The 57671-nt window shown below is 71.5% G+C and carries 45 protein-coding genes, 1 tRNA gene and 2 pseudogenes (1 of these 48 running past the window's edge); 30 read left to right on the top strand and 18 right to left on the bottom strand.

Annotated features, from left to right (window positions below):
• From sepX to QMK28_RS02725, 4 genes are all read left to right on the top strand, one after another.
• Nucleotides 1-902, top strand: partial view of a divisome protein SepX/GlpR gene (gene sepX / locus QMK28_RS02740; protein ID WP_326435330.1) — the 3' portion only. The gene continues 283 nt to the left of window position 1, outside the view; 902 of the gene's 1185 nt are visible here — the last part of the coding sequence; its start codon lies beyond the left edge, outside the window; it ends in the stop codon at nt 900-902.
• Nucleotides 903-998: 96 nt separating this feature from the next.
• A tRNA-Ala gene (locus QMK28_RS02735) sits at nt 999-1072 on the top strand.
• A 357-nt stretch (nt 1073-1429) separates the two neighbouring features.
• A complete protein-coding gene (locus tag QMK28_RS02730; RefSeq protein WP_326435329.1) occupies nt 1430-1891 on the top strand; it encodes a hypothetical protein in 462 nt (153 codons plus the stop codon).
• Nucleotides 1892-1920: 29 nt separating this feature from the next.
• On the top strand, nt 1921-4092 hold the full coding sequence (locus QMK28_RS02725) for an NB-ARC domain-containing protein (RefSeq protein ID WP_326435414.1): 2172 nt from the start codon (nt 1921-1923) through the stop codon (nt 4090-4092).
• Nucleotides 4093-4109: 17 nt separating this feature from the next.
• On the opposite strand, the gene QMK28_RS02720 is transcribed toward QMK28_RS02725, so the two are convergent.
• The gene (locus QMK28_RS02720; RefSeq protein WP_326435328.1) at nt 4110-5873 is read right to left on the bottom strand and encodes a hypothetical protein; all 1764 of its coding nucleotides are present in this window, start codon (nt 5871-5873) and stop codon (nt 4110-4112) included.
• A 390-nt stretch (nt 5874-6263) separates the two neighbouring features.
• Between QMK28_RS02720 and QMK28_RS02715 the strand changes: the two genes are divergently transcribed.
• Nucleotides 6264-6815: a DUF6817 domain-containing protein gene (locus QMK28_RS02715; protein ID WP_326435327.1), complete on the top strand. Its 552-nt coding sequence runs from the start codon at nt 6264-6266 to the stop codon at nt 6813-6815.
• An 87-nt stretch (nt 6816-6902) separates the two neighbouring features.
• Here the strand turns inward: QMK28_RS02715 and QMK28_RS02710 are convergent, their stop codons facing one another.
• Complete coding sequence (locus tag QMK28_RS02710) at nt 6903-7388, bottom strand: GNAT family N-acetyltransferase (protein ID WP_326435326.1); 486 nt, start codon at nt 7386-7388, stop codon at nt 6903-6905.
• A 115-nt stretch (nt 7389-7503) separates the two neighbouring features.
• Between QMK28_RS02710 and QMK28_RS02705 the strand changes: the two genes are divergently transcribed.
• The gene (locus tag QMK28_RS02705) at nt 7504-8307 is read left to right on the top strand and encodes an exodeoxyribonuclease III (protein WP_326435325.1); all 804 of its coding nucleotides are present in this window, start codon (nt 7504-7506) and stop codon (nt 8305-8307) included.
• Between the two features lie 353 nt (nt 8308-8660).
• On the opposite strand, the pseudogene QMK28_RS02700 reads toward QMK28_RS02705, so the two are convergent.
• A pseudogene (locus QMK28_RS02700) lies at nt 8661-9383 on the bottom strand (MerR family transcriptional regulator); the annotation flags it as partial.
• Nucleotides 9384-9606: 223 nt separating this feature from the next.
• Between QMK28_RS02700 and QMK28_RS02695 the strand changes: the two are divergent.
• The 4 genes from QMK28_RS02695 (at nt 9607) to QMK28_RS02680 (ending at nt 13380) form a co-directional block, all read left to right on the top strand.
• The gene (locus tag QMK28_RS02695) at nt 9607-11127 is read left to right on the top strand and encodes a flavin-containing monooxygenase (protein ID WP_326435324.1); all 1521 of its coding nucleotides are present in this window, start codon (nt 9607-9609) and stop codon (nt 11125-11127) included.
• Nucleotides 11124-12149 carry an alpha/beta fold hydrolase gene (locus tag QMK28_RS02690; RefSeq protein ID WP_326435323.1) on the top strand — a complete coding sequence of 342 codons (1026 nt, stop codon included), beginning with the start codon at nt 11124-11126 and terminating at the stop codon, nt 12147-12149. The genes QMK28_RS02695 and QMK28_RS02690 overlap by 4 nt, the downstream gene beginning before the upstream one ends.
• Complete coding sequence (locus QMK28_RS02685; RefSeq protein ID WP_326435322.1) at nt 12146-13042, top strand: SDR family oxidoreductase; 897 nt, start codon at nt 12146-12148, stop codon at nt 13040-13042. The genes QMK28_RS02690 and QMK28_RS02685 overlap by 4 nt, the downstream gene beginning before the upstream one ends.
• Nucleotides 13043-13173: 131 nt before the next feature.
• On the top strand, nt 13174-13380 hold the full coding sequence (locus tag QMK28_RS02680) for a hypothetical protein (protein WP_326435321.1): 207 nt from the start codon (nt 13174-13176) through the stop codon (nt 13378-13380).
• Nucleotides 13381-13538: 158 nt separating this feature from the next.
• Here the strand turns inward: QMK28_RS02680 and QMK28_RS02675 are convergent, their stop codons facing one another.
• Nucleotides 13539-16955, bottom strand: a complete 3417-nt coding sequence (locus tag QMK28_RS02675) for a S41 family peptidase (protein WP_326435320.1) — start codon at nt 16953-16955, stop codon at nt 13539-13541.
• A gap of 440 nt (nt 16956-17395) precedes the next feature.
• Between QMK28_RS02675 and QMK28_RS02670 the strand changes: the two genes are divergently transcribed.
• The 3 genes from QMK28_RS02670 (at nt 17396) to QMK28_RS02660 (ending at nt 21251) form a co-directional block, all read left to right on the top strand.
• Nucleotides 17396-17911 carry an SsgA family sporulation/cell division regulator gene (locus QMK28_RS02670; protein WP_326435319.1) on the top strand — a complete coding sequence of 172 codons (516 nt, stop codon included), beginning with the start codon at nt 17396-17398 and terminating at the stop codon, nt 17909-17911.
• Between the two features lie 300 nt (nt 17912-18211).
• Nucleotides 18212-18826, top strand: coding sequence for a TetR/AcrR family transcriptional regulator (locus QMK28_RS02665; RefSeq protein ID WP_326435318.1), 615 nt, complete (start codon nt 18212-18214; stop codon nt 18824-18826).
• A gap of 163 nt (nt 18827-18989) precedes the next feature.
• Nucleotides 18990-21251 carry an MMPL family transporter gene (locus QMK28_RS02660; RefSeq protein WP_326435413.1) on the top strand — a complete coding sequence of 754 codons (2262 nt, stop codon included), beginning with the start codon at nt 18990-18992 and terminating at the stop codon, nt 21249-21251.
• Between the two features lie 270 nt (nt 21252-21521).
• On the opposite strand, the gene QMK28_RS02655 is transcribed toward QMK28_RS02660, so the two are convergent.
• From QMK28_RS02655 to QMK28_RS02645, 3 genes are all read right to left on the bottom strand, one after another.
• Complete coding sequence (locus QMK28_RS02655) at nt 21522-21791, bottom strand: DUF2630 family protein (protein WP_326435412.1); 270 nt, start codon at nt 21789-21791, stop codon at nt 21522-21524.
• Between the two features lie 166 nt (nt 21792-21957).
• Nucleotides 21958-22845 carry a hypothetical protein gene (locus QMK28_RS02650; protein WP_326435317.1) on the bottom strand — a complete coding sequence of 296 codons (888 nt, stop codon included), beginning with the start codon at nt 22843-22845 and terminating at the stop codon, nt 21958-21960.
• Nucleotides 22833-23078, bottom strand: a complete 246-nt coding sequence (locus QMK28_RS02645) for a hypothetical protein (RefSeq protein WP_326435316.1) — start codon at nt 23076-23078, stop codon at nt 22833-22835. The genes QMK28_RS02650 and QMK28_RS02645 overlap by 13 nt, the downstream gene beginning before the upstream one ends.
• Before the next feature lie 20 nt (nt 23079-23098).
• On the opposite strand from QMK28_RS02645, the gene QMK28_RS02640 reads away from it, so the two are divergent.
• The 6 genes and pseudogenes from QMK28_RS02640 (at nt 23099) to QMK28_RS02615 (ending at nt 28297) form a co-directional block, all read left to right on the top strand.
• Complete coding sequence (locus tag QMK28_RS02640) at nt 23099-23995, top strand: energy-coupling factor ABC transporter permease (protein ID WP_326435315.1); 897 nt, start codon at nt 23099-23101, stop codon at nt 23993-23995.
• 92 nt (nt 23996-24087) lie between these two features.
• Nucleotides 24088-24471: pseudogene (locus QMK28_RS02635) on the top strand (PDGLE domain-containing protein); the annotation flags it as partial.
• 2 nt (nt 24472-24473) lie between these two features.
• On the top strand, nt 24474-25235 hold the full coding sequence (gene cbiQ / locus QMK28_RS02630; protein ID WP_326435314.1) for a cobalt ECF transporter T component CbiQ: 762 nt from the start codon (nt 24474-24476) through the stop codon (nt 25233-25235).
• On the top strand, nt 25235-26101 hold the full coding sequence (locus QMK28_RS02625; protein ID WP_326435313.1) for an energy-coupling factor ABC transporter ATP-binding protein: 867 nt from the start codon (nt 25235-25237) through the stop codon (nt 26099-26101). Before cbiQ ends, QMK28_RS02625 begins: the two co-directional genes overlap by 1 nt.
• A 52-nt stretch (nt 26102-26153) precedes the next feature.
• Nucleotides 26154-27398 (top strand): serine hydrolase domain-containing protein, encoded by a 1245-nt coding sequence (locus QMK28_RS02620; RefSeq protein WP_326435411.1) that lies wholly within the window; start codon nt 26154-26156, stop codon nt 27396-27398.
• A 59-nt stretch (nt 27399-27457) separates the two neighbouring features.
• Nucleotides 27458-28297 carry an SDR family NAD(P)-dependent oxidoreductase gene (locus QMK28_RS02615; RefSeq protein WP_326435312.1) on the top strand — a complete coding sequence of 280 codons (840 nt, stop codon included), beginning with the start codon at nt 27458-27460 and terminating at the stop codon, nt 28295-28297.
• 91 nt (nt 28298-28388) lie between these two features.
• Here QMK28_RS02615 and QMK28_RS02610 read toward each other — a convergent pair whose 3' ends face one another.
• Nucleotides 28389-29201, bottom strand: a complete 813-nt coding sequence (locus QMK28_RS02610) for a helix-turn-helix domain-containing protein (RefSeq protein WP_326435311.1) — start codon at nt 29199-29201, stop codon at nt 28389-28391.
• Nucleotides 29202-29330: 129 nt separating this feature from the next.
• On the opposite strand from QMK28_RS02610, the gene QMK28_RS02605 reads away from it, so the two are divergent.
• Nucleotides 29331-29768, top strand: coding sequence for a hypothetical protein (locus QMK28_RS02605; protein WP_326435310.1), 438 nt, complete (start codon nt 29331-29333; stop codon nt 29766-29768).
• A gap of 45 nt (nt 29769-29813) precedes the next feature.
• Here the strand turns inward: QMK28_RS02605 and QMK28_RS02600 are convergent, their stop codons facing one another.
• The 8 genes from QMK28_RS02600 to QMK28_RS02565 all read right to left on the bottom strand — a co-directional run bounded on the left by QMK28_RS02600 (nt 29814) and on the right by QMK28_RS02565 (nt 38863).
• A complete protein-coding gene (locus tag QMK28_RS02600) occupies nt 29814-30665 on the bottom strand; it encodes an EamA family transporter (protein ID WP_326435309.1) in 852 nt (283 codons plus the stop codon).
• Nucleotides 30662-31261, bottom strand: a complete 600-nt coding sequence (locus QMK28_RS02595) for a YbaK/EbsC family protein (RefSeq protein WP_326435308.1) — start codon at nt 31259-31261, stop codon at nt 30662-30664. The genes QMK28_RS02600 and QMK28_RS02595 overlap by 4 nt, the downstream gene beginning before the upstream one ends.
• A gap of 310 nt (nt 31262-31571) precedes the next feature.
• Nucleotides 31572-33215: a penicillin-binding transpeptidase domain-containing protein gene (locus tag QMK28_RS02590; RefSeq protein WP_326435307.1), complete on the bottom strand. Its 1644-nt coding sequence runs from the start codon at nt 33213-33215 to the stop codon at nt 31572-31574.
• Nucleotides 33216-33504: 289 nt separating this feature from the next.
• A complete protein-coding gene (locus tag QMK28_RS02585) occupies nt 33505-34764 on the bottom strand; it encodes a tyrosine-type recombinase/integrase (RefSeq protein ID WP_326435306.1) in 1260 nt (419 codons plus the stop codon).
• Nucleotides 34765-35084: 320 nt separating this feature from the next.
• Nucleotides 35085-35333, bottom strand: a complete 249-nt coding sequence (locus tag QMK28_RS02580; RefSeq protein ID WP_326435305.1) for a helix-turn-helix domain-containing protein — start codon at nt 35331-35333, stop codon at nt 35085-35087.
• 238 nt (nt 35334-35571) lie between these two features.
• On the bottom strand, nt 35572-37173 hold the full coding sequence (locus QMK28_RS02575; RefSeq protein ID WP_326435304.1) for an ATP-binding protein: 1602 nt from the start codon (nt 37171-37173) through the stop codon (nt 35572-35574).
• Nucleotides 37170-37793 (bottom strand): HNH endonuclease, encoded by a 624-nt coding sequence (locus QMK28_RS02570; protein ID WP_326435303.1) that lies wholly within the window; start codon nt 37791-37793, stop codon nt 37170-37172. Before QMK28_RS02570 ends, QMK28_RS02575 begins: the two co-directional genes overlap by 4 nt.
• Nucleotides 37790-38863: a sigma-70 family RNA polymerase sigma factor gene (locus QMK28_RS02565; protein ID WP_326435302.1), complete on the bottom strand. Its 1074-nt coding sequence runs from the start codon at nt 38861-38863 to the stop codon at nt 37790-37792. The genes QMK28_RS02570 and QMK28_RS02565 overlap by 4 nt, the downstream gene beginning before the upstream one ends.
• Before the next feature lie 339 nt (nt 38864-39202).
• On the opposite strand from QMK28_RS02565, the gene QMK28_RS02560 reads away from it, so the two are divergent.
• Complete coding sequence (locus tag QMK28_RS02560) at nt 39203-40333, top strand: helix-turn-helix domain-containing protein (protein WP_326435410.1); 1131 nt, start codon at nt 39203-39205, stop codon at nt 40331-40333.
• Here QMK28_RS02560 and QMK28_RS02555 read toward each other — a convergent pair.
• Both QMK28_RS02555 and QMK28_RS02550 read right to left on the bottom strand, forming a co-directional pair.
• Nucleotides 40317-41123, bottom strand: a complete 807-nt coding sequence (locus tag QMK28_RS02555; protein ID WP_326435301.1) for an NUDIX domain-containing protein — start codon at nt 41121-41123, stop codon at nt 40317-40319. The genes QMK28_RS02560 and QMK28_RS02555 overlap by 17 nt on opposite strands.
• A 1639-nt stretch (nt 41124-42762) precedes the next feature.
• On the bottom strand, nt 42763-44541 hold the full coding sequence (locus QMK28_RS02550; protein ID WP_443050511.1) for a dolichyl-phosphate-mannose--protein mannosyltransferase: 1779 nt from the start codon (nt 44539-44541) through the stop codon (nt 42763-42765).
• 79 nt (nt 44542-44620) lie between these two features.
• Between QMK28_RS02550 and rsmI the strand changes: the two genes are divergently transcribed.
• From rsmI to QMK28_RS02505, 9 genes are all read left to right on the top strand, one after another.
• Nucleotides 44621-45499 carry a 16S rRNA (cytidine(1402)-2'-O)-methyltransferase gene (gene rsmI, locus QMK28_RS02545; RefSeq protein WP_326435299.1) on the top strand — a complete coding sequence of 293 codons (879 nt, stop codon included), beginning with the start codon at nt 44621-44623 and terminating at the stop codon, nt 45497-45499.
• Between the two features lie 160 nt (nt 45500-45659).
• Nucleotides 45660-46157, top strand: a complete 498-nt coding sequence (locus QMK28_RS02540; RefSeq protein ID WP_326435298.1) for a hypothetical protein — start codon at nt 45660-45662, stop codon at nt 46155-46157.
• 124 nt (nt 46158-46281) lie between these two features.
• Nucleotides 46282-47151 carry a TatD family hydrolase gene (locus QMK28_RS02535; RefSeq protein WP_326435297.1) on the top strand — a complete coding sequence of 290 codons (870 nt, stop codon included), beginning with the start codon at nt 46282-46284 and terminating at the stop codon, nt 47149-47151.
• Between the two features lie 119 nt (nt 47152-47270).
• Complete coding sequence (locus tag QMK28_RS02530) at nt 47271-49058, top strand: ubiquitin-like domain-containing protein (RefSeq protein ID WP_326435296.1); 1788 nt, start codon at nt 47271-47273, stop codon at nt 49056-49058.
• Complete coding sequence (gene rsmA / locus QMK28_RS02525; RefSeq protein ID WP_326435295.1) at nt 49055-49951, top strand: 16S rRNA (adenine(1518)-N(6)/adenine(1519)-N(6))-dimethyltransferase RsmA; 897 nt, start codon at nt 49055-49057, stop codon at nt 49949-49951. Before QMK28_RS02530 ends, rsmA begins: the two co-directional genes overlap by 4 nt.
• 150 nt (nt 49952-50101) lie before the next feature.
• Nucleotides 50102-51031: a 4-(cytidine 5'-diphospho)-2-C-methyl-D-erythritol kinase gene (locus tag QMK28_RS02520; RefSeq protein ID WP_326435294.1), complete on the top strand. Its 930-nt coding sequence runs from the start codon at nt 50102-50104 to the stop codon at nt 51029-51031.
• A gap of 505 nt (nt 51032-51536) precedes the next feature.
• The gene (locus tag QMK28_RS02515) at nt 51537-52952 is read left to right on the top strand and encodes an acyltransferase family protein (RefSeq protein ID WP_326435293.1); all 1416 of its coding nucleotides are present in this window, start codon (nt 51537-51539) and stop codon (nt 52950-52952) included.
• Nucleotides 52953-53305: 353 nt separating this feature from the next.
• Nucleotides 53306-55126: an ABC-F family ATP-binding cassette domain-containing protein gene (locus tag QMK28_RS02510; protein WP_326435292.1), complete on the top strand. Its 1821-nt coding sequence runs from the start codon at nt 53306-53308 to the stop codon at nt 55124-55126.
• Nucleotides 55127-55385: 259 nt separating this feature from the next.
• Nucleotides 55386-57320: an outer membrane protein assembly factor BamB family protein gene (locus QMK28_RS02505; protein WP_326435291.1), complete on the top strand. Its 1935-nt coding sequence runs from the start codon at nt 55386-55388 to the stop codon at nt 57318-57320.
• The last annotated feature ends 351 nt before the right edge of the window (nt 57321-57671 follow it).

Genomic DNA, 57671 nt, shown 5'->3' with positions numbered 1-57671 from the left:
ACGTCCGGGGCATTGTCGCGCCCGAGTCCGCCGACGCACCCGGCGCCGAGGCCCGTACGAAGCAGCACCCGCAGTCCCTCCAGCGCGAGCGCGAACATGAGCACGAGCGCCCGCAGCAGCAGTCGCACCACTACCCCGCAGGGAGCGCCACGGCCGCCGAGCGCCGGGGGCGCGCGAAGGTGCTCGCGCGCCGTCGGCGCACCACCACCGCGCTGTTCCTCGCCGTCACGCTGGGCGCGATCGTCGCCGCGGTCGGCGGCCTCGCGCTCCTCTGGGCCCCGGCCGTCCCGGCCGCGCTGCTCAGCGCGTACATCATCTACCTGCGGGTGTGGGAGCGCCGCCGGTTCGTGTTCACCATGGACCAGCGGCGCGCGGAGTTGGCCGCACAGCGGCTGCGTGAGCGTCGCCCGCGCCCTCCGCAGGCGGAGCCGGCCGCGGACGACGCGACTGACAGCTCCGCGGTCACCGTCCGCACCGACTCGACGTCGGCCGTGACCGCCGCGCCCTCGACCACTCCGCACGCCCCCCGGCGCGCGTCGGGCAGCCGCGCGCTGGTCGAGGAGACGGACCACGCGGAATGGGTCGACCAGCAGCGCGAGCGGGAGCGCGGCCGCACCGGGACCGAGGGCTGGGAGCCGGTGCCCGTGCCGCTGCCGACGTATGTCACGGCGCCGGTCGCCCCCCGGGCGACGGGTCACGTGGACCTCAACGCCCCGGACGCCTGGAGCTCCGCCCGCTCCAGCACCGCCGAGCCGGTCGAGCAGCCCGACCGCGCCGAACCGGAAGCCGATCCCGCCCCGCGCCCCCGCTCCGGCCAGGACCGGCGCACCCGGGGCCGAGGCCGCACCCCCCTCTTCGACCAGCACGCCGACCCGGACCGCCCGCGTGCGGCCAACGAGTGATCCGCTCTCCCACGCGGTTCCGCTCCCACCACTGACCAGCGCGGGAACCGATTTCCGAGCACCCGGATCGGGATGCTAGAGTTTCATTCGTTGCAAGGGCCTGTGGCGCAGTCTGGTAGCGCACCTCGTTCGCATCGAGGGGGTCTGGGGTTCAAATCCCCACAGGTCCACCGCAGCGGCCGTTCTTGAGGTAACTCGGGAGCAGTCAACGAGATCCCGTCCGATCGAAAGACCGGGCGGGATTTTCGCGTTCCCGGTGCCCATCTCGCCGCTTACGAGGCGGCCGTTGTCGGCTGCGCCGGCATCCACGACCCCGCGACGGGGAAGGGTGCCGCAGCCTCACTCCACGGCTCTCGCCGCTGCCCCGGCGGCCCTCGTGCCGCCCCTCCACCTCCCCGATCACCGCCGTACTACAGCCGTGCGCCGCGCCGGGATCCGGCACTCGGGGGCCGGACTACCCAAGGCTCCGCGATCTCTCTACGGTGGCTTCAGCGACTTCGTGCAGGCATGCGCTACAAGGGGGTTCCGTGGAAGCTGAGTTGGTAGCGCTGGCGGCGTCGGGGGCGACGACGCTGGTCGGTCTCATGGTTTCGGACGCCTGGACGCAGGGCCGGGAGCGGTTGGTCCGGTTCTTTGCGCGAGGTGGCGACGAGGGCTCCGCTGAGGAGGAGCTCCGGATTTCGCGGGAAGAGCTGGCGGCGGCCAGGGCAGCGGAGGATGAGGGCGCCGCTGCCGATATCGAGGCCGGCTGGCGGATGCGGCTGCGTCGTGTCCTGCAGGCGGACCCGGCGGCCGCGGAAGAGCTGCGGCTGCTGTTGGCGGAGCTGGCCCCCTGGGCGGGAAGCGAGCAGGGCGTCACGGTGCACAACACCATCAGCGGTGGTGTGAACGGGCCGGTCTTCCAGGGGCAGCAGTTCACCGGGCTGACGTTTCACAGCTCGGGCACGCTCCCGTCCGAAAACCCCGGGCGGGGCACGGTGGCCGAGTGAGCGCGGACGGCCCCGGCGGTCACCCCGAAATGCCGCACGTGAGAAATGAACTGTCAGGGAACGTCAACGGGCCGAGCGTCCAGGCCCAGCAGATCCACGGCGGAATCACGTTCAATGTCCAGCTGCCGCCCCCGAGCGGGCCTGAGACCAAGCCGGATCAAGTCCCCTCGCTGACCGTTCGGTTCATCAACCGATCGGCGGACCTCTCAGTACTGGACGGCTGGTTCGGCGGCGGGAACGATTCCCCGCCGGTCGGACTCGGAGCGCTCAACGGACTGCCCGGTGTCGGCAAGACCGCGATCGTCAGCCGGTGGGCGGAGAAGTCCCGCGCGCTGTTCCCCGACGGGCAGATCTACGTGGACTTCGCCCCGCTGCGGGACGGGGCGGGTGGCGACACCTCGGAGGCGGTAGGGATGTGCCTGAGAGCCCTGGGCGTGTCCGACACGAACATCCCGGGGGCCCTCGCCGAGCGCGTCAAACTGTTCCGGTCCCGGTCCGCGGACCGCCGCCTGCTGATCGTCCTCGACGGTGTGAACCAGCCCGCGCAGGTCAGATCGCTGGTGCCGAAGGGAGCGGGCAGTGTCCTGCTGGTCACGAGCAACGGCAGGCTGAATGAGCTGGCTGCCCTGGACGGGGCGCGCATGATGTCGCTCGGGCCGCTGGACATGGACGGCGGCTTGCGGGTGCTGGCCGACAGATGCGGCGAGGCTGCTGTCGCGGCGGAGCGCCCGGCCGCCGAGAGGCTGGTCGAGTCGTGCGGCGGCCTGCCGGTGGCCCTGCACGTGGTGGCGGCCCGGCTGCTGACCAATCGTCGGCTGACGTTGACCGCGCTGGCGGCGGAACTGGCCGACGAGACCGGTCGACTCAATGGAATGTCCTTACACGGGGAGCACTCGGTGTCCGCTGTACTCGGCCTCGCCTACAACGATCTTCCGCATGACGCGGCCAGGCTCTACCGGCTCCTGGGATGGCTTCCCGGCCGCACGTTCGATGTGGGGACCGCCGCCGTCGCCGCGGACATCGACACCGCCACCGCGGAGTCGCTGCTGAACGTGCTGGAAGCCGCGAGCCTCCTGGACGTGACGGAGGACGGTCGATTCCGCTTCCACGATCTCGTCCGGCTGCACGCCGGGGAGCGAGCCGCCGAGGAGGAGCCGGCCACCGAACAGCAACTGCTGACGACACGCGTGGTCACGCACTACCTCGTCCTCACCGCCCTCGCCGACCGGGCCGTACGGGAGGACCGGCTGCGCATCGCCGACCTCTCCGGCCCGTTGCGGGACGCGCCCGATCCGTTCGCGGCCGGGGGCGGCCCGCCCCCGCTGGCCTGGCTGGAGGCCGAGCGCGCCAACATCCTGGCCGTACTGCGTGCGGCGGCCCGGCACGGCCTCCATACGCCGGTCTGGCAGCTGGCGGAGGGGTTCACGGTGCTGTTTCTGCACCACAGGCACCTCGGGAACTGGAAGGAGTCGCTGGAACTGGGAGCTGCCGCGGCCGCCGAGGCCGTGGCGCCGGCCGCGGAGGCGCGACTGCGCAGTCTGCTGTCGCGTCCGCTGATGGACCTCGGCGAGTACGACCGGGCGCGCGCCGAGCTGGAGAGCGCCGTCGCCTGCGCCGAGGTGTCGGGGCATCCGGCGCTCGGCGCGTCCGTGCAGGAATTCTTCGGACGGTACTGGGACCGCTTCGACCCTTTCCGCGCCACTGCCGCGTACCGGCGGTCCATCGAGCTCAACATCGAGGCCGGGGAATGGCGTGGTGTGGCCATCGCCACCTACTTCCTGGGATGTGCGCAGGACGCCGAGGGTGATCACGGCAAGGCGCTGGAGACCTTGCGCAAGGCGCACCAGGATCTGACGGCCTGTGAGGATCCGCGGATGGCAGCTCGGGCGACGGCCGCCATCGGCGTCGTCCACGAGCACCTGGGTGACCCGGATGAGGCGATGCGCACGCTGGCCGAGGCGGCTCGCGTACTGCGCGCACAGCGGGCGAGCCACTACGAGGCGCAGGCCCTGGTGCGGCTCGCCGATCTCACCGAGCGGACCGGCGGCCGACGGGATGCCGTACGCGAGCACCTCGCCATGGCCTTGGAGATCTACGAGGCCGGGGGCAGCCCGGAAGCGGAGACCTTGCGGGGGCGTCTGGAGGGTCTGGACCTTTTGGAGCGTCTGGACGAGACCAGCCAGGGCGACGCCGCCGGGTGATGGGAGGCTGCGAGCCCTCAGCAGGGCGGGCCGGGTGGTGGGGAGGGCCGGAGGCGGAGCGCTACGTCCTCCTCCCGCCCGGCGCCGGTCCGTAGCGTCACGAAGACGTCGTCCAGCGGGAGCCCCGCTCGCAGACACGTATAGACCACCGCGGCCGGCAGGCCCGGACCGGCAGCGGGCCCTGTGACCGTCGCCTCCACGAGCCGCCCGTCGCGCAACCCCAGCAGACAGCCGCCGCCGGCCACGGCCACCGCGGCGAGGCAACTGCCGGGAAGGCGGTCCAGCGTGTCCCGGATCCAGCGGAGCGCGGCGACCGCGGTCGGGGCGGGGCGGCGTCGCGTCAGCACCGAGGCGCTCTCGGCCAGCCGTTGATCCCGCTCCTCCTCGTCGCACGCGAGGTGCAGGAACCGGCCGGACTCCTCATGGCCGTCGCCGGATACGGGGCCGGACTCGGATATGGCGACGGCTTCGGCTACGGATACGGATACGGCCGCGGCGTGACGGTGTACGCCGACCGCCCATCCTCCGGCCTCCGGGGACGCGATCGTCGTCACCATCCAGGAGTCGACCGTGGCTGCCGGCGGATCGGGGCGGGGCAGCGCCAGTACCGGCGGCGGGCCGGAATCGGGCTCGGCCAGCTTCAGCAGGCTGTATACGGCGGTACGCAGCCGGGTGAGTGCCTGGCCCGGTTCCGCGAAGGCGTGGGCCGAGGTCTCCGCGTAACGCCCGGGGGTGTGCTCCCGGACGGCCGACTCGATCTGCGGGCGCAGGTCTTCGCGCGGATCGAGGTGCGGCGCGGTCCGCCCCAGGCGGGCGATGGCCGTTCCGGGCACCGAGTCGCTGCCGAACGCGGCGAGCAGCAGGGGTTTTCCCAGCGCGGCGCCGTACAGCGTCACGGAACCGTGGTCGCCGATCACGACATCGGCTGCGACCAGCGCCGATTGCCAGGCGTGCACCGGCGACATCAGCAGCATGCCCGCCTCCAGCGCGGCGGCCTGCAGTGCCCGGAGCTGCCACGAGCCGTGCCCCGACCACACATTGGGGTGGATGATCGCGGCCAGCTTGTACTCGTCGTACGGCAATTGGGCGAGCAGGCGGGCGGGAAGTTCCGGATTCCGGCCGATCAGCGACGTCGGGCCCCAGGTGGAGCTGATCACCACCAGGCGCTGTTCATCGCCGACGCCCAGCGCGCGCCGGTAGGAGCCGGCTCGCGGCAGGCTGGTCAACAACTGGTCGAAGACGGGATCTCCTACGAGCAGCGTGCGACCGGCGGCTTTGGGGTGGGTGGTGAGCAGCTGCTCTTCCTGGTCCGGATGCGATATGGCCAGCCATGCCCGGCCGGCTTCCAACAGCGCGTCCGGCACCACGCCGGACAGCCGGGTCCGCGCCGAACGGGCGTCCGGCACCAGCTTCTGGAAGCCCACGCCGTGCGGTAGCACGAGTACCGGGCAGTCGTCATCCGGCACATCGACGTTCTCGCTGGCGGAGATGATGAGATCGGGCGTGACGCAGCTCAGCTGCGCCCAGGGCATGACCCGGCAGCCGGCATCACGAAGCAGATCGAGGACTCCGTCGTTGAAGGCGGAGGTGGTGTCGTAGGCGAACACCACGGTGACCCGGCTGTCGCCGCGCAGCAGAGCCGGCAGCGTCTCCAGGACCCGTGTCGCGGACGTGAGCGTCCGGGCGGCTACGACGAGGGTCTTCTCCCCGTGGAAGGTGTTCCACCGCTGGGCGTCGGGCCCTACGGGGACACGGAGCGGTGGGCCGGCGCTAGCGCTCACGGCTGCCCCGAAGGGCTTCCGGCGGCGCGGTGGTTATCCGTGGCCTGGTGGCTCCCCGTGGATCAGCGGGTTCGCGGTTCGCGGTTCGCGGTTCGCGGTTCGCGGTTCGCGGTTCGCGGTTCGCGGTTCGCGGTTCGCGGTTCGCGGAATTTTCGCGCCTATCGCAGTTCAAACCGCGCTGCAACCCTTCTGGAAGGCATGCGTAGTGGATGGACGGATACACCGTACCGGTGAGTTGTACGCCCGGTGCCGCTTTGCCCCACCGCAGCTCAACGCCCCTGTCGGCGAAATCCGGCAGCGGCTTTGCCATGCTGTGGGGCAGAGTGGCGCCGCGAGGCGGACAACCGTTTCCGAGTTCGGCGCCGACCCTTCGTACGGAAGGAATCGCCAGTGCACGCACCAACCGAAGACGCCCGAGCGGTCGAGCTGCTCCGCGAGCTGGGCGCGGCGGAGCTCGAACACCCCGGCGGAACTCTGCTGGCACACCTGGAGCGGGTCCGGGCGAAACTCGTCCAGTGGGAAGCCCGGCCGGCTCTCCAACTCGCCGGACTGTGCCACGCCTTCTACGGGACCGACGGCTTCGCCACCGCACTCCACCCGGTCGAGCGCCGCTCCGAGCTGGCGGCAGTGATCGGAAATGAGGCCGAGAGCCTGGTGTACTTCTACGCCAGTTGCGATCGGGAGGCGTCGTATCCGACGCTCGCGGAGGACGACGCGGTCTTCCATGACCGGTTCACCGGCGAAACCTTCACGCCCTCACTCAGCCGGCGCCGGGAATTCGCCGAACTCACCGTTGCCAACGAACTGGACATCGCCCGGATCAACGCTGAATTCCGGGCGAAGCGGGGGCCGGACCTGCTGGCGCTGTTCACCGGGTTCCGTCCCTTGCTGAGCGAGCAGGCGTGGGGGGAATGCCGCACTGTGCTGTCCCACCGGGGCTGACGCGCGGGGCGCGTCGTCGTCGACGCGCGCCCCCGGCGGGCGGCGCACTCCCGGGCGATACGCGCCTGGAGGCCCCGGAGTGCGCCGTCAGCCCCGGAGACGGGGGAGCGGCTTGGCCAGGCAGCGGCTGTCGTCCTCGAACCGGTAGTAGCCGAACTTGGCGGTGTACGTGTAACCGCAGGAGGCGTAGAGGGCGAGCGCCTCGGGCTGCTTGTTGCCGGTCTCCAGCACCATGCGGGTCCGGCCCGCGGCCTCGGCGCTGTCCTCCAGGGCGGCCAGTATGCGGCGGGCGAGGCCCCGGCCGCGTGCCTCGGCGAGGACGAACATGCGCTTGAGTTCGGCGTCGCCGTCCGAGTAGCCGTCGTCGCTCCGGTCCTGGGCGCGCCAGCCGCCGGTGGCCAGCGGGCGGTCGTGCTCGTACGCGATGAGGTAGAGCCCGCGCGGCGGCTCGAACTGCGCCGGGTCCATATGGGTCACATCGGTGTCACCGTAGCGATCGACGTATTCCTGCTGGACCAGGTCGTTGAGTTTGACGGCGTCGGGGTGGCCGTACGACACGGGGACGATCTGCATTCCACAAATCGTACGGGCAGCCGGGAGGGCGGACGGCGGACCCCTCCGCACCGCGGAGAGCCTCTCGGCGGCGTAGGCTGCACGCTCAGCTTTTGCCACGCTTCAGGAGCAAGTCTTGCTAACGGTGACGACCGTGAATGTGAACGGGCTGCGCGCTGCGGCCAAGAAGGGCTTCGTGCCCTGGCTGGCGGAGACGACCGCCGATGTCGTCTGCCTCCAGGAGGTGCGGGCCGAGGCGGATCAGCTGCCGGCGGAGGTGCGTGAGCCGGAGGGCTGGCACACGGTGTACGCGCCGGCCGCAGCCAAGGGGCGTGCGGGGGTAGCGGTCTACTCCCGGCGTGCGCCGGAGCGCGTGCAGATCGGTTTCGGCAGCGCCGAATTCGACGACAGTGGCCGCTATCTGGAGATCGACCTGCCGGGTGTGACGGTCGCGAGCCTCTATCTGCCCTCAGGCGACGTCGGCAGCGAGCGTCAGGAGCAGAAGGAACGCTTCATGGCGGAGTTCCTGCCGTATCTGGCGGGACTCCGCGAGCGGGCCGCGGCGGGCGGGCGCGAGGTGCTGGTCTGCGGTGACTGGAATATCGCGCATCAGGAGGTCGACCTGAAGAACTGGAAGGCCAACCGCAAGAACGCCGGCTTTCTGCCGGAGGAGCGGGAATGGCTGACCCGGGTCTTCGAGGAGACGCGGTACGTGGACGTGGTGCGCGAACTGCACCCCGGCGTCGAGGGGCCGTACTCCTGGTGGTCGTACCGGGGGCGTGCCTTCGACAACGACTCGGGCTGGCGCATCGACTACCAGGTCGCGACGGCGGGGCTCGCCGAGCGGGCGGTGAAGGCCTACGTCGAGCGGGCCGCGAGCCATGATCTGCGCTGGTCGGATCATGCGCCGGTGACGGTGGTCTTCGACCGTTACCTCTAGGCACGCGCTCAGCTCCGGGAGCGGGGGAGCGGGCGCGGGCGCGCGGCGGCGTGCTTCGCGCCGTGTAGCGCGTGCACGCGCTGCGCACTCCGAGCGGCTCCAACCCTGAATCGCGCTGCCGTAGCGTCGCCGGACAGCAGCGTGATCGCTGCGCTCTCGCGGTGCGATCAGGGAATCGGCGGGGCTGCCGGTCGGGCAGCCGACGGATCGGCCGGGCTCCCGGAGTCCCCGCCGGCCGGTGTGCTCGTGCAGGCCGGTGTGCCCGTACCGCCCGTACGGCTTGAACCGTCCGGCGTGCGCCTCCCGCCCGCGCCCCCCGGCGTACCCGCGCCGCCCCGGCCGCCCGGCGGCTCCGTCCCGTCCACCCCGAGCCACGCGTCCAGGTCGGTCCGTACCCGGCGGTCCATCGCCATGGCCAGCTCCGCGTCCACGACGTTCTTCGACAGCGGCCTGAGCCGCTCCAGGGACGCGGTGATGCGGGCCGTCTCGGCCGGCGGGACCGGTCGGCCGGTGGCCGCGCCGTCGAGGACGTCGGAGAGCACGTGGGTGCGGATCAGCTTGGTGAACAGCTCGGCGAGCGCGTCCGCGTGCACCCGGACCTCGCGCGCGGTCTCCAGGACGGCGGCCAGCGGCACGCCTTCCTTGACCAGGGCGGCGGAGACCTCCAGCAGGCGGCGGCTGGTGTGCACGATCTCGTCGCCGTCCACGGCGAGATAGCCGAGGTCCAGCGAGGCGGCGAGGTTGTCGGGGGTGACTTCGCCCTCGAAGTAGTCGGCGAGTTGCTCGGGGGTGAAGCGGACCGGGGTCTCCTCCGACCAGGGGGCCGCGATGGCGCTGTGCAGGCCGAGCAGTTCGCCGACGTCCCGGCCGTTCTCGAAGGCGGTGAGCAGTTCCGCGATGCCGCCGAGGGTGTGGCCGCGGTCGAGCAGCCCGCCGATGGTCCTGAGCCGGGCGAGGTGGTGCTCGTTGTACCAGGCGATCCGGCCGTCGCGGCGCGGTGGCGCGATGAGCTTGCGCTCCCGATAGAAGCGCAGCGTACGGACGGTGATGCCGGCGGCCTCGGCGAGTTCCGGCATGCGGAACTCGCGGATGCCGTTCGCCTCGTCGGGCGCCTTGCCGTTGTCGTTCGCCACCTCGGCAGCCTATGTCCTGCGGCGCGCCGCCCGGACGGACAGGGCGTGGGTGCGACCGGCGGTAACTTCCTTGGCCGCGACCCCTACCGCTCAGTAGATCCCTGCCTTAGTCTCCAACCGTGCCAGTGATTGCTGGCAGAGTCGTAGAGTTGTGGGAGGCGGCGGCATGAGCGAGCACGAGCATGTACGGGTGGCGGTGATCGGATCCGGATTCGGCGGCCTGGGAGCGGCTGTCCGGCTGCGTCGCGCGGGCATCACCGATTTCGTGGTGCTGGAGCGCGCGGACGCGGTGGGTGGAACCTGGCGTGACAACAGTTATCCGGGGTGCGCCTGCGATGTGCCCTCCCACCTCTACTCCTTCTCCTTCGCACCCAACCCCGACTGGCCGCGCAACTTCTCCGGGCAGCCGCACATCCGCGCCTACCTGGAGCGGGTCACCGACACCTTCGGGCTGCGGCCGCACATCCGCTTCAACGCCGAAGTGCGGTCGATGCGCTGGGACACCGACGAGCTGCACTGGGAGATCGACACCGCACAGGGGACGCTGACCGCGGACACCGTGGTCTCCGCGACCGGCCCGCTGTCCGACCCCAAGATCCCGGACGTCCCCGGCCTCGCAGGCTTCCCCGGCAAGGTCTTCCACTCGGCCCGCTGGGACCACGACTACGACCTGCGCGGCAAGCGTGTCGCGATGATCGGCACCGGCGCTTCCGCCATCCAGATCGTGCCGTCCATCCAGCCGACGGTCGAGAAGCTGACCCTCTTCCAGCGCACCCCGGCCTGGGTGCTGCCGCGGATGGACCGCCGGATCACCGGCGTCGAGCAATGGCTGCACGCCAAGGTCCCGGCGACCCGGGTCGCCCGTCGCGGGCTGCTGTGGTCGATGCGGGAAATGCAGGTCAGCGCCTTCACGAAGCGGCCGAACGAGCTGGGGCTGATCGAGTCGATCGGCAAGAGGCAGATCAAGCGGGCGATCAAGGACCCGGTGCTGCGCGCCAAGCTCACGCCCGACTACCGCATCGGCTGCAAGCGCATCCTGCTCTCCAGCAGCTACTACCCGGCGCTGGCCCAGCCGAATGTCGACCTCGTCGCCTCCGGTCTCAAGGAGGTGCGCGGATCGACGCTGGTCGCCGCCGACGGCACCGAGACCGAGGTCGACGCGATCGTCTTCGGCACCGGCTTCCATGTGACGGACATGCCGATCGCACACCGGATCACCGGTGCCAACGGCGCCACTCTCGCGGAGGAGTGGAAGGACGGAATGGAGGCGCTGCGCGGGGCCAGCGCGGCCGGTTTCCCCAACTTCATGACCATCATCGGGCCCAACACCGGGCTCGGGAACAGCTCGATGATCCTGATGATCGAATCGCAGCTGAACTACATGGTCGACTTCATGAGGCAGCTCGACATGCTGGGCGGCAAGACCGCGCTGGACGCCCGCCCGTCGGCCGTGCACGCGTGGAACCAGCAGGTGCAGGAGCGCATGAAGCGGACAGTCTGGACCACCGGCGGCTGCGACAGCTGGTACCTCGACTCCAACGGCCGCAACACGACCGCCTGGCCCGGTACGACGGCGGAGTTCCGCAAGGTGACCCGGCGGCTGGACCTCGGGGAGTACGAGGTGCTGCGGGCCGCGAAGGGCCGTACACCCGTGCCGGTGACCGCGGTCGCGGAGGCCGGGGCGTGAGCCGGCTGACGCACGCCGTCGCCGGGCCGTACGCGCCGCCCGTGCCGCGCCGCGAGCTGACCGTGACCTCCGCCGACGGCTCCCGGCTGCACGTCGAGGACCACGGTCCGCGGAACGCGCCCGCAGTGGTCCTCGCACATGGCTGGACCTGCTCGATCGCCTTCTGGGCACCGGTCGTACGGGTGTTGGCCGCCGACCACCGGGTGATCGTCTACGACCAGCGCGGCCACGGCCGCAGCCCGGCGCCGGGGCCCGGCGGCTACAGCACGGACGCGCTCGCCGACGACCTCGAAGCCGTCCTCGGCCAAACCCTCGAACCGGGGGAGCGGGCCGTGCTCGCGGGCCACTCCATGGGCGGCATGACGGCCATGGCCGCCGCCGGACGGCCGGGGGTGGGCGAGCGGGTGGCGGCCGTTCTGCTGTGCAGTACGGGCAGTTCGAACCTCGCCGCCGAGTCGCGGGTGATACCGCTGCGCTCCGAGCGCGGACGCCGGCGCGCGCACCGCGCACTCCTGTCCTCGCGCGCCCCTCTCGGGCCGGTCACGCCGCTGACCAAGCGCGTCCTGAAGTACGCCACCATGGGCCCCGGCACGTCGCCCGAGAAGGTGGCGGCGTGCGCCAGGATCGTGCACGCCTGCCCGGTGGGCGTACGGGGCAAGTGGGGCCGCGTCCTGGCCACGCTCGACCTGGACTCCGCGCTCGACGGGCTGACCGTCCCGACCGCGGTGATAGCGGGCACCGCGGACCGGCTCACGCCGGTGGTGCACGCCCGGCGGCTGGCCGCCCGGCTGTCCAACTGCGTCGGGCTCACCGAGCTGACCGGGCTCGGCCATATGACGCCCATCGAGGCCCCGGAGGCGGTGACCGGAGTGATCCGCGAACTGGTCCGCGACCACCTGGTGGCGGCCGGAGTCGAGGCCGGGCGAATACCCGCGGCCGACAAGGCCGCCGCCCCTGCACCCGCCCCCGCATCAGGCCCCGGAGTCGTTCCCGTGGCCGTTCCCGAAGGAGAGTCGTCGTGAGTGCACGCAGGAGTCTGGAAGGCCAGGTCGTCGTGGTGACCGGAGCGGCCCGTGGAGTCGGCGAGCTGCTGGCCCGCAAGCTCGCCGCGCGCGGCGCGAAGCTGGCGCTGCTCGGCCTGGAGCCCGACGGGCTCAAGCAGGTCTCGGACCGGCTGCACACCGACTCCGCGTGCTGGCACGTGGACGTCACCGACCACGAGGCGATGGCGCGGGTCGCGCTGGAGGTGAAGGACCGCTTCGGCCAGGTGGACATCGTCGTCGCCAACGCCGGCGTGGCGCAGGGCGGCCCGTTCCTCGACTCGGACCCCGACTCCTGGCGGCGGGTGATCGAGGTGAACCTCATCGGCGGTGCTGTCACCGGCCGCGCGTTCCTGCCCGTACTGATGGAGAGCAGGGGGTACTTCCTGCAGATCGCCTCGCTCGCAGCGCTGACGCCCGCGCCGATGATGACGGCCTACTGCGCGTCCAAGTCGGGCGTCGAGGCGTTCGCGCACAGCCTGCGGGCCGAGGTCGGCTACAAGGGCGTGCGGGTCGGGGTCGGCTATCTGAGCTGGACGGACACCGACATGGTGCGCGGCGCCGACCAGGACGACGTGATGCGGGAGTTGCGCCAGCGGCTGCCGTGGCCGTCGAACCGGACGTACCCGCTCGGCCCCGCGGTGGACCGGATCGTCGCGGGTATCGAGCGCCGCTCCTCGCACGTGTACGCGCAGTGGTGGCTGCGTGGGATGCAGTCGGTGCGCGGCTATCTGCCGGCGCTGATAGGGGCGGTCGGGCAGCGCGAGATGCGCCGCTTCGAGCCCCGGTTCGCGGCGACGCGCGGCACGCGCTCCGGGTTGGTGGGCGAGGGCGGCGCGGCCGACGAGAAAGCGCGTACGGAGCGTCATGTGTGACGCTGCGTGACCCTCCTGAGCTGCAGTTTTGGCCTACGGGCAGCCTCGCGCACGCCCGAAATGCGAACTATGCCATGCCGTGTCAATCTGGTCGAGGCCGCACCCCACCGCACCCTCCAGGAGTGAAAAGCATGGGCATCAAGGACCAGTTCGCGGCGAAGGCACAGGAGCTCCAGAACCGCGCCAAGGAAGCGATGGGCGGCGCGAAGGACGAGGCTTCGGAGCGTGGGCAGCAGTCCGAGGAGCACGGCCGTGAGCGCGGACAGCAGGCTCAGGAGCAGGGCCAGGACGCCGCTGGGCAGGCCAAGGACAAGGGCCAGGAGCGCTTCGACAGCTGACTTCGGCCGGCCGGTGTGCGTCGCACCCGGCGTGTGAGGCGTACAGCGTGACGAAGGGGCGCACCCGCTGCGGGTGCGCCCCTTCCGCACGCTCCGGTACCGGAGCGGGGGCGCAACCCGCGAGCCGGGTACTGCGCCCCCCGCGCCGGCCCCTGGGGTCAGCCGCCCTCAACCCCGCCACGCGGCGGCAGCTTCGGGCGGCTGCGGTCCGGGGCGTTCGCGTAGTCCGGCGGGGTCGCGGCAGGGTGACGTTCGAGCAGGTCCAGGGCGGTGCGGACCGCGACCCCGAGCTGCGGGTGCTTGCCCTCGGCCCAGTCGAGCGGCGAGCGCGGCGCCTCGATGTCCGGCTCCACGCCGTGGTTCTCGACGCCCCAGCCGTACTGGTCGAACCACGCGGCGTTCATCGGCACCGTGATGACCGTGCCGTCGCCCAGTCGGTGCCGGCCGGTCATCCCGACCACCCCGCCCCAGGTGCGCAGCCCGACCACCGGGCCCAGTCCGAGCAGCCGGAAGGCCGCGGTGATCATGTCGCCGTCGGAGGAGGTCATCTCGTCGGCGACCGCGACCACCGGCCCGCGCGGGGCGTTCGAGGCGTACGAGACCGGCTGCGCGTTGCGCGTGAGGTCCCAGCCCAGGATGGTGCGGGTCAGCTTCTCGACGACCAGCTCGCTGATGTTGCCGCCCGCGTTGCCGCGTACGTCCACGATCAGCGCGGGCCGCGACACCTCCAGCCGCAGGTCGCGGTTGAACTGCGCCCAGCCGGAGCCGCCCATGTCGGGGATGTGCAGATAGCCGCACCGGCCGCCGCTCAACTCCCGTACGACCTCCCGGCGCTTGGCCACCCAGTCCTGGTAGCGCAGCGGCCGCTCGTTGACCAGAGGGACGATCGCGACCCGGCGCGCGGGGCGTGCGCCCTCGGCGGGCGTGAAGGTCAGTTCCACCGTCGTGCCGCCCGCCGCCGCGAGCAGCGGATACGGGCCGGTCAGGGAGTCCACCGGGCGGCCGTCGACATGGGTGAGGGCCGCGCCGTCCCGGATGCCCGCGCCCGCGAGCGGGGAGCGCGCCTTGGAGTCGGAGGAGTCGCCGGGCAGGATGCGCGTCACCCGCCACCGGCCGTCCTTGGCCCGTACGAAGTTGGCGCCGAGCAGGCCCATCGCCCGCTGGTAGTGCGGCGGGCCCTCGTTGCGGCGGGCGGCCGTGACGTAGGCGTGCGAGGTGCCCAGTTCGCCCAGCACCTCGCGCAGCAGGTCCGCGAACTCGTCCGGGGTGGCGATCCGTTCGACCAGCGGCCGGTACTGGGCCAGCACGCCCTCCCAGTCGACGCCGCACATCCGCGGCTCCCAGAAGTACGCCCGGATGATCCGCCCGGCCTCGGCGTACGCCTGCCGCCACTCGGACTCGGGGTCCACGTCGTGCAGGATGCGCCGCGGGTCCAGGTAGACGGTCGTGTCGTTGTCGGCCGTCTCGAAGGCGGGCACGGCGCGCAGTTCGCCCTCGTCGTTGAGCACCAGCCGGGTGCCGTCGCCGCTCGGGGCGAACCAGTCGAGGCTGCTGGTGAGTTCGGTGCGCTTGGCCTTGGCCAGGTCGAAGTGTTCGAGGGTGGGCTGCCCGGAGGTGTCGGCGGGGTTGGCGAAGGTCTCGCCGAGCGCGCCGGAGATCGGCCAGCGCAGCCAGACGAGGCCGCCGCCGCTCACCGGGTGCAGCGCCGAGTACTTCGACGCGGACACCGGGAACGGGGTGACCCGGCTCTCCAGCCCCTCCACCTCGACCAGCACCTTGCCGTCGCTGTCCGGGCGGTGGTCGTCCGGGTCCAGGCCGCCCGCCGCGGGGCGGCCGTCCGGCGAGAGCGCGAACGGCGACGGGGTCGCGGAGGAGAGCGGTACGAGGTACGGGCGGCAGCCCAGCGGGAAGGACAGGTCGCCGGTGTGCACGTCGTAGACCGGATCGAAGCCGCGCCAGGAGAGGAAAGCCAGATAGCGGCCGTCGCGGGTGAACACGGGCTGCTCGTCCTCGAAGCGGCCGTTCGTGACGTCGAGGATGGTGCGGTCCGAGAGCTTCGCGATCTTGATCTGCCGGAGCGAGCGGCCGACGCCCGGGTGGGACCAGGTCAGCCAGCCGGAATCGGGGGAGAAGGCGAGGTCGCGGACCGGGCCGTTGATCGACCGGATCAGTTCGATGACTTCGCGGTCCGTGCCGGTGCCGGTGTCCGGGGCCGTGCCCGTATCCGTTCGCGCATCCGGGGCTGGGGCCGGGCCACCGGTGTCGTCCCCGCGCTCGCCGCCGTTCCCGTTCCCGACCCCGTCGCGGAGCCCCTCCGCGTCGTCGTCCTCGCTCGCGTCGACCAGCAGCAGCCGCCCGTCGTGCGCCGCCACCGCGAGCCGCTGCCCGTCCGGCGAGGCGATCAGCTCCCGTACCCGGCCGAGCCGCCCGGTGGCCAGCCTGTGCGGCTCGCGCGCTCCGCTGGCCCGGGGCAGCTGGGACACCTCGATGGCGTCCTCGCCGGCCGCGTCCGTCACATAGGCGACGCGCCCCGTCGAGCCCAGCATCTCCGGCAGCCGCACCCGTACCCCCGGCGCGTCGGCGATGGTCCGGGCGGGGCCGTCGCGGTGCGTCAGCCAGTAGAGGCTGCCGCGTACGCACACCGCGCTCGCCCGGCCGGTCGCGTCGACCGAGAGCGAGTCGATGTGCGCGGAGGCGGGCACCTGGTAGCGGCGCCGCCCGGCGCGCGGTCCGCCCAGGCGCACGCCCAGCTTGCGGGGCACGCCGGTGGCGCTCAGATCGTCGACCAGCCACAGGTCGCCCGCGCACTGGTAGACGATCCGCGAGCCGTCCGTCGAGGCGTGCCGGGCGTAGAAGTCCGGGTGATCGGTGTGCCGCCGCAGGTCGGAGCTGTCGGGCAGGCAGGAGTAGAGGTTGCCGATGCCTTCGTGGTCGGAGAGGAAGGCGATCCGGCCGCCGACGAACATCGGGCTGTCCAGGTGGCCGTACACGTCGGGCGCCAGGCGTTCGCCGTGCAGCCACAGGCGGCCCATCGCGCCGCCCCGGTAGCGCTTCCAGGCGGCGGGCTCGTGCGGGGGTTTTCCGGCCAGCAGCAGGGTGCGGCGCTCGCCGTCCTGCTCGGCGACGGCGATGTCGGCGACCGGGCCCCAGGGGAGCCGGCCGCCGGGGCTGCCGTCGGTGGGCAGGCTGTAGGCCCACGAGTAGTACGAGAACGGCTGGCCGTGCGAGGAGACCGCGAGGATGTCGCCCTCGGACCCGTCCTCCTTCTGCGGCTGCCAGCCGCAGACGCGGGTGTCCGTGCTGCCCCAGTAGGTGAGACGGCGGGCGGCGCCGCCGTCGACCGGGGCGAGGTGGATCTCCGGGTCGAGGCTGCGCCAGGTGGTGAAGGCGATCCGGCCGCCGTCCGGCGAGAAGCGCGGGTGGCTGACCCGGGTGCGGTCGACGGTGACCCGCCAGGCCCGGCCCGGATCGACGCAGGCGGCGACCAGTGGGGCCACCCACAGATCGTCTTCGGCCGCGAAGCACAGCAGGTCGTCATGGAGGTGCGGGAACCGGAGATACGCGCCGTCGCTCACCCTCCAATGCTTTCGGGGTGGGCGCCGCGCGGCAACTCGGATCAGTGAATTGCCGGGGTCCGGGGGTGACGTCGGCTGTCCGGGGCGTGCTTCGTGTCCTGCTGGCGTCGCGGGTGTCGCTTGCGCCGGCTGGGTCGACCGGACCGGCCGGTCTTGCTGAGTCCTTCTGGTCCTTCTGGTCCTTCCGGGATTTCCGCGGTGCGGCGCTTGTACCGGCGCGGGTCAATGTGACGCCTGTTGCGCTCCAGGGGGGTCGTGCTCCACGCGCTGCTGCCGAAGAGATGGTGTGAGCCGCGGTCTTTTGGGCCGGCTCCGGAGTGCGCTGTGCACCGGGGAGCTGTGTTTCTCCTTGTGCGGGACCCTCCGGAGCGGCAGTGTGGGAGGTCGTCTCACAAAGGTGTGCAAGGCCCTCCGGAGTTACTTCCGAAAAGAGCTGTGAGATGAGCGAAGAACGTGCGAGCCGGACGCTCTGCGCCTGGACCGAGGTGGAACTGCGAGCCGGTGTCGGCTTCGACTGCCGCACACCGATGGAGTTGCGCTACGACACGGCCGATCCCTGCGTCGTGGGGCTGGCCTTCTGGCTGCCGGGCGACGCCCGGGTGCGCTGGAACGTCTCACGGGATCTGCTGCGGGAGGGGCTGGAGCGGCCGGTGGGGGAGGGCGATGTGCGGGTCTGCCCTGTGGAGCCCGGACAGTCCGGAGCGCCTGTGGACGACGACGGGGGCGAGGGGGCTGGAGGGTTCGACGGGGCTGACACGGGGGCCTACGGCCGGGCGGTGTGCGTCGTTCTCCGTTCCCCGGCCGACGAGTTCGCGCTGGTGGTGAAGGTGGCGGCGCTGGAGCCCTTCCTGATGCGCACCGGGCTGCTGGTGCCGTTCGGGGAGGAGTTCTCCGAGGCGGGCGTGGGGCTTGAGCTGGAGCGCTGGCTCGGGCCGGGCGACGTACGACCCGCCTGAAATCCGCAGAACCGGCCTGGCCTGGACGAACCGGCCTGGCCTGGACGAACCGGCCTGGCCTGGACGAACCGGCCTGGCCTGGACGAACCGGCCTGGCCTGGACGAACCGGCCTGGCCTGGACGAACCGGCCTGGCCCGGACGAAACCGCCCCGAACCGCGCCAGGGGTGCCCGCCGGGCCTGCTCCCAACTCTGCCCGAACCCACCCATCATCACCTTCATCGAAACGGTTGCGTTTCGATGAGGAGTGTCGTAATGTCTCCAGTGTACGAAACCGTTTCGTTCAGATGGGAGCCAGCGGATGCCACCGGACACCCCCACCAGGGAAGCGCCGCACACGCCGGCGCGTCGTAGCCGGCTGACTCCCGAACGGGAAGGCGAGCTCTACGCCGCGGTGCTCGAAATGCTCCGCGAGGTCGGATACGACGGCCTGACCATGGACGCCCTCGCGTCCCGTACGCGCTCCAGCAAGGCCACCCTCTACCGCCAGTGGAAGGGCAAGCCGGAGCTGGTCGTCAGCGCGCTGCGCCATACCAAGCCGATCTCTCTGTCGGACATAGACACCGGCAGCCTGCGGGGAGACCTGCTGGAGATGGTGCGGTGCACCAAGGACGACGACGTCGAGCGCGACTCGGCCCTCATGCGGGGCCTGGGCCGCGCGGTCCACGACAACCCGGATCTGCACCAAGCGCTGCGTGAGCTGATGATCGATCCCGAGATCACCGGCCTCAACGCGATGCTGCAACGCGCTGTGGACCGGGGCGAACTCGACGCGAACGCGCCCGCGACGGCTTTCGTGCCGAGCATGTTGGTCGGCGTGTACGTGGCCCGGCCGCTGGTCGAGGACCGACATGTGGACGCCGAATATCTGACCCGTTATTTCGACGCCGTGGTGTTCCCCGCCCTCGGCATCTAGCCCGCAGCGGACTCCGGCGGTTCGGAGTCCCGCGGCCCCGTGGCGGTTCCCCGACCGTCCGACGCTCCTCGCACAAACCGATGGACCCACCTGACGCGCCGCTCTCGTCGTCGGGCTGATGCGTTACGCCCTTTTCCGCGACCTGACGGGAGCCCACCTTCTCGTGGCTACGTTCCTCTACAAACTGGGCCGGTTCGCCTTCCGGCGGCGCCGGTTCGTCGCCCTCTTCTGGGTGGCCCTGCTGGCGATAGCCGGCGTCGGCGCCGCTACGGCTTCGACCTCCACCTCGAACTCCTTCTCCATCCCCGGCACGGAGGCGCAGAAAGCCTTCGACCTGCTGGAACAGCGCTTCCCCGGTGCCAGCGCGGACGGCGCTTCCGCCCGCGTGGTCTTCAAGGCCCCGGACGGCGAGAAGATGACCGACCCGGACAACAAGGCGGCCGTCGAGAAGGTCGTCGGCGAGCTCAAGTCCGGTTCGCAGGTCGCTTCCGTGGTCGACCCGTACCGCGGCAAGTCCGTCAGCAAGGACGGCGCGATCGCGTACACCCAGGTCTCCTACAAGGTCAGTTCCATGGAGCTGACCGACAAGACGCGCGAGGAGCTGACCGACTCGGGGAAGGACGGGCGCGACGACGGGCTGACCGTCGAGATCGGCGGTGACGCGCTCCAGGTCATGCCGGAGACCGGGGCCACCGAGATCATCGGCATAGCGATATCCGCGGTCGTGCTCGTCATCACCTTCGGTTCGCTGATCGCGGCCGGGCTGCCGCTGCTGACCGCCCTCATCGGCGTGGGCATAGGCATATCCTCGATCGCCGCGCTCGCCAGTGTGCTGGACCTGTCGAGCACGACCTCCACGCTGGCGATGATGATCGGCCTCGCGGTCGGCATCGACTATGCCCTCTTCATCGTCTCCCGGTACCGGGCGGAGCTGACTGAGGGGCGTGAGCGTGAGGACGCGGCCGGACGGGCCGTCGGCACCGCGGGTTCCGCGGTGGTCTTCGCCGGACTGACCGTCGTCATCGCGCTGGCCGGGCTGGCCGTGGTCAATATCCCGATGCTGACCAAGATGGGCCTCGCCGCGGCGGGCACGGTCGCCATCGCCGTACTGATCGCGCTGACCCTGATCCCGGCTCTGCTGGGCTTCGCGGGGAAGCGAGTCTTCGGCCGCAAGGCCCGGGAGGCGCTCGCCGCCACGCACTCCGGTGCGAGCGGCTCGGCGGAGGGCGACGCGGAGCACAGCGGCGCCCCGAAGCCGGAGAGCAAGCCGAACATGGGCACCCGCTGGGCGCGGTTCGTGCTGCGCCGGCCGGTGGCGGTGCTGGTGACCGCCGTGGTCGGGCTCGGTGTGATCGCGATACCCGTGTCCTCGCTGGAGCTGGGTCTGCCCGACGACGGTTCCCAGCCGGTCAGCACCACGCAGCGCAAGGCCTACGACCTGACGTCCGAGGGCTTCGGCCCCGGCTTCAACGGGCCGCTCATGCTGGTCGTCGACGCGAAGGGCAGCGACAACCCGAAGAAGGCCGCCGAGCGCGTCTCCAAGGTGGTCTCCGGCCTCGACGACGTCACCACGGTCACCCCAGCCGCCTTCAACAAGGCCGGTAACACGGCGACGATCACCGTCGTGCCGTCCTCGAAGCCCAGCGGCCTCGAAACCGAGGACCTGGTCGGCGAGATCCGCGGCAAGGCGGACACCATCGCCTCCGACACCGGCGCCAAGGTTCTCGTCTCCGGCACCACGGCCATGAACATCGACGTCTCGCAGAAGCTCAACGACGCGCTGCTGCCGTATCTGGCGCTCGTCGTCGGCCTCGCGTTCCTGCTGCTGATGGTGGTCTTCCGCTCGGTCCTGGTCCCGCTCAAGGCGGCGCTCGGCTTCCTGCTCTCGGTCGTCGCGGCCCTGGGCGCGGTCGTCGCGGTCTTCCAGTGGGGCTGGCTCTCGGGTCTGCTCGGCGTCGAGCAGACCGGTCCGATCATGAGCATGATGCCGATCTTCATGATCGGTGTCGTCTTCGGCCTGGCGATGGACTACGAGGTCTTCCTGGTCACCCGGATGCGTGAGGCGTACGTCCACGGCGAGCGGCCCGGACAAGCGGTCGTCACCGGCTTCAAGCACGGGGCCCGGGTCGTCTCCGCGGCGGCCGTCATCATGATCAGCGTCTTCGCGGGCTTCATCGGCTCGTCCGAGTCCATGATCAAGATGATGGGCTTCGGGCTCGCCATCGCCGTGTTCTTCGACGCCTTCGTCGTACGGATGGCGATCGTCCCCGCAGTGCTCGCGCTGCTCGGCAAGGCCGCCTGGTGGCTGCCGCGCTGGCTGGACAAGGCGCTGCCGAACGTCGACGTGGAGGGTGAGCAGCTGCGCAAGCAACTGGAGCCCGGCGCGGACGCTTCGGAGCCCGCGAGCGAGCTGGTCCGCGTCTGATTCTGATACTTCCGGGGCAGCGCTTGAGCGGAGCGCGGCCCCGGAACGCGTCGGCCTGTGGGGACGGGACCGACGCTCCCAAGAGCCCGGCGGCGGACCTCCACTGGAGACCGCCGCCGGGCCTTTTTCTGCCGCGCGGGCTGCGCGGCTGCGCTTTCGGCAGCCGCGCTTCGGGCAGGCTCGGGTCCCCCGGCTTCCTGCCCGCCGGACCCGCGTTTCACATCCGCAGGCGTGCGAGCCGCAGGCGTGCGAGCCGCAGGACCGCGAGCCTCAGGACCGGTAGTCCTCCACCTGGGAGGAGGGGCGGACCTCGGCCTCACCCGGGTCCTCGCCGAACTCCGTCTTCGCCCGCCGCTGCCGCAGCAGGTCCCAGCACTGGTCCAGTTCGCGCTCCAGCACGGCCAGCTGCACCCGTTCGGTCGCGCCGTCGATGCCCTCGGCGGCGAGCAGCTCGCGCAAGATCTTCTCCTCGGCGACCATCTCGCCGATCCGGGACAGGATGCGCTGGTCCGCGCGGTTCGTACGGTTCGCGCTGCCCACGCCTTCCGACCGGCCCGCCTCGTTCTTCGACTGTCCGTCCACAGCTGCCTCCTCGGCCTTTCGCTCCACTCTAGGAAGGCGCTCCGCCTCCCGCGATTCGTGTGGCGGGGGCGGGCCGGGCGGGTCCGTTGCCGGATCGCGGGAGGCGGATCGCCGGCAGCCGCCGTCATACCGCCGTCCGCTCGTACTGCTCGGACTCCTCGTCCGGCAGCCGGGTGGCCATCAGGTCGAGTGCCCGGTCGAGCCCTTCGCGGTCCTCCGCGTCCGTGACGTCCCAGTCGTCGAGGTGTTCGCCGAGCCAGTTGCGCCAAGCGGCGGCGAGCCGGTCGATCTCCGCCTGCCCGGCGGGGGTGAGGCTGATCCGGTCGCCGTCCAGCCGCGCGTAGCCGGCCGCGGTGGTGCGGGCGAAGGCGGGTTCGAGGACGTCCGGCGGCCTCCGGTGGGCATGGGCGATGCTGTTCAGCGTGGCGCCGTCCTGGAGCCTGCCCCGCCAGTGGATCTGGCCCAGCGCCCAGGCATCGCCGGGGGTGAGCGCGCTGCCGGACTCGGCGAGGATCCGTCGGCTGACCGGTTCCGGCGCGGTCTTGCGCGCCGTACGCATCACGGCCGCCACCGCCCGTTCCAACTGCCGGTCGTCGTCGGCCGAGCTGGGGGCGGCGAAGCCATCGCCCATGTCGCCGGCGCCGGCGCGGGCGCTGTCCCGCAGCGGCACCTCCTTGAGGAACCAGGCGATGACGAACCCGGCCAGGGCGACCGGCACGACCCACTGGAAGACGTAGTTGATGGTGTCGGCGTAGGCCTCGATGATGCGGGCCGCCTGCGCGGCGGGCAGTTGCCGCAAGCCCTGCTGGCTCTCCACGGCGGTGGCGGACACGCCGGGGGAGTCGGCCAGCGCGCCGGCGAGGTTCGGCTTGAGCTGGTTGCTGTAGAGGGTGCCGAAGATGGCGGTGCCGAAGGCGCTGCCGAGGGTGCGGAAGAAGGTGACGCCCGAGGTGGCGGCGCCCAACTCGTGGTAGGCGACAGTGTTCTGCACGGCGATCGTCAGCACCTGCATGGCGAGGCGCCGATGCCGAGTCCGAGCACGAACATGTACAGCGATTCCAGCCAGGGGCCGGTGTCCGGGCCCATCGTGGACATCAGATACAGGCCGAGCGCCATCACCGCCGTGCCGATGATCGGGAAGACCCGGATATCGCGGTGTGTGGGTGAACGTCGTCGCGGGTATCGCGCTGATGACGCTTTTGCGACCTCTTCGCAAGAAAGCCCTATCATCGAGCGGTTCACCACCAGGGAAGCGGAGCTCGGCCATGCATGTACCCGACGGATTCATCGATCCACCCGTATCGGTGGCGACCGGTGTCGTCGCCGCTGTAGCGGTCGCGGTCAGCCTGCGCGGCGCCCGCCGTGAACTGGGGGGCGCGGCCGTGGCCGGCAGCTACGGGGGAGAGCGCACCGCGCCGCTCGCCGGGCTCGTCGCCGCCTTCATCTTCGCCGTCCAGATGCTGAACTTCCCGGTCGCGGCCGGCACCAGCGGACACCTGCTGGGCGGTGCGCTGGCCGCGATTCTCGTCGGCCCGTACACGGGTGTGCTGTGCATATCCGTCGTCCTGCTGATGCAGGGCGTGCTCTTCGCGGACGGCGGGCTCACCGCGCTCGGGGTGAACATCACCGACATGGGCGTGGTCACGGTGCTCGTCGCCTACGGCCTGTTCCGCGGGCTGGTGAAGGTGCTGCCGCGCGGACGCCGCTCGATCACGGCCGCCTCCTTCGTGGCCGCGCTGGTGTCCGTACCGGCCGCCGCCGTCGCCTTCACCGCGATCTACGCGATCGGCGGTACGACGGACGTGGCGATCGGCAAGGTCTTCACCGCGATGGTCGGCGTGCATGTGCTGATCGGCATCGGCGAGGCGGCGATCACCGCCCTCACCATCGGCGCGGTCGTCGCCGTACGGCCCGACCTGGTCTACGGGGCGCGCGATCTGAAGGAGCCGCTGCGGCTGGTGACGGACGGCGGGGTCGCCACACCGATCCGCCCGAAGACCGGGGTTGGGGTCGGCGCGCCGAGCGCGCCGACCGGTGCCGCGACCGGCCTCTCGACCGTCGCCTCGCCTACTGCCTCGCCCACCGGCTCGCCCGGTGACCGGGCCGGTGCCCTGAGCAGCAGCCGCGACAACGAGCAGAACGACAAGGGGGCGACAGCCTGATGTCCGCCACGCCCGAGACCTCAAAGACCCCGACCCCGGCAGCCCCCGGCGCGGACGCCGCTCCCGGCGCGCGGAGCGCGGAAAGCGCCCCCGGCGCACCCGTTACCGCCGAAGCCCCCGGCGCGGGCAGCCCGGAGAGCGCCCCCGGCGCGCACGGCTCGCACGCCCCGCGCAGCGTCAAGCGGCTGTGGATCGTCGGGCTGCTCGCCGCCCTCCTGATCGCCGGAGTCGTCAGCTACTACGCCTCGGCCAGCCCCGACGGCCTGGAGAAGGTCGCCACCGACCACGGCATCGACAAGAAGGCCGAGGACCACGCGGCCAAGGACTCCCCGCTCGCCGACTACCAGACCAAGGACGTCGCGAACCCCCGGCTGTCCGGCGGCCTGGCCGGCGTGATCGGCGTCGGAGCGACGCTCGCCGTCGGCACCGGCGTCTTCTGGGTCATCCGCCGCCGTACCCCGCAGAGCGAGGGCTAGCGATGGGCGCGGGCCACGCGCACAAGCTCTACCGGCCCGGCCGCTCGGCTGTGCACGACCTCCCGCCGCACTGCAAGCTCGCGGCGGTCCTCTGCTTCGTGCTGGTCGTGGTCTCCACCCCGCGCGAGGTCGTCTGGGCCTTCGGGCTGTACGCGCTGCTGCTGGCCGCCGTCGCTGTGGCGGCCCGCGTCCCGGCCGGTTTCCTCCTCAAGCGGCTGCTCATCGAGGTGCCCTTCGTGGCCTTCGCCGTGCTGATGCCGTTCGTCGCCCAGGGCGAGCGGGTCGAGGTGCTCGGCCTGCAACTGAGCGTCTCCGGCCTCTGGGGCGCCTGGAACGTCCTCGCCAAGGGCACCCTCGGCGTCGCCGCGTCCGTCCTGCTGGCCTCCACCACCGAGCTGCGCTCCCTGCTGCTCGGCCTGCAACGGCTGCGGATGCCCCCGCTGCTCGTCCAGATCGCCTCGTTCATGATCCGCTACGGCGATGTGATCACCGACGAGATGCGCCGGATGAAGATCGCGCGGGACTCGCGCGGCTTCGAGGCGCGCGGGGTGCGGCAGTGGGGCGTGCTCGGCAAATCGGCCGGGGCGCTGTTCATCCGCTCCTACGAACGCGGTGAGCGCGTGCACCTCGCGATGCTCAGCCGGGGCTACACCGGCACCATGCCGGTCATCGACGACGTCACCGCGACCCGCGCCCAGTGGGCGTACGCCGCCGCACTGCCGCTTGCCGCGCTGGCGGTCTGCCTGATCGGATGGACGCTCTGATGACTCCTCCTCTCACCCCCGCGCGCGCCGAGTGCGACGCGCCCCCCGCGAGCACCGCGCCCCCCGCGCGCGCCGCGGGCAACGCGCCCGGCGGGGCCGCGCTCACGCCCCCCGTGCCCCCCTCGCTCGAAGTCGCCGGGCTGGCCTACGCGTACCCCGACGGCCACCAGGCGCTCTTCGGCGTCGACCTGGACGTCGCACGCGGCGAGCGGGTGGCCCTGCTCGGCCCCAACGGCGCGGGCAAGACGACCCTCGTACTGCACCTCAACGGCATCCTCACCGGCGGCGCGGGCACGGTCAGGGTCGCGGGCATGCCCGTCGACAGGAAGAACCTCGCCGAGGTCCGCCGCCGCGTCGGCATCGTCTTCCAGGACCCCGACGACCAGCTCTTCATGCCGACCGTCCGCGAGGACGTCGCGTTCGGCCCGGCCGCGTCCGGAATGCGCGGCCCCGAGCTGGAGGCGCGCGTGCTGGCGGCGCTCGGCCAGGTCGGCATGGCAGAGTTCGCCGACCGCCCGCCGCACCACCTGTCCTACGGCCAGCGGCGGCGCGTCGCGGTCGCGACGGTGCTCGCCATGGAGCCCGAGATCCTGGTCCTGGACGAGCCGTCCTCCAACCTCGACCCGGCCTCCCGCCGCGAACTGGCCGACATCCTGCGCTCCCTGGACGTCACCGTCCTGATGGTCACGCACGACCTGCCGTACGCCCTGGAGCTCTGCCCGCGCGCCGTCGTGCTCAGCGGCGGCGTCATCGCGGCCGACGGCCGCACCCAGGACCTGCTCTGCGACGAGGACCTGATGCGCTCCCACCGCCTTGAGCTGCCGTTCGGCTTCGACCCCAGGTCGGTGGCCGCGCCCACGGCGTAGCACCATGGGGTGGCACGGATCGCGAACGGCACGGCGGGAGTACGAACCAGTGGTGGACGTCCAGGGCACGGTGACGGAGGGCTTCGAGCCGGTCCGGGGCGCCTTTGTCAGCAATTTCGAGCAGCGCGGCGAGCGCGGCGCGGCCGTCTCGGTCTACCGGGACGGCTACAAGGTCGTCGACCTGTGGGCGGGCGTAGCGAACGCGGACGGGGCGGGCGCGGACGGGGCGGACGCCGATCCAGCAGCTCCGTCTCCGGCTGCGCCCGCCGGCACACCCCGTACGGACTCCGAGCCATGGCGCGAAGACACCGCCCAGATCGTGCGGTCCGCCACCAAGGGGATAGCCGCCGCCGTCCCGTTGATCCTGCAACAGCGCGGCCAGCTCGACCCGGACGCGCCCGTCAGTACTTACTGGCCCGAGTTCAAGGCCAACGGCAAGGAGCGGGTGCTCGTCCGGCAACTGCTCGCGCACCGAGCCGGACTGCCCGTACTCGACACCCCGCTCAGCCCGGCCGAGGCCATCGACGGAGTCAGCGGCCCGCGCGCCATCGCCGCCCAGGCGCCCGCCTGGGAGCCCGGCACCGCTCACGGCTACCACGCCCAGACCTACAGCTGGCTGCTCGGCGAGCTGGTGCGCCGGGTCACCGGACGGACCATCGGCCGCTGGGTCGCCGAGGAGATGGCCCGGCCGCTCGGCCTCGACCTGTGGATCGGGCTGCCGCCGGCCGAGGCGCACCGGGTCGGCCGCGTCGCCGAGACCGAGGCCCCGGCACAGCCCGCCGCGCAGGGCCTGCGAGTACGCGCCAAACGCTCGGTCTCCGACGCCTACCGCGACCCGGACTCCCTCACCCGCCGCGCCTTCGCCGCCATCGACCCGCTCCCCGACGAGAACGACCCGGCCTACCGCGCCGCCGAACTCCCCGCCTCGTCCGGCATCGCCACCGCCCGCGCGCTGGCCCGCTGCTACGCCGCCATGATCGGCGAAGTGGACGGCGGCAACCGGCTGTTCGCGCCCGCGACCCTCACCCTCGCCCGTACCGAGGAGTCCAGCGGACCGGACCGGATACTGGTCGTCGACACCCGCTTCGGACTGGGCCACATGCTGCACAGCCCGGCCTGCCCGCTGCTCTCCCGCGGCTCCTTCGGCCACCCCGGCCGCGGCGGCTCCCTCGCCTTCGCCGACCCCGAGGCGGCCATCGGCTTCGGCTACGTCACCAACGGCCTGCAGAAGAACGTCACCGCCGACCCGCGCGCCCAGGCCCTGGTACGCGCGCTGCGCGAGTGTCTTCCCCGGTGAACGAGTCGCCGCCTACGCTGCCGACGGAAGCGATCACCGATCTTGGGCGAGGGGCGGGCATGGCGCGGTTCGACGGCTACGCGGTACTGATCACGGGCGCGGGACAGGGCATCGGCGAGGCCACCGCGCGCCGTTTCGTCTCCGAGGGCGCGCGGGTGCTCCTCACCGACCTCGACAAGGCACGTGCGAAGAAGGCGGCGGCGGCCGTCAACGAGTCGGTGGGCGCGCCTGCGGACGCCGATGCCCCGGACGCTTCGTCACCCGGCTCGACGGGACGAGGCGTCGCCGAAGCGCTCGCCTGCGACGTCGCCGACCGGACCGCCGTCGAAGCCGCGGTCGCCCACGCCGTCCGACGCTTCGGCCGCCTGGACGTCCTCGTCAACAACGCCTACTCCTGCCACCCCGACGCCCCCCTCTTCGAGGACGAGTCGGACGACGACTGGCACCAGGACCTCGACATCACCCTCAACGGCGCCTACCGCTGCGCCCGCGCCGCCATGCCCCACCTGGCCGCCGCGGACGGCCGCGGCGCGATCGTCAACATCGGCTCCGTCAACGGCCTGTACGACTTCGGCAACCACGCCTACAGCGCGGCCAAGGCCGGCCTCGGCAGCCTGACCCGCACCCTCGCCGGCCACGGCGGCCCACGCGGCGTACGGGTCAACCTGATCGCCCCCGGCACGATCCGCACGAACGCGTGGGACGGCCGGGAGGCCGTCATCGAGCGCGTCTCGGAGCTCTACCCGCTGGGTCGCGTCGGCGAGCCCGAGGACATCGCTTCCGCCGTCGCCTTCCTCGCCTCGCGAGATGCCGCCTGGATCACGGGGGTCACGCTGCCGGTGGACGGCGGGGTCCTGGTGAGCAGCCCGGTCGTACGCGGGACGTTCGGGAACGAGTGACCTGACGGGGGCTCGCGGACGGCGCCGCGCGCTGGGGCGGCCCGGGCAAGCGGGCGCGCGGGAGCTCAGGGGAGTGGGCTGGGGGCGCGTGTCAGAGGGCCGCGCGCTCGGCGCGTTCGCGGAGGATGCGCGCCGTGTTCTCGTCCGCGGGGAAGAACAGCTCGATGGCCAGCTCGGACAGCGTGACGTCGGCCGGCGCCCCGAAAGTGGCGATCGTGCTGAACATCGACACCTCGCCGTGCGGAGTGCCGAACCGCAGCGGAACCAGAACCTCCGCCGAGCCCGGCTCGCGCGCCGGAGCGTCCACCGCCCCCGGCGGTGGCTCGTACGCGCGCACCTCCTCGTACAGCGCGCGCAGTTTCGCGTCCCCCGTCGCGTTGACCTGGCGCAGCAGCCGTTCCAGGAAGTGCCCGCGCACCTCGCCGAAGTTGGTGCAGCGACTGCCGAGCCCGTCCGGGTGCAGCGCCAGCCGGACGACGTTCGCCGGTGGCTCCAGCAACTCCGGCGGGACGCCGTCGAGCAGGACGGACATGGCCCGGTTGCCGGTCACCACGTTCCACCAGCGGTCGACCACGACGGCGGGGTACGGCTCGTGCCCGGCCAGCAGCAGGTCCAGCGCGGAGCGTGCGGCCGCCATGCCCGCGCCGTCCAGCGCGCTCTCCCGATAGGCCGGCGCGTAACCGGCGGCCAGCAGCAGATGGTTGCGCTCCCGCAAGGGGACGTCGAGCTGGTCGGCGAGGCGCAGCACCATGGTCCGGCTCGGCCGCGAGCGGCCCGTCTCCACGCAGGACAGGTGCCGCGCCGAGGTGTCGGCCGCCAGCGCGAGGGCGAGCTGGCTGAGCCTGCGCTGCCGCCGCCATTCGCGCAGCAGCACGCCCACCCGGGGCAGTTGACCTATGTCCATGCCGCCGAGACTAGCCGCGCCGCTGCCGCCGGCCCATGACCTCGCAGGTCATTGAGCCCGCGACCGCAGGCTGCCAACGTGATCCTCGATACCCACCGGGGCACCGGTGCACACGACAGGGAGGCTCGGATGAGCGCTCAGACCATCTCCGCGTCACAGGCCATGGCAGGCGGCCGGGACACGGCACGACTGCTCCGTACGGTGTTACGGATCGACAGCGCGAGCACCGCCGTCATGGCCGTCTTCCTGATCGCCGCGAGCGGGCTGCTCAGCTCGCCGACGGGCATGCCCATGGCGCTGTCGGTGGCTTTCGGGATTTACCAGTTGGGCGGCGCCGCCGCGCTCGCGCTGATCGCCGGCTACCCGACGATCCCGCGCGGGCTCGGCTGGGCGGTGATCGCGGTGAATGTGCTGTCGTCTGTCGGCTGCCTGATCCTCGCCTTCACCGGCTTCGCGCCGCTGACCGGGCTCGGGGTCGCGTTCATGCTGGCGGGAGCCGTGGTGGTCGCCGTCTTCGCGGAGCTCGAACTCATCGGGCTCCGGCGCATGGCGCGTACGGAGGGGTGAGGCCGCCGCCCGCACCACCGCCGCCCGCGCCCCCCGGCACCAGCCTCACCCCGGCAGCAGCATCAACCCGATCCCGACCACCATCAGCCCCGCCGCGGCCATCCGTGGCGCGCCGAAGCGTTCCTTGAAGAAGACCGCGCCGATCGCCGCGCCCACGATGATGCTCGACTCGCGCAGTGCCGCGATCGGGGCGAGCGGGGCACGCGTCTGGGCCCACAGGACGAGGCCGTACGCGAAGACGGACAGGACTCCGCCGATCAGCCCGCGGACCGCGAACGGGCGCAGCTGGGCGGCTAGTTCGCCGCGTCGGGTGGCGAGGGCGTACAGGGGGATGGAGAGGCCCTCCAGGATCATCAGCCAGCCGATGTAGCTGAGGGCGTTGCCGGAGGCGCGTACGCCCATGCCGTCCACGACGGTGTACGAGGCGATGGCGAGGCCGGTGGCGAGGGCTGCGGTGATCGCGGGCCAGTGGGGGCGTTTGCCGGTGCCGCGGAAGCCCCAGAGGGCGAGGCCGACGAGTCCGGCGGAGGCGACCGCGACGCCGGCCGTCTGCCAGCCGTCCGGGCGTTCATTGGCGAAGACGGCCGCCAGGACGGTCACCACCAGGGGGGCGGTGCCGCGGGCGATCGGGTACATCTGGCCGAAGTCGCCCAGCTTGAACGAGCGCATGAGCAGGACCATGTAGAGCACGTGCAGGAAGGCCGAGCCGACCAGATACGGCCAGGCCGCGGCCGCGGGGAGCGGTGTGAAGACGGCCAGCACCACTCCGCATACCGCGCCGCCGCCGCTGACCAGCGTGAAGGCCAGCAGTTGGTCCTTGAAGCCGTGCGCTATCGCGTTCCAGCCGGCGTGCGTGACGGCGGCTATGAGGACCGCCGTCACGACCAGGGGGGTCACGCGGTCACTTCGCGTACGTCCGCGAGGGTGGCGCCGGAGTGGGCGATCAGGGACTCGGGGGCGAGTGCGAAGACGGAGTGCGGGGTGCCGGCCGCGGCCCATACCGTCCGGTGCGCGAGCAGGCCGCGGTCGGCGAGGACCCGGGTGCGGGTGCGGTGCCCGAAGGGCGGGACGCCGCCGATCGCGTAGCCGGTCGTCTCGCGGACCAGCTCGGCGCTCGCGCGCCGTACCTTCGCGCCCCCCGCGCCGCCCCCTGACGCGTCCCCTGGCGCGCTTCCGGAGCCGTCGTCGTCCGCCGCTCCGGTCACCGGCCCGCCATCCGTCGGACCGTCGGGCCCCGCCCCGGCGAGTTCAGCCCGTACCCGCTCGACATCGACCCGCGAAGCCCCGTCCAACAGCACCAGCACCGGCTGTCCGTCCGCCTCGAAGATGAGGGACTTGACGATCTGGCTCAGTTCGCAGCCGACGGCGGCTGCGGCCTCGGCGGCGGTGCGGGTGGCTTCCGGGAAGCTGCGGACCTCTACGTCGAGGCCCAGCTCGCGGAGCGCGGCGGCGAATCGGGGGTGTGCGGTGTCAGCGGTATCTGGAGTGGACATGGGGCTGACGCTATCGCCGGGTGTACAGGCCACGCGATGTCGTTTCCGTCACCCGCACGCGCCCCCGCGCACGCTCCCGCCATCCGCGCGCGCCCCCGCCACCTGTCCGTCCGGTTGTTGGCGACCGCGAGGATCTCGCCGGTGCCAGGTGTAGACCAAGAGGGGGGCGGGCCGGACCCGTAGGCCCGACCCGCCCCCGACCCGCCCCCGGCCTGCCCCGAAGGGGGCTCAGCCCATGCTCAGTCCGTGCTGCATTCGTTCCGTGCGGCATCCTTGCGGCAGCGGTGCGGCATCCGCGCTGAGTCCGCGCTCAGCCCGCCGTCAGCATCGCCCGCACGACCGGCCCGGCGTTCTCGCCGCCGTGCCCGCTCGCCGGGACCACCGCGGCTGCCGCCAGGTCGCCCCGGTACGCCGTGAACCAGCCGTTCGGCTTCTTCTGCCCGTCGACCTCGGCCGAGCCGGTCTTCGCGCCGATGTTCCCGCTGACCCCGGCCATCGCCTCGGCGCCGGTCCCGGCGGTCGCGGTGAGCCGCATCAGCTCGCGCAACTGCTTGACGGTCGTGGGCTTCATGCTGCGGCTGGCCTTGGCCAGCGTCCGGTTGTCGAGCGAGGGGGCGACGAGGACGGGCTGCCGGAAGGTTCCGGAGCTCGCCGTGGCCGCGACCGAGGCCATGTTCAGCGGGTTCATCCGGACGCCGCCCTGGCCGATCAGCGAGGCGGCCTTCTGCGCGTCGCTCTGCACCGGCACCGCCCCGTCGAAGGTCGGCACCCCCGTCTGCCAGTTGAGGCCGAGCCCGAAGACCTCACTGGCCTCCTTGGTGAGCGCGTCGTCCGGCAGCTTCGGGGCCTGGGTGATGAAAGCGGTGTTGCACGAGCGCATGAAGCTCTGCGCGAAGGTGCCGCCCTTGATCTCGAACTTCTTGTCGTTCTGGAACTTCCAGCCGCCGTACGTGGAGTACTTGGGGCACGGGTGCGGCTTGTTCACGCCGGCCAGACCCCGGTCGAGCAGCGTCGCGGCCGTGACGACCTTCATCGTCGAGCCGGGGGCCATCGACCCCTGCAGCGCTCCGTTGAAACCGGTGGCGGGGGAGTTGGCGATCGCGAGGATCTCGCCGGTGCTGGGCTTCACGGCTACCGCGGACGCCCTGGGGCGCTTGTTCACGGACTGCTCGGCGGCCCGTTGCAGTGCGCCGTCCAGCGTCGTGCGGAGCGTGCCGGGGGTGCCCTGGGAGAGCACCTTGAGGGTCTTGTCGGGCTGTTCGGCGGCCTTGCCGTCCTTGACCTCGGCGTTCTTGACCTTGGCGCGGTGGATCGTGACCTCGACGCCCGCCTTGCCGCCCGCTTTCTTCCCGTAACGGTCACGCAGGCTCGCGAGGACACCGGTCAGCGTCGGGTGGTCCTCCTTGCGCAGCTCCGCGCCGTCGCGGTCGACCGCCTTGATCGGCGGGGCCCCGGACTCACCGGTCAGCAGCTTGTCGCCGGCCTTCAGCTCGGGGTGCAGGACCGAGGGCTGCCAGGCGACGAGCGGATGCCCGGCGGCCTTGTCGCGCACCGTGCTCAGTACGGAGGCGTAGGCCAGGGTGGTGCTCTGCTGCTTGTACGAGATCCGCGCGGTGGCGTTGAAGGGCACCTTCACACCGGCCCGCTTGCCGCCCTTGAGCGTCACCTTGGTGACGTGCGCGTCCTTGCGGTAGCCGGTCAGCGCGGCGGCGGCGGCCTTCGGGTCGTCGGTGAGAGCCGCCGCCTTCTTGACGTCGCCCGCGGCCCACGCCGTGAGGAAGTCCCGTGTGGTGGTCCGCACTTCGGCCGCGCTCAGCGGCCCGGTCTTCACCTTCGACGGCGCGTTGTCGGTGCGTACATCCGAGTCCTGGTCGTCCGTGGACGAGCAGCCGGCGACGCCGATCAGGGCGGCGCACACCCCGACGATCAGCCCGGTCTTCACCTCGCGGCGCATGACACATCCTCTTCCGTTGTTCGCTGGTCCCACCCCCCTTGACGCGCTCGGAGAGATGCGTGGCCAAAAGGATGCGTGGCGCACTCTACGCAACGACGGTGACTCCGGAGGGTCACTCACCGGATGGCGGGACGCTCAGACCCACGTATCGAGCCACATCCGGTTCTGCCAGGCGTCCTTGGTGATCATCTGTCCCGTGTAGATCGGGAAGAAGTAGATGAAGTTCTCGTTCCCCTGCCTGTACGGACTGTGACCAGGTGATTCGTCACTGACCAGGGCTCCAAGAGCCCTACGGGGCCGTCTGTGGGCCGTCAAGGGGCCTGCCAGGGGCCCGATAGAGGCTGTCCACAGCCTTACGCGTCCGCCCCTCGCTGCTCGGCATCAGGTGAGTGTAGACGCGAAGCGTGAAGCCCGGATCGCTGTGACCGAGGTACGTGCTCAAGGCCCGAATGTTCTCGCCCGCATCGAGCAGAACCGATGCGTAGAAGTGACGTAGGGCGTGCATGCCGTGCCGACGCGCCGCCGCGTACCGCTCGCCCTCATCGGGGTGGGGGATGAGGCCAGCCGTTGCGAGAGCGGGTTTCCACATGAAGTCGTTGAAGTAGCTCGATCGGATTGCGTCGCCTGTCCGGCCGGTGAAGATGAGCGACTTCGTCACCAGGGGGCCGTCCGGCTCCATCCATGGCAGCGTCACCTTCACGGGCGGATGCAGCTCCATGTGGCGCTTCAGGGCGCTGGCTACGCCCATGGGGAGCGGCACGTCCCGGATCTTTCCGCGCTTGGGCGGCGCGAAGACGTACTTCCCCCGTACGCGCTTGAGCTGCTGGCGCACGGCAAGCCATTCATCCGCGAAGTCGATTTCGTCTTCCGGCAGGCCAAGGATTTCGCCTTGTCGTAGGCCGCAGCCGCCGCCCACATCGACCGTCGCGCGGAGATGCTCCGGCAGGCCCGACCGGACTCCGAAGACCTGCGCGGAGGTCCAGGGGACAACCCGTGCCGGGTCGGCTTGCGGAGTCTTGACCGACCGTGCGAGACAGGGGTTCTTGGCCAGCAGCGTGTCATCAACGGCCGCGCTGAATGCAGCCGAGACGGTTCCGAAGATGATCCGGCGGTGCGAGGCGGCCGACACATTGTCGTTCAGCTCTCCGAGCCACGTCCGGATGTGTCCAGGCTGGAAGGACGCGAGCGGGCGCGTCCCGATGTACGGGAAGGCATGCAGCCGCAACCGCCGCTCCGCCGCATCCCTGCTGTTGATGTCCGTCGCGTGGGACTTCACCCAGCGCTGCGCGAACTGCTGAAAGGTCATGCGGGCGGCTCGCGGGTCAAGGTACTGGCCTCGTGACATGTCAGCCGCAGTCTGCGTCAACCACTGCTCAGCGAGACGCTTCTGCTTGTCGGGGAAGGACTTGGACTTCTCGGTGCCGTCGGGGCCGATGTAGCGGGCGCGGTAGCGCAGGCCGGTGCCGTGGCGGTCGGTCTTGACCCTGTGCTCTTTGCCGTTCGAGTCGGTCTCGGTCTTGTACCAGCGGTCTTGGATGTGGCCAGCCATGGTGGCTGCCTCGCTTTCGGTGGTGGTAGCAACGCGGGGGAGGAGCCGAGAGGCTCTCTCCGGCCTGTTTTTGGGTGTGTTGTGCCGGGCCCGCTACTCGCTACGGGCCTGATCAGCGGTGGTTTTGGTTGCTAGCGGGGGTGCTACCGGTAGCGGGTGGGCTTGCTACCGGTAGCAGCGCTGGGAGGGGTGCGGCCTGAGTCCGTTCCACCCCCTCTACGGGGCTCTACCGTGCAGGTCAGGCCCCCTCTACGGGGGGCACTACGGGGGTAGAGCCTCCCCACTACCGGCGGGGGTGGGGTAGACCCCCGCCGATGGGGTCAGGCCGCTTCGCGGGTGCTCTGTTCGGTGATCCAGTGGTGGAGGGCGGCGGGGTCGTAGCGCAGGTGCTTGCCGACGCGGAAGCCGGGCGGGCCGGTGCGCTTCTTGCGCCACTGGTAGACGGTTTCCAGCGGCACCCGGAGCAGCGCGGCCACGTCGGTCGGGGTGAGGTAGCGGTCCGGGAGTCCTGCGCGGAGGGTCGCGCGGGGGTCGGCCGGCGGGATGCTGCGGGGCGGGGCGGTGGTCATGCGGGGTGACTCCTCGTATCCGTGGCCGGTGTCGGGGGTCGTGGCGGTGTGCGGTCCTAGAGAGTTGCTGCATCGCAGTGTCCAGAGCGTCCGCAGTGTCCAGACCGTGCGTCGGTGCAGGTCAGGGCGGTGTGTGGGGTGGACGCTGGTTGGACACTGCGGACACTGGCTCTCGTGGGTGGTGGCGCGTCCGGGCGGCTCTGTGGCCGCCCGGCCCGGTCGTGGTCCGGTTGCGTCGTTACTGGTCAGGCAGGGTTTCCGGCCGGGGCACGGGGGCCACCGGCGGCCATCCGGGGGCGGTGGTGGCGCTGGACACTGGTTCCGGGTCTCTCTCCATCCGGGTGAGGACGAACAGCCGGTGGCGCTGCGTGTCCTGGCTACGCTGCGTGTCATCGACCGCGACGCCGGTGGAGCGCAGCAGCGGCGCGAGGCGCTTCAACCGACCACCTGCGCGGGTGGCGTCCTTGGGCCAGCCCGGCGGCCGGAACACCTGCCCGGAGGTGAGCCGCTCCAAGAGCTGCGATGCGGTGCCCCGCCAGATGCCGCACTCCTCGACCAGGGCGGTCACGGCGGACCCGAACGGGTCGCCCTCCAACGCGTCGGTGGCCACGTTCGCCGACGTCGCGAGGTAGGAATCGAGGGTCCGCCAGTCCTGCGCCGCATCGACGGCGGCGAGCACGCGGGCGAAGTCGGCCATGCGCGGCATGGTCTCCAGCCGCACCGTGGGCAGCACCGCCAGCACGCAGGCCAGCAGATCGAACAGCGCCCCGAGCACCGAGGGCCGCACCGCCTCGAACGCGGCGTCCATCTCCTCCTCGGTGCGCCGCCGGTCCTCTTCGATGAGCTGCAGGTCGAGTACGAGGAGGCGTTCGGCGAGGTCTCCGGCGAGTGCTCCGGCGTCGATGGTGGTCATGGCCAGCACCCGGCGGAAGGAGAGCACCACCACGTCGTCATCGGTGTACAGGGCCCGGTCGACGATGCCGTCGCCGGTGACGGCCTTGCAGAGGGTGTCGGAGAGCCACGGCGGGATGGTCGAGATGTTGTCCAGGCACAGCGCCCACGAGTTGAAGGCTTGCGCCGACCACGCCTTGATGTCGCGCGGCTGGCTGCGCTTGCTCGCGGGCGAGGGGTCGATGAGGTTCACGACCATCTGCGCGGTCTTGGATTTGCCGGTGCCCTGCTCGCCTTTGAAGGTGAGCACCGGGTGCGGGATCGTGGGAATCCACGCGGCCACCAGCCAGGCGACGAGCTGCCGGAAGGTGCGTTCGTCCATGTTCAGCAGCGCGTGCAGCTTGCTCAGCCCGTCCCCGTCGAGGACCGGGGTGGGCATCGGGGCCATCGCGCCGGAGCGGCGGAAGAGCACCGGGGAGCGCGGCGCGCACTGCCAGCCGTCGGCGGAGACGGTTACGCAGCGGCCGTCGGCGGTGCCGAGGTCGACGACCATGCCGCCCGCCGGGTTGCTGCCGACCCGCAGGTGCACGGGGACCGGGTCGGTGTCGTCCGCGATGCCTTCCATCACGGTCATCGCGTCCGCCAGCGCCGACTGGCTGGGCACCTCGCCGTCGAAGGTGTCGGTGAACAGCCGGGCCAGGCGCTGCCGCAGTCCGGAGCGGCCCCGCAGCGGCAGCGCGATGTTCGGGCCGTCCTTGGCGACCGCGTACGGACGGCCGTCGTCCGAGGTGACCAGGTCGTAGCGCTCGCGGGCGAGGGTGACCAGGCGGGAGGACGCGGACGGCTTCTTCTGGCCGGCCGGACCCTCCCCGCCCGGCGCCGGGGCTGAAGCGGCACTCCGCAGCGGCGGTCGGGCGTGCCCGTTGACGGGCTGGGTCCGGGCGTTCACGCGGCCACCCCCCGATCGGTCGGGCACGCCCGGACCGGGGCGGGGGCGCGCAGGTAGTCGGGCCGGACGGTCGGGGTCCGCAGTCGGGTGCATCCACCCGATCGGTCGGGTGCATCCCCCCGACCGATCGGAGTCGACTGATGCAGGTCACGCACCGACCGTGCGGCCGACTCACGGGCCGCCGCCAGCAGGGCCAGCGCGAGCCAACCGGCGTACCCGGCCGGACCGGGGAACACGGGGGAAGCCCGGTGAACGCCCTGAGCGTTCACCGCGTTCACGCTGTTCACCGCGATCACGTTCACGCTGTTCACCGCGTTCACGGTCGGGGTGTTCACGGCGTTCACGGTCGGCCGACTGCGGTCGGCGTACGCGCACAGCAGCAGCGCCAGGAACAGCGGCAGCCGGTCGGCCTTGGCGTCGTTGCAGGGTCGGCAGGCGAGCACGAGATGCCGGGCCGACCAGGTCCGCAGCAGACACAGCGGCGCGACGTGATCCAAGGTGGCTTCCCGCAGGGAGGCGAACGGGCGACGGCAGTACGTGCACCGCAGCCCGTCGCGGGCGGCCAGTTGGGCTTTACGGGCCCGCTTACGCGGCGCGCTCAGGGTGCCTCGCGTCGTCATGCCGCCACCGCCAGCACTGCGGACTGCTCACTGACGCCGACCCAGGCGCGGCGGCTGCCGTGGACGTAGCCCGCCGGGCGGATGACGCCTTCGTCCTTGAGCTGCCGGAACAGCGGTGCCCACTGGAACGGCGTGCTCGGCTCCGCGAGGCCATGCCGCTCCACCAGGTGGCGAGCGGTGAACCGCTGACCCGTGGCAGCCTCCGCGAGCGCGGCCGACCACGCGTCAAGCATCCATTGGGCCTCAGGCGACTGCTCGACAGGGGCCTGTTCACCCGACATGTGGCGACGTACGACCGAGACGGCTTCGGCGTAGCGCCGGGACACCGTGGGAGCGGACACGCCCATCTGAACGGCAACCTGATTGCCGTTCAACCCGTCAAGGATGCGCAGCGCGAACACCTGCCGCTGCTGCTCAGGAAGCAGAGTCAGCAGCCGCGCGATGTCGACGCGCTGCGTCACGTACGTCTCCGGCATCGACAGATCGTCGGTGGCGACCGGGTCATGGTGCGGAGCGTCATCGTCGGCGGGCTGCGCCAGCATCTCGTGCCGCACCCGAGCCGTCCTCAAGTGATCGGCGATCACCCATCGCACCTGAACGGCCATGTAGCCGTGCAGGCTCTCGTCATCGCTCACGATCGCGTGCAGCGACTTACCGACCTTCAGAAACACCTCGCTCGCCAGATCCTCGGCCAGTGCGTGATCCCGGATGCTGTACTGGATGCGTCGCAGTACCCACGTGTAGTACTGCTCGAAGATCCGCCCCCAGCGCTCCGCGTCGATGTCCCGTGCCGCCTGCTCTTCCGGCAGGCCCAGCGACTCCCGCGACGTGCCGTAGACCTCAAGCAACACGCCCTGGTAGACCGCGCTCGGCGCGTACTTGCCGCGCTCCCAGTTGCGGACGCACGTCTCGACAGCGCCCACCTTGCTCGCCAGCTCGATCCCCTGCGCCATAGCGACCTGGCGCATACGCATGACGAGCTGCGACACGGACCACCCCCGCTCTTCGCGGGTGGCGCGCAGAGCGTCGGCCAGCGCAGGACGCCGTTCCATCGTGGTTGCAGGCATCATGGGAGTACCCCTTCGTGGGTGACGGGAGCGGCTACTTGCTTGGAGGTAGGGAGCCGCTCCCGGCGTTTGGTTTTGGGCTCTGACGGAGTGATCCGCCGGAGCTTCTGCGCCCCATCTGGTGCGCACCAACAGAATGCATCTGGTGCGCACCAGTGTCAAGGTTCTGCGTGTTCGTCGGTCTTGGCTCGTGCTCTCTGTGCACTTCCAGAGAACTGTGGATCGAGGCATGCCGGTAGCCAACAGGGGTTAACAGCGCCGCTGTTAACCCCTGTTGGCCTGCGTCTTTGTGAGGCATGCTGCTTGAAGGAGCGAGCGGACCCAACCATTCGGGCGGTGCACATGAGCGAACTTCGAGAGGCGCGGATTGCCCGAGGGTGGTCACAGGAGCGGCTCATCCGGGAGATCGAGCGTCACGCTCGGCACCACCTGCTCGACGTGCCGACGGCCGCGAGTCTGCGGGTCTACGTCTCGGAGTGGGAGAACGGCAGGCGTGTGATCTCCGAGCGGTACGCCGCGCTTCTGCGCCCGCTGCTCGGCATCACGGACGCCGAACTCTTCGGCAGGCGGGGCCACGCGGACGGCGCCGGTTCGGCCGGCGGGTATGACGAGCTGTTGGGCTGCATCGACTCGGCGCGGAATGTCAGCCTGACCATGGTGAAAACCTTCATGGATCAAACCGAGTTGCTGCGGACCATGGACCGTCAGATGGGGGCCGCAAGCCTGGTCGACCAGATGACCGGGCACCTCGCGACGTTGGAAGAAGCGCTCACGTTCGCGGTACTCCCGGACACTCGCCGACCCGTCGCGCTGGCCCTCGCCGGGGCTGCGACGCTGGCAGCCTGGCAAGCGCTGGATGTGGGTGCTGTACAGCGGGCATGGCGGCATTACGAGTTGGGCAAGCGGGCGGCTCAGGAAGCCGGAGAGCCCATGTACTTGGCGCACGCGACGGCCGAGCAGGCGTACGTACTCTGCGAAGCCGGGCGGCCGGAAATGGCACTGGAGCTGATCCGTGGCGCGCACCGGGTGAGCGCCGGGCAGATGTCACCACGGCTGAGGACATGGCTGTACGCGGCCGAGGCTGAGCTTTGCGCCAGGGCGGGCAAGCCGGAAGAGTGCCGACGAGCGCTCGACGCGGCGGCCACGCACCTCCCCGACGGCGGGGAGGCGCGGGACTCCGACATGTTGAGCATCTTCCTGAACGGCGATCACCTGGCTCGCTGGCGCGGACATACGCTCGGTCTGCTGGGCGACGATGACGCGATGAACAGCCTCTACGCGGCCCTGGACGCAATGGACCCGACGTTCATCCGGGCCTCTTCCGGCCTGCGCGTTGATCTCGCTTCCGCTCACCTCGCTCGTGAGGAGCTTGCGCAGGCGGAAGAGCACTTGCGGGAAGCGCGGCTGATCGTCAGCCGAACGGGGTCCGTGCGCTACCGCCGACGTATCGAGCAGCTCACAGAGCGGCTGTAGCCGCATCCTGCTTGCGGGAAGCGAGCAGATGCAGGAGGGCAACCAAGGTGCCCGATCCCATCAGCTCATCACGGGCCATGAGCGCTGGAATGGCTGCCAGTGGCACCCACTCGACATGGCCAGCCTCTTCCGCGTCGGTCGGGTCGCCTACGTGCTGCGCGCCCTGGCCTACGAAGATCTCGTGTGGTGAGTCCACCATGCCGACCATGGGCTGATACGTGACGACATGCTCTAGGGAGTCCGGCCGCCAGCCGGTCTCTTCCTCGACCTCCCGCAGGGCGGTGTGAAGTGCGTCCTCTCCTGCGTCCACGATGCCGCCGGGAAGCTCCCAGCCCCATCGGTCCGGTACGAACCGGTATCGCCAGAGCATGAGCACGCGGTCCGCGTCGTCCACCACGGCCGCAATGGCGACGTGTTGCAGCCGTACTACGTGGTGCTCGAAGCGCTCGACTCCCGGCGGCTCCACATCGACCAGGGCCAGCTTCACCCAAGGATTGTCGTAGACCGTCCGCTCACCGTGGATCTGCCACGGCTCCAGTTCCCCCGGCGTGCTCACGCTCGCGACCGCGCCGGCCGAACTGCGGTCGGTGACCGTGTACGAACTGCGCCCCCGTACCTCCAGCACCGCTTCGGTTACCAGCCTTGCCAGCACTTGCCGCAGGGCCGTGCGGCCGATGTCGAGTTCCGCAACCAACGTGCGTTCTGATGGCAGCTTGTCGCCGGGCGACAGCTTCCCCGACGCGATCCACTCCCGGATCGTCTGATCAACCCGCGCAGTCTTCGGTCCCATCCCTTGAGCACACTCCCGATTCGTTGACTGGTACACACCAGAGTAGCTATGCAATGTCGTTTCCGGACAGATGGCGGTTGGATACTTAGAGTTACAGGGCTGGTTGCGGCGCTAGCAGCCGTGTCGCGTGTCCCTGGGGCCCTACAGGGCGGATTTCCTGCTTCCCGTAGGTGTGGTGCTAGTTGCTAGGTCGCTGATCAGCGGATGGATTGGCTGCTAGCGGGGGTGCTAGGTCTAGCAGGGCCTGGTGCTAGACCTAGCAGCGTTCGGCGCGTAGGCGGTGGCTACTCGCGGTAGCAGAGCGCGGCCGTCGCGGTGTTGGTGGACAAGAGCTTGAAGGAGCGGCCTACGGCCGCACTCACCCTTGCCTGCTCGCTTCGCTCGCGAGCGCGGCCGTCGCGGGGAGGGAGGCTGAGGGGGCCGCGCGACCGGCTGTTTTCAGGGGTTTCGGGCCGGTCGGAGGTTTGCCTCCCTGCCTCCCTCCCAGTGCGTTTCCGCAGATCAGAGCCGCTGCGAGGGCTCAGGGAGGCGGTTAGGGAGAACTCCCCGCCTCCCTGGTCGCCTCCCTTGGCTCGGGGGTGTCTCCGAAGTGTGCCGGGATGGTCGTGACGGGGGTCGGCCTTCCAAGGGGGGACGCGGCATGAGCACCCGACCGGCTCCCCTTGGAAGGCATTCCTCCACCACGTCACGGCAGATGTCGCGAGGCTCCAGGAGCGGCTGCAACACCGGCGTGTTGCAGCCGCTTGCCACGAGCGGCTGGCGGCAGTGTCCGCAGCGTCCAGACTCCCCGCTTCCCACGTAGCGCTGTGACCTGCGGAAATAGCGGGGCGGGGCCGTGGCGTCTTGGACACTGTGGACACTGTTGGACACTACGGTTTTCGCTTAGCGTCCAGAGCCTTTGTGCAGCTCAGAGGCGGTACGGTCGGCGGTCTGGACGCTATGGACACTGTCTTCCCTTAACTCTCTAGGAGGGGAAGAGACCACCCCCGCCCGGGGGAGGCTGGTCTCTTCGGTCTCCGAACGCGCCGTGCCCCCTCCACGAGGCTTTTCAGTGGGGGGCAGGCGCGCTGCTTCCCACTGCCGCGCTGCCCCAAGAGCGCCCCTCAGGGGGACAGGCACGAGCACAGCGACGCCGGATGCCCCCTGCCCCACTGCGGAGCCTCTGTGAGGGAACGCGCCCCGGGGCGCGGATGCAGCGGCCCCGCGCCCCGCGCCACTGAAAAGCCTCGTGGAGGGGGCACGACGCGGCAGCCGCCATCGGACCTGCGGCTCAGCGGACAGTCAGCGACCAAGAGTCGTCCGCCCGCAGGGCGGTCCTTCCTGCTCTTGTCTTGCCGAACGCGGTCCGGCCGGCGGTCGGGTGATAGCGACCGCCGAGGGTGTCCGCACCCCCTCTACAGCCGATTCCGGGGAGTGCCCGTCAAGGGCCGCTATCCGCTAACACCCTGGTCAGCACCGCTTTTGGCCGCTATCGGGGCCGCTATCGTTAGCGGCCCTGCCCGCTATCGCGAGCGCCCCATCGGCCCCCGCACTGGGCCGTCTGTGGGCCGTCAAAGGACGCCCAACGACGGCCAAGGACAGCCGAGAACGACAGTGACCGAGGCAGGGGCGGAGTCGCCCGTTCATGCCGAACCCGGAGCTAGACCCACGTATCGAGCCACATCCGGTTCTGCCAGGCGTCCTTGGGGATCATCTGTCCCGTGTAGATCGGGAAGAAGTAAATGAAGTTCCAGATGATCAACAACACCAGAACACCCGCAGTGATCACTCCGATCATCCGCCGCCGCTCGGCCCGCCCGAACCCCGGGCCCGCCCCGCCGAGAGGTGGCGGAGTCCGCTGGTCGGGCGGGGGGAGCGGTGGGCCGATCAGTGCGCCGATCATCATCGCCAGCGCGAGGCACAGGAACGGCACGAAGACGACCGCGTAGAACACGAAGATCGTGCGCTCCTGGTAGTTGAACCATGGCAGATAGCCCGCCGCGACGCCGCACAGCAGCGCGCCGGCCCGCCAGTCCCGCCGGAATCCCCACCGGTACAGGGCGTAGAGCAGCGCGAAGCAGGCCGCCCACCACAGCAGCGGGGTGCCGAGCGCGAGCACCTCGCGGGCGCAGCCGCCCGCCGACTGGCAGCCGTCCCGGCCGGCCTTGGGGCCCTCGTAGAAGTACGAGACGGGGCGGGCCTGGATCAGCCAGCTCCATGGGTTGGACTGGTAGGCGTGCGGCGAGGTGAGGTGGGTGTGGAACTCGTAGACCTCGGACTGGTAGTGCCACAGGCTGCGCAGCGGGCCGGGGACGAACGACCAGGAGCTGCCCGCGCCGTCGGTCTCGGCCCAGTCGCGGAAGTAGCCGTCCTTGCTGTTGAACCAGCCGGCCCAGGATGCGATGTATGTCACCACGGCGACCGGCACCAGGGAGAGGTAAGCGGGCCAGATGTCGCGGCGCAGCATGGCGCGCAGCGGCCGGCGCGCGCCCCCCGTGCGCCGCGCGCCCAGGTCCCAGAGCACGGCCATGACGCCGAACGCGGCCAGGTAGTACAGGCCGTTCCACTTGGTGGCGCAGGCCAGGCCGAGGGTCACGCCCGCCGCGATCCGCCAGGGCCGCAGGCCGAGCCCCAGCCGTTCGGCGACCACCCGGTCCGGTCCGTCCGGCAGCGCGGCGGCCAGCCGGGCGCGGGCCTTGTCGCGGTCGACGAGCAGGCAGCCGAAGGCCGCCAGCACCCAGAACATGACCACGAGGTCGAGCAGCGCGGTGCGGCTCATCACGTAGTGCAGCCCGTCCACCGCCATCAGCCCGCCGGCCAGGCAGCCGAGCACGGTGGAGCGCAGCAGCCGGCGCCCGATGCGGCACAGCATGAGCACCGAGAGGGTGCCGAGGACGGCGACCAGAAAGCGCCAGCCGAACGGGGTCAGCCCGAACAGCTGCTCGCCGACCCCGATGATCCACTTGCCGATCGGCGGGTGCACCACGTAGGAGTGCTCCGGGTTGAGCAGGATGCGCTGCGGGTCGGCGAGCAGCGCGTCGTTCGCGGCCTTCGGCCAGGTGCCCTCGTAGCCGTACTTGAGCAGTGACCAGGCGTCCTTCGCGTAGTACGTCTCGTCGAATATCACCGCCTTCGGGCTGCCCAGGTGCCAGAACCGGATCAGCCCGGCGAGCAGCGCGACGAGCAGCGGGCCGCCCCAGCCGGACCAGCGGGCGAGCCGGTCCGAGGCCGCGGGGCCCAGGCCCAGAGCGGCCCAGAGCCGGGTGCCGGGTGGGGGGAACGGCGGTACGAGCCGCTCCCGTACGTGGGTCTGCGGCCGGCCCGGATAGCCGAATCGGCGCAGTCGGCCCTGCCAGGTGGGCGGCTGCTCGCCGAGGGCGTGGCCCTGCTCGGCTTCGGTCGCGGTGTCACTCGTCACCGCGCCATCGTAGGGAACCATCCCGTGCGCGTCGGCGGGGAACCGCCCGCCCGCGCGATGGGCGTCGGTTCGTTACGCGCTCTCCTGCGAGGATGGGCCCGTGACTGGAACGCTCGTACTCGCAGGAACGCCCATCGGCAACGTCTCCGACGCGCCCCCCAGGCTGGCCGCCGAGCTGGTCTCGGCGGATGTGGTCGCCGCGGAGGACACCCGGCGGCTGCGTCGTCTCACCCAGGCGCTCGAGGTGCAGACGACCGGCCGCGTCGTGTCGTACTTCGAGGGCAATGAGACGGCCCGCACGCCGGAGCTGGTCGAGGCGCTGGTCGGCGGCGCGCGGGTGCTGCTGGTCACCGACGCCGGGATGCCGTCCGTCTCCGACCCCGGCTACCGGCTGGTGGCCGCCGCCGTGGAGCGGGGCATCAAGATCACGGCCGTTCCCGGCCCGTCCGCCGTGCTCACCGCGCTCGCGCTGTCCGGGCTCCCGGTCGACCGCTTCTGCTTCGAGGGGTTCCTGCCGCGCAAGGCGGGCGAGCGGCTGAGCAAGCTGCGCGAGGTCGCCGGCGAGCGCCGCACCCTCGTCTACTTCGAGGCCCCGCACCGGCTGGACGACACGCTGGCCGCGATGGCCGAGGTCTTCGGCGACGGGCGCAGGGCCGCGGTCTGCCGCGAGCTGACCAAGACGTACGAGGAGGTCAAGCGCGGCCCGCTGGCCGAGCTGGCGGTGTGGGCCGCCGAGGGGGTGCGGGGCGAGATCACCGTGGTCGTCGAGGGCGCTCCGGTTTCGGGCACGCAGCGGCTGGACCCCGCTGAGCTGGTGCTCAGGGTCACGGTGCGGGAGGAGGCGGGGCAGCCGCGCAAGGAGGCCATCGTCGCGGTCGCCGCTGAGGCGGGACTACCCAAGAGAGACGTGTTCGATGCGGTCGTGGCGGCAAAGAATGCTGCGCGAACGGGACCAACCGCAGGTAAAGGACTAACCTGAAAAGCAAAGCTTGGGCCGTGCAGCCGGGCGTCTTGGGCAACCTCGCGCCAATTCTGTCCCATTAAGGGACAGGTCGGCTGCGTAAGCGGCGGGACGGGCGTCCACTGGATGTGGGACGTCCGGTCCCGAAGACCTTGTCCTACGGACAAGAGGAGCTGCCATGAGCGAAGTCGCGGGAACCTCCAGCGGTGTCCACCCGATGGTCCACCACACCCCCAGTGCCCACCCAGTCGTCCAGGAGGCGTACTCCTTCGCCTGCCTGCGGTGCGGACACGGCTGGGAGCAGTCGTACGACATCGAACACCATGTGGACGCCGACGGGCGGGCCTATGTCTGCTACCTGGCCGACGGCCTGCGGGTGCCCTCGCCGCTGACCCACCCCACCTGTCTCAACTGCGGCGGCAACGTCGTGCGCATCATGGGGTCGGGACGGGTCTCCACGGCCCTGGCGGGTTCGCAGCAGCAGCCGGGGTGGCGGACGCCCCGTCAGCCACGGCCCGACCGGGCCGCGATAGCCGCCGAGGTCGCGGCGGGGACCGGCGCGACGGGGGGCGCGGGGACCGACGCGAGCGCGGGCGCGGAGCCGGGCGCGCCGTCCGAGCCGTCCGAACACCACTGGCATCTGTCCGATCTGCTGCACCCCTTCCACCGCAGGTGACCGGGCCCCTCCGGCGTGGGTGACCCCGCGTCCGGCCAGGGGTGCCGCGGCGGGTGGCTCACATGCGGCCAGGGGACTCCACCGCATGTGAGAGGCGGGCCGCGGGCCTTTTAGACTCGCGGCCATGAACGATAAGGACGCGCCGCCGCCCCTGCCCGTACCCCTCAGGGTGCCGGTGGCCGACTCGCACACCCACCTCGACATGCAGTCGGGCACCGTCGAGGAGGCCCTCGCCAAGGCCGCCTCGGTGGGGGTCACGACACTCATCCAGGTGGGCTGCGACGTCAAGGGCTCGCACTGGGCCGCCGAGACCGCGGCCGCCTGGGAGAACATCTGGGCCACGGTCGCCCTGCACCCCAACGAGGCCCCCCGCATCGTGCTGGGCGACCCCGACGGCTGGTCCCGGCAGGGCGCTCGCGAGCCGGGCGGAGAGGCCGCCCTCGACGCGGCCCTCGCCGAGATCGACACGCTGGCCGCGCTGCCCCAGGTGCGCGGCGTCGGCGAGAGCGGCCTCGACTACTTCCGTACCGGCCCCGAGGGCAGGGCCGCGCAGCAGCGGTCCTTCCGCCGCCACATCGACATCGCCAAGCGGCACGGCAAGGCGCTCGTCCTCCACGACCGCGAGGCGCACGACGACGTACTGCGCGTTCTCGACGAGGAGGGCGCGCCCGAGACCGTCGTCTTCCACTGCTTCTCCGGCGACGCCGCGATGGCCAGGATCTGCGCCGAGCACGGCTACTACCTGTCCTTCGCCGGCACCGTCACTTTCAAGAACGCCCAGCCGCTGCGCGACGCGCTCGCCGTCACCCCGCTCGACCGCGTCCTGGTGGAGACGGACGCGCCCTTCCTCACCCCGTCCCCGTACCGAGGCCGGCCCAATGCGCCGTATCTCATCCCGGTCACTCTGCGCGCGATGGCGGCCGTCAGGGGCCTCGGCGAGGACGAGCTGGCGGCAGCCGTGGCGGCCAACACGGCGCGGGCCTTCGGCTACTGACCGGCTACTGACGCACGCACGTTCGGCGACGCTCCGTGGTCGAGTCGTTTTGGAGAGTCACCGAAAGCTCCGCTACAGTCCCGGCGCGACACCCGGACCACTGAGCGTGTGGAGCGTGCGTGAGTAATTCGCAGGGGAGCCACCGGGCCGGCCGCGCCGGCCGGGGCACGCAGGCCGTCACGGCCCGGCCGCCGCAACGGTACGAGGCGGCTCAGGAGCCGTACCGGCCGCACGAGGCGCGCGAGCCGGACGGGCCGTACGCCCCGCCGATCGCCCCGCCGCAGGGCGCTTACGCGTCGCCGCGCGCCCCATACGTGCCTCTGTACGAGCCGTACGCCCCCCGGTACGCGTCACGCGCCCCGTGCGAGCCGTACGCGCCGGCGGAGCCGTACGGGCCGCGCGCCCCGTACGAACCGGGTGAGCCGCGCGGCAGACTGCCCCGGCAGTCGCCGACGTTCGCCGACCACCAGACGCAGGCCGCCGGGCTCCGGATCGCGGAGTCGTACGCGTACGCGCCGCCGGGGTACGGGACCCCCGCGCAGTCCGGGACCTCGCCGGGGTACGAGGCGACCCAGCCCTGGGGGGTCTTCCGGGGGGCCGATCCGGACGAGCCGGGCGGGGCGGGCGCGTCCAGCGGGCCGTACGGGCCGTACGGCCCGTACCGGCCGAGCGAACCGGACGAGCTGTACGAGCTGCGCGGGGCGGGCGGCCCGTACGGGGACGGCGACCGGCTCGACCCGCTCGACCCGCCCAAGGACCCCGGCGGCCAGGCCCCAGGGCGGCGCGGCGCGCGCCGCAAGCGCGCCTCAGGCCGGCCCGATCCGCTGCGCAAACTGCTGCCGCAGGCGCTCGTCGTGGCCTTCCTGGCCGGCGGCACCTCCGCGTTCATCGCCAACGACAAGGCGGTCGAGCTCAGCGTGGACGGCTCCCCGCGGACCCTGCACACCTTCGCCGGCGACGTCGAGGAACTGCTCACCGACGAACACGTGACCGTCGGGCCGCACGACCTCGTCACCCCAGCCGCTGGCGAGGAGCTCGCCAGCGGCGACGAAGTGGTCGTCCGCTACGGCCGCCCAGTGACCCTCACCCTCGACGGCGTCCGCAGCCGGGTGTGGACGACGGCGCGCACGGTGGACGGCGCGCTGCGCCAGTTCGGGGTGCGCGCCGAGGGCGCGTACCTGTCCGCCTCGCGCTCCGCGACAATCGGCCGGCACGGCCTGAATCTGAACGTAAGGACCGAGCGGACCATCACCTTCATGGTCGACGGACGCGAGCGCACGGTCCGCACCAACGCCGCCACCGTCCAGCAGGCACTCGACGAAGCGGGCATCACGCTGCGCGGCCAGGACGCCGCCTCCGTGGCCAAGGACAGCTTCCCGCGCGAAGGCCAGACCATCTCCGTGCTGCGCATCACCGACTCGCAGGAGGTGCGCGAGGAGCCGATCGGCTTCGACGTGGTGCGCCGGCCCGACCCGGAGCTCAGCAAGGGCACCGAATCGGTGGTCCGGCAGGGCGAACAGGGCCTGCGCCGGGTCACCTACCGGCTGCGCACCGTCAACGGGGTCAAGCAGAAACCGAAGCGCGTGAAGACGGAGCTGGTGAAGAAACCCGTCACGCAGGTGGTGCACGTCGGCACCAAGGCGATGCCGGCCTCGGTGCAAGGTGCGGACGGGCTGAACTGGTCCGGGCTGGCGCACTGCGAAGCGGGCGGGCGGCCGGACGCGGTGGACGCGTCCGGGACGTACGGCGGGCTCTACCAGTTCGACGTGCAGACCTGGCAGGCCATCGGAGGCAGCGGCCGGCCGCAGGACGCACCCGCCGGAGAACAGACGTTCCGGGCGAAGCAGCTCTATGTCACACGGGGGGCGAGTCCGTGGCCGCACTGCGGCCGTAAGCTTCAGCAGTGAGCACCGCCCCCACAGACGCCGAGAACACGAGCCCGGAGCCGTCGTCCGCGCTCCTGGGCCCCGCCGACATCCGCGAACTGGCCGCCGCCCTGGGCATGCGGCCTACCAAGCAGCGCGGCCAGAACTTCGTCATCGACGCCAATACGGTGCGCCGGATCGTACGGACCGCGCAGGTGCGGCCGGACGACACCGTCGTCGAGGTCGGGCCCGGACTCGGCTCGCTGACCCTCGCCCTGCTGGAGGCCGCCGACCGGGTCGTCGCCGTCGAGATCGACGACATCCTCGCCGCCGCCCTCCCGGCCACCATCGAGGCCAGGATGCCGGCGCGGGCCGACCGCTTCGCGCTCGTCCACCGGGACGCCATGCAGGTGACCGAGCTGCCGGGGCCCGCCCCGACCGCGCTGGTCGCCAACCTGCCGTACAACGTGGCTGTGCCCGTGCTGCTGCACATGCTGGCGCAGTTCCCCAGCATCGAGCGCACCCTGGTCATGGTCCAGGCCGAGGTCGCCGACCGGCTCGCGGCCCCGCCCGGCTCCAAGGTCTACGGCGTGCCGTCCGTCAAGGCCGCCTGGTACGCCGACGTCAAGCGCGCCGGCTCGATCGGCCGCAACGTCTTCTGGCCCGCCCCGAACGTCGACTCCGGCCTCGTCGCGCTCGTCCGGCGCGCGGCGCCGGTGGAGACCACCGCGACCAAGAAGCAGGTCTTCGCGGTCGTCGACGCGGCCTTCGCGCAGCGCCGCAAGACGCTGCGGGCCGCACTCGCGGGCTGGGCCGGATCGGCAGCCGCGGCTGAACTGGCGCTCGTCGGCGCGGGGATCTCGCCGCAGGAGCGCGGCGAGTCGCTCACCGTCGAGCAGTTCGCAGCCATCGCCGAGCACAAGCCCGCTTCCTGACCCGAGCACAAGCCCGCTTCCTGACCCGGGCGCGCGCCCCGACGACCGGGCGGGCGCCCCCCGACCAGCACGCACGCCCCCGACAACCCGGGCGAGCGCCCCCGACCAGCACGCACACCCGTCCGACGCCCGACCGAGGAGCCCCGCCCCGTGACCGCCCCCGCCTCCGTCACCGTCCGCGTCCCCGCCAAGGTCAATGTCCAGCTCGCGGTGGGCGGACTGCGCCCCGACGGCTTCCACGACCTGGCCAACGTCTTCCTCGCGGTCGGCCTGTACGACGAGGTCACGGTCACCCCGTCCGACGCCCTGCGGATCACCGTCTCAGGCCCGGACGCGCACCAGGTCCCGCTGGACCGTACGAACCTGGCGGCCCGCGCGGCCGAACTCCTCGCCGCACGCCACGGCCGGGAGTCCCTGGTGCACATCCACATCGTCAAGGACATCCCCGTCGCCGGCGGCATGGCCGGCGGCAGCGCCGACGGCGCGGCAGCGCTGCTCGCCTGCGACGCCCTGTGGGGCACCGGGGCGGCCCGCGCCGAACTCCTCGACATCTGCGCCGAACTGGGCAGCGACGTGCCGTTCAGCCTGGTCGGCGGGGCGGCGCTGGGCCGGGGGAGGGGCGAGCTGCTGACCCCGATCGAGGTCACCGGCACCTTCCACTGGGTCTTCGCGGTCGCGGACGGCGGCCTGTCGACCCCGGCCGTCTACCGCGAATGCGACCGGCTGCGCACGCAATCGCCCGCCGGCGCGACCCTCGCCGACCTCCCCGCCCCCGAGCCGTCCCCCGCGCTGCTCGACGCCCTGCGCCACGGCGACGCGACGGCCCTGGCGACGGTCCTCAGCAACGACCTCCAGCCCGCGGCCGTCTCACTGCGCCCCTCCCTCACCGCGACCCTCACCGCGGGCACCGAAGCGGGCGCCCTGGCCGCGCTCGTCTCCGGCTCGGGACCGACCTGCGCCTTCCTGACCAAGGACGCGGAGGCGGCGGCCGACGTCGCGGAGGCGCTGATCGTGTCGGGCACGTGTCGCTCGGTACGGGTCACCGCGGCGCCTGCGGAGGGCGCGCGGGTGCTGCGCTGACTGTCGCTCGGGGAAGCCGGGCGACACTTGGGCATGCGCGGTCTGGACGTTTTCGGCCGATCCGGTGCCCGCTGGGGAGTCTCTGACGTGACGACTGAGGTACGGGCCAGTGGCCGCGAACCCGCTGCGCAGCGGAGAGGTGACACCGATGACGGATGGGAACTCCCAGCCGCCGATGGGACCAAGAGCTGTCCCTCACGGGCTGGTTCGCGCCGACCCAGGCCGACTACGACACCCGCTTTCACGCGATCATCACCGATCTGGTCGGTACTCCCACAGAACTGGTGGCCCCGGACGGAACCTCGCGTGGCAACATCGCACCACGCTGTGGGGGACGGGCCTACCCGCTCCGTCGGGTGCGGCCGACGTCGCTTGTCCCCTCCGGCCGCGCCCTGCCCGCCGCACCCCTCCGCCCACCCCTGAGTAGACATGCTCACGAGCCAGGCCGGCGATTTGAGTACGGTCGCCGTTCCGCCGAGACGGCTCCCCGGGCGAGGGTGCGGTCATGGGAACGAAGGTGCGCGATCTTGCCGACGGCACGCCCCCCGGGCGCGACCGGTACATCGACCTGCTGCGGGTCGCCTCGCTCGGTACGGTGCTGCTCGGGCACTGGCTGATGGCCGCGATCAGCGTCGGGGACGACGGCCGCGCCGAGGTGGGCAACCTGCTCGCCTTCGAACCGCGACTGCAGCCGCTCACCTGGCTGTTGCAGATCATGCCGGTGTTCTTCTTCGTCGGGGGCTTCTCGCACGCGCTCTCCTACCGCTCGCTGCGGCGCAAGCAGGCGTGCGCCGGGGAGCGCGGCGCCGGACCGGGCGCGGGGCGCACGGAATCCGTGTACGCGCCGTTCCTGCGCGCCCGGCTGCAACGGCTGCTGCGACCCACCATGGTGTTCATCGGGCTGTGGGGAGCGGGCGCGCTCGTCGTCCAACTCCTCGGCGGCGACGGCCCGCTGACGGCAGTCGCCGCTCGTCTCGTCGCTCAGCCGCTGTGGTTCATCGGCATCTACCTCGCCATGGTGGCGTTCACCCCGCCGCTGCTGCGGCTGCACGAGCGGTATGGATGGGGCGCGTTCGGCGCGCTGGTCGCGAGCGCGGTGAGCGTCGACGTGCTGCGCTTCGCGTTCGACGTCCCGTTCGTGGAATTCCTCAACTTCGCCTTCGTCTGGCTCGCTGTCCACCAACTCGGCTTCCTGCGGGCCGACGGCCGGCTGTCCGGTTGGCGCGTCCCGTCGGCCATGGCCGGCGCCGGCCTCGCCGCCGCGGCGGCGCTGGTGGCCTTCGGCCCGTATCCGCTCTCCATGGTGGGCATGCCGGGCGAGAAGGTCAGCAACATGGCGCCGCCCACCCTCGCCCTGCTCTGCCACGGCCTGTGGCTCGTCGGCGCGGTCGAGCTGCTGCGCGCCCCCGCCGCACGCCTGCTCGCGCGCCCCAGGGTCTGGCGCGGGGTGGTCGCCGCCAACGGCATTTCGATGACGGCCTTCCTCTGGCACCTCACCGCGATGCTCGGGGTGTACGGGGCCATGCTCGCCCTCGACCTCCCGACGCCGGAACCGGCGACCGCCGCCTGGTGGGCGCAGGTCCCGCTGCGCATCGCGGCGGCGGCCGGCGTGACCGCGCTGCTCGTAGCCGCCTTCCGGCGCTTCGAGCGCCCCGCCGCAGCAGGACCCGCGACCCCCGCCGCCGGCCGCTCCACCGGACCGGCTGCCGCCCTCGGCGTCACGCTGTGCCTCTTCGGCGTGCTGGGCGTCTCCATGGTCGGCTTCGGTGGCCTGCTGGAAGGTCACAGCGCGATGCTGGTCGTCGTCCGCGTCACGGCCCCGGCGGCGGTCGCGATGGCGGCCGTCGGCTGGCTGCTCGTCGAGACGGCGGGCCGGGCGCGCGGTGCCCGCCGGGATCCGCGCGCGATCCCCGGCGGCTGAGGACGCCCGCGCGGAACCGGATGAGGGCGGGCCGTGCGTAAACGGGCGAGGGCGGGCCGTGCGGAGCAGGCCGCCGCTCGTACGAGGGCCGGCGCCGAGCGGGCCCCGGCCGACTGCCGCCCCGCCCCCTTCACCCCCCGTACGACCCCCCTCACCACCCGTGCAAACCCCGCCGCAGTAGCCCCCGGCGAGCCCGAGGGGCCCGGCACGGCCCTGGCGCGGTACCGGCACCGCACTGGCACGGCACCGGCACCGCACCGGCACCGCACCGGGATTTGCCGTGCCCCAGCGGCGACTACTCTGGAAAGCTAACCGACTCATAGGGCCCGCAGGGGCGAAGAATCAGGAGTGGAATGGCTGCCAACCTCGTCAATCTGGAAGCTGTCGGCAAGGTCTACGGGACCCGTGCCCTGCTCGACGGTGTCTCCCTGGGCGTGTCCGAGGGTGACCGGATCGGCGTCGTCGGCCGCAACGGGGACGGGAAGACGACCCTGATCCGCATCCTCGCCAAGCTCGAATCGGCCGACGACGGCCGGGTCACCCACGCCGGCGGCCTGCGCAGCGGCGTGCTCACGCAGCACGACTCGCTCGACCCCGCCGCGACCGTCCGGCACGAGGTCATCGGCGACATGGCCGACCATGAGTGGGCGGGCGACGCCAAGATCCGCGATGTGCTGACCGGGCTCTTCGGCGGTCTCGACCTGCCGGGGTTCGAGCACGGCCTCGACACGGTGATCGGCCCGCTGTCCGGCGGCGAGCGCCGCCGCATCGCGCTCGCCAAGCTGCTCATCGACGACCAGGACCTGGTCGTCCTCGACGAGCCGACCAACCACCTCGACGTCGAGGGCATCGCCTGGCTCTCCAAGCACCTGCGGTCCCGCCGCTCCGCGCTGGTGGTCGTCACCCACGACCGCTGGTTCCTGGACCAGGTCGCCACCCGCATGTGGGACGTGCAGGGCGGCGCCGTCCACGAGTACGAGGGCGGCTACTCCGACTACGTCTTCGCGCGGGCCGAGCGCGAGCGCATCGCCTCGACCGAGGAGTCCAAGCGGCAGAACCTGATGCGCAAGGAGCTGGCCTGGCTGCGCCGGGGCGCGCCGGCGCGCACCAGCAAGCCGCGCTACCGCATCGAGGCGGCCAACGAGCTGATCGCCGACGTGCCGCCGCCGCGCGACACCGCCGAGCTGATGAAGTTCGCGAACTCGCGGCTCGGCAAGACGGTCTTCGACCTGGAGGACGTCACCGTCCAGGCCGGTCCCAAGACGCTGCTGGAGAACCTGACCTGGCACCTCGGCCCGGGCGACCGGGTCGGCCTGGTCGGCGTCAACGGCTCGGGCAAGACCTCGCTGCTGCGCGCGATGACCGAGGCGCACCGTACGTCCGGCGAGGTGCAGCCCGCGTCGGGGCGGGTCGTGGTCGGCAAGACCGTCAAGCTCGCCTACCTCTCCCAGGAGGTCGCGGAGCTCCACCCGAAGTGGCGGGTGCTGGAGGCCGTGGAGTCGGTCCGGCAGCGCGTCGACCTCGGCAAGGGCCGCGAGATGAGCGCCTCGCAGCTGTGCGAGAAGTTCGGCTTCACCAAGGAGAAGCAGTGGACGCCGGTCGGTGACCTCTCCGGCGGCGAGCGCCGCCGGCTGCAGATCCTGCGGCTGCTGATGGACGAGCCGAACGTGCTCTTCATGGATGAGCCGACGAACGACCTCGACATCGAGACCCTCACCCAGCTCGAAGACCTCCTCGACGGCTGGCCCGGATCGCTCGTGGTCATCAGCCACGACCGGTTCTTCATCGAGCGGACGACCGACAAGGTCATGGCGCTGCTCGGCGACGCGGCGCTGCGGATGCTGCCGCGCGGCCTGGACGAGTACCTGGAGCGCCGCCAGCGGGTGCTGGCGGCCCAGGCCGCCGCCGCCCCGGCCGCGCCCCGCGCGTCGGCCGCCCCCGCCGAGGCGAAGCAGACGTCCGGCGAGACGCGCGCCGCGAAGAAGGAACTCCAGCGCATCGAGCGCCGGCTGAGCCGCATCGTGGACAACGAGGCGAAGCTGCACACCCAAATCGCCGACAACTCCACGGACTTCGCGCTGGTCGCGAAGCTCGACACGGAACTGCGCGACCTGCTGTCGGAGCGCGACGGCCTGGAGATGCAGTGGCTGGAGCTGGCCGAGGACGCGAGCTGAGGTAAGCGGCGGCGAAGGTAACGGCTGGGGCCACAGCCGTAACAGTCGCGTCACGGGCCGGTCCCACCCATGGTTTCCAGTGGATTCCAGCGGACCGGTCCGTTCTGATGAGGGTGCTCAGTGATACAAAGAACCCCCGCTAGATGGCCGTTGAACGGCGGGATTCGTGCCCGATTCGCTCTTTCCCGGAGGTTTTGCACCGCCGGGATCGCGGGGGAAGCCGGACGGGCGTCGGACCCGCGTACATAAGGAATCCCTGATGTCACAGCCGCCCCAGCCGCCCAACCAGCCGCCGCAGGGCGGCTTCGGCGCGCCCCAGGATCCAGCTCCCGGTTCGGCCGGGGGCGCTCCTGCCCCGGGCCAGCCGCAGGGTCAGCCCGGCTACGGCTATCCGCAGACGCCCGCGCAGCCGCCGCAGGCTCCGGCCGCTCCCCCCACGCCGCCGGCGGCCCCGCCGGCTCCGGCGTACGGGCAGCAGCCGTCGTACGGCTACCCGAACCAGCAGCCGCCGTCCTACGGCTACCCGGGGCAGCCCCCGCAGCCGGGCCAGCAGCCCCCGTCGTACGGCTATCCCGGCCAGCCGGGTCAGCAGGGCCAGCCCGGTCAGCCGCCCTCGTACGGCTACCCGAACCAGCAGCCCGGTTACGGCTACCCCGGCCAGCCCCCGCAGCCCGGCCAGCAGCAGTACGGCATGTACCCGCCGCAGGCGCAGTTCCCCGGCGGGCAGCCCCCGCAGGGCGGCGGCAACCAGAAGCGGAACCGGATGATCATCATCGTCAGCGCGGTCGTCGCGCTGGTGCTGATCATCGGTGGCGGCGTCCTGATCGTGTCCAAGGACAGCGGCTCGGACGGCAAGAACGACGAGTCCAAGAGCTCGGGCGGCACCACCGGCGGGGGCGGCGGCGACAAGGGCAAGCCCGGCGGAACGACCGGTGTGCCGGTCCGGGAGACCGTGGAGACCAAGCCCACGATTTCCACCGGCAAGCTGCTCTTCAACGTCCCCGTGCCCGCCCTGGGCAAGAAGGACATCATCGACGTCGGCGGCTCCTGGGCCACCGAGAAGACGTACGCGAAGCCCACGCTCTACGGCATCGAGGGATTCGACGTCGAGACCGGCAAGCTGCGCTGGAAGATCCCGCTGGACGGCGTGATCTGCGGTGCGTCGAGGTCGGTCACCGAGGACAACCAGACGGCCATCACCTTCGAGGCGGGCAAGCGGCCGGATGCCAAGACCGGGGGGCGCGAGCCCTGCAGCCAGATCGCCGTCCTCGACCTGGACAAGGGCAAGAAGCTCTGGCAGGAGACGATGCCCAACGCCGACGACGCCTCCGGGCAGCTCGCCGACGTGGCCATCAGCGACGGCGTCGTCGCCGCGGGCTGGGGCTGGGGTTCGGCCGCCTACCGGATGAGCGGCGGAGAACCGCTGTGGCAGACGTCCGCGACGAGCAAGTGCAAGGACAAGGGCTTCACCGGCGGCAAGGACCTGGTCTCCGTCGTGCAGTGCGGTGAAATGGGCGAGGAGCAGTTGCGGGTGCAGAAGGTGGACCCGATCTCGGGCAAGCCCAAGTGGACCTATGACGTCCCGCCCGGCATCGAGCGGGTCTCCGTGGCCTCCTCATCGCCGGCGGTGATCTTCGTCGTCGCGGGTGACTACAAGCCGACCGACGCCATCGCCATCGACGAGAAGGGCGAGATGCGCTCGAAGATCTCGCTGGAGAGCGGCAAGTACGAGCCCGAGTGCGACTCCGAGGTCGACTCCTGCCATACCGTCGCCGTCGGCAATGACACGCTCTACATGCCGTCCAAGGAGCACGAGGGGGGCGGCGGCGCCTTCTCGGAGACGAATGAGATCGTCGCCTTCAACCTGGCCACCGGCAAGCCCAAGTGGCGCTCGGACGCCGGCAAGGACCGGAAGTTCACGCCGCTGCGGATGAGCGGTGACAAGATCATCGCCTACATGGAGCCGACGTACGACAAGGGCGGCAAGGTGCTCAGCCTGGATCCGGCGAACGGCGATCAGACGGAGTACCTCCAGTTCCCGACCAGCACGCGGGACGCCGAGAACAAGCTGCGCCCGAGCAGCTACACGGAATTCCCGGTCTATGAGCACGGACGGCTGTTCCTGGGCCAGAATCTGCTCGCCGGCGGGACCTTGGGTGACGACACCTACCGCGCCCTGGCCTTCGGCAGCTGATCGCAGCCAGATCCGGGCCTGATCCCGGACAAATCCCGGCCCGATCCCGGACCGGACCCACGCCGCGCCGCAGCAGACCCCGCGGCGCGGCAACACCGCAGTACAGCCTCACCGCAGTCCCTCGGCCCCGCCCGTACACACCGTACGGGCGGGGCCGCAGCCGTATCGTCAACAAGATCTCCTCCGGTGTGGGAACGATCCGTTTCGGCGGTGAAGTAGGCGTTAATGGCGGGGATTCGGGCATTCCGGGGTGCTTCTGACGAGTAAGGGGCGCGCAACGTCGAACAAGCGTGTAACTTCCGGGGGCAAGGGGCGCGGGGGCCGGGGGGATGCTCGCTGGGCGTGCGGCTC

Source organism: Streptomyces sp. H27-D2, from assembly GCF_035828615.1.
Taxonomy (GTDB): domain Bacteria; phylum Actinomycetota; class Actinomycetes; order Streptomycetales; family Streptomycetaceae; genus Streptomyces.
Note: the sequence above shows the minus strand (reverse complement) of the source record. Positions and strands in the feature narration are given on the sequence as shown.

Coding starts and splice junctions, on each gene's coding strand:
- QMK28_RS02535 (WP_326435297.1), top strand. CDS start 46,282: ATGAACGATAAGGACGCGCCGCCGCCCCTGCCCGTACCCCTCAGGGTG.
- QMK28_RS02555 (WP_326435301.1), bottom strand. CDS start 41,123: ATGGGACCGAAGACTGCGCGGGTTGATCAGACGATCCGGGAGTGGATC.
- QMK28_RS02615 (WP_326435312.1), top strand. CDS start 27,458: ATGGCGCGGTTCGACGGCTACGCGGTACTGATCACGGGCGCGGGACAG.
- QMK28_RS02695 (WP_326435324.1), top strand. CDS start 9,607: ATGAGCGAGCACGAGCATGTACGGGTGGCGGTGATCGGATCCGGATTC.
- QMK28_RS02625 (WP_326435313.1), top strand. CDS start 25,235: ATGACTCCTCCTCTCACCCCCGCGCGCGCCGAGTGCGACGCGCCCCCC.
- QMK28_RS02665 (WP_326435318.1), top strand. CDS start 18,212: ATGCCACCGGACACCCCCACCAGGGAAGCGCCGCACACGCCGGCGCGT.
- QMK28_RS02710 (WP_326435326.1), bottom strand. CDS start 7,388: ATGCAGATCGTCCCCGTGTCGTACGGCCACCCCGACGCCGTCAAACTC.
- QMK28_RS02725 (WP_326435414.1), top strand. CDS start 1,921: ATGCCGCACGTGAGAAATGAACTGTCAGGGAACGTCAACGGGCCGAGC.
- QMK28_RS02515 (WP_326435293.1), top strand. CDS start 51,537: ATGGGAACGAAGGTGCGCGATCTTGCCGACGGCACGCCCCCCGGGCGC.
- QMK28_RS02595 (WP_326435308.1), bottom strand. CDS start 31,261: ATGTCCACTCCAGATACCGCTGACACCGCACACCCCCGATTCGCCGCC.
- QMK28_RS02580 (WP_326435305.1), bottom strand. CDS start 35,333: ATGACCACCGCCCCGCCCCGCAGCATCCCGCCGGCCGACCCCCGCGCG.
- cbiQ (WP_326435314.1), top strand. CDS start 24,474: ATGGGCGCGGGCCACGCGCACAAGCTCTACCGGCCCGGCCGCTCGGCT.
- QMK28_RS02650 (WP_326435317.1), bottom strand. CDS start 22,845: ATGCAGGTGCTGACGATCGCCGTGCAGAACACTGTCGCCTACCACGAG.
- QMK28_RS02670 (WP_326435319.1), top strand. CDS start 17,396: ATGAGCGAAGAACGTGCGAGCCGGACGCTCTGCGCCTGGACCGAGGTG.
- QMK28_RS02565 (WP_326435302.1), bottom strand. CDS start 38,863: ATGATGCCTGCAACCACGATGGAACGGCGTCCTGCGCTGGCCGACGCT.
- QMK28_RS02640 (WP_326435315.1), top strand. CDS start 23,099: ATGCATGTACCCGACGGATTCATCGATCCACCCGTATCGGTGGCGACC.
- QMK28_RS02605 (WP_326435310.1), top strand. CDS start 29,331: ATGAGCGCTCAGACCATCTCCGCGTCACAGGCCATGGCAGGCGGCCGG.
- QMK28_RS02610 (WP_326435311.1), bottom strand. CDS start 29,201: ATGGACATAGGTCAACTGCCCCGGGTGGGCGTGCTGCTGCGCGAATGG.
- QMK28_RS02585 (WP_326435306.1), bottom strand. CDS start 34,764: ATGGCTGGCCACATCCAAGACCGCTGGTACAAGACCGAGACCGACTCG.
- QMK28_RS02505 (WP_326435291.1), top strand. CDS start 55,386: ATGTCACAGCCGCCCCAGCCGCCCAACCAGCCGCCGCAGGGCGGCTTC.
- QMK28_RS02680 (WP_326435321.1), top strand. CDS start 13,174: ATGGGCATCAAGGACCAGTTCGCGGCGAAGGCACAGGAGCTCCAGAAC.
- QMK28_RS02560 (WP_326435410.1), top strand. CDS start 39,203: ATGAGCGAACTTCGAGAGGCGCGGATTGCCCGAGGGTGGTCACAGGAG.
- QMK28_RS02550 (WP_443050511.1), bottom strand. CDS start 44,541: ATGGTTCCCTACGATGGCGCGGTGACGAGTGACACCGCGACCGAAGCC.
- QMK28_RS02590 (WP_326435307.1), bottom strand. CDS start 33,215: ATGCGCCGCGAGGTGAAGACCGGGCTGATCGTCGGGGTGTGCGCCGCC.
- QMK28_RS02570 (WP_326435303.1), bottom strand. CDS start 37,793: ATGACGACGCGAGGCACCCTGAGCGCGCCGCGTAAGCGGGCCCGTAAA.
- QMK28_RS02540 (WP_326435298.1), top strand. CDS start 45,660: ATGAGCGAAGTCGCGGGAACCTCCAGCGGTGTCCACCCGATGGTCCAC.
- QMK28_RS02510 (WP_326435292.1), top strand. CDS start 53,306: ATGGCTGCCAACCTCGTCAATCTGGAAGCTGTCGGCAAGGTCTACGGG.